Genomic DNA, 57,671 nt, shown 5'->3' with positions numbered 1-57,671 from the left:
TCGCGAAGGCGCTGTACCTTCCCAGCTGATCCCAGTCGGCGTCGTCCACCATGTTGGTGCGGGTGTGGCTGAGCCGGGATCCTTCCGGAGCGTGGCCCGGCGAATACTTACCGGTCAGAAGGCCGTTGGCCAGCGGGAAATACGGCAGGACACCCAGGCCGAATTCCTCGGCGGCCGGGGTCACCTCCAGTTCGGCGCGCCGGTCCAGGAGGTTGTAGTGGTTTTGCGAGGAGATGAACCGTGCGGTGCCCAGTTCCCGGGCCACGTATTCCGCCTGGGCGATCTGCCAGCCGGAGCGGTTGGAGTGGCCGATGTAACGGACTTTGCCGCTGCGGACCAGGGTATCCAGCGCTGCCAGGGTTTCGTCGATGGGCGTGAGCGGATCCGGGGTGTGGAACTGGTAAAGATCGATCCAGTCGGTACCGAGCCGCCGCAGCGAGGCCTCCACCGACTGGATGATGTACCGCCGGGAACCACGGGCGCCGAAGTCCGGACCGTTGGCGCCCTTGGCATCCATCCCGAACTTGGTGGCAACCACCACGTCCCCGCGCCGGCTGCCGAGGGCCTTGCCCAGCATGGTTTCGCTGAGTCCCGGTACCCTGCCGTAGTTGTCTGCCACATCGAACAGCGTGATCCCGGAGTCAATGGCGGCGTTGACCACCCCGTCCGTGGCGTCCTGCGACTCCGTGGCGGTGTTGGCGCGGCCCAGGTTGTTGCAGCCCAGGCCGACGGTGGAGACGGTGAGGCCTGATTTTCCAACGCGGCGGTAAGTGGTCACGGGAGCTCTCCTAGAGGCTGAAGCTGCCGCCGGGCTTGGCGGAGTGCTTGAGTTTGTACTGGTCGGGGTCGCTGAACGGAGCGGCCCCGATGCTGAGCTTGGTAAAGTCGAGGTCCTCGCCGCGGGCGCACACCTTGATGGCGTTGACTGCCTTGTTGACGTCCGGGCACAGGCAGAAGATGTTCAGCTTGTAGTCGGTGAATTCGGACCGCTCCACTGTTCCCAGGCCGCGCCACGCCAGGTGGCTGATGAGGGCGTCCTTGGCCTTTTGCTCCAGGCGGCGGTCCCGGTCGGTGCCTTCCCTGGTCTTGAGGGCGAACTGTGCCACCACCCAAAACTGCTCCTCGTTGGGGATCTCCGCGTAGCCGTCCTCCGCGCATTGTGCGGCAAAGGCGTCCAGGAGGCCATCCGCAGCGCCTGCGTCGGGGACGTCGGTTTCCTCGGTCTTGCTCTGGTGCCCCACGGCACCGAAGTTCATCACGAACTGGGAGTACTCCTCGTCGAACCAGGCCTCCCGGAACTGGAGGGCGCCCTCGTCGTCGCGTTTGTAGACCCTGACAATGCCGCTCATGTGGTGCGTCCTTTGGTAAACCATTCAACGTCGGTGCCGTCGAAAGGCGCGTGCTGTGCCTTCACGGCGTGGTAAAGCCCGTCCGCGGCCGCCTGGATGTCCTCAATCAGACGGTGGGGGTAGTGCATGGAAACGCTGTGCTCCGCAAACTCATCCTGGTCGTCGATGAAGACGCCGCGGTCCGCGGTGCGGATGACGTCGAGGTCCATGTCGATGACATGGAACTCGGTTACCGCAGGCCGGATGTGTGTCCACTCATGGCCCACGGCGAGGTCGATGTAGACCCGCACTCCGCCGGGGTGGGCGGAGTCGTAGAACGTTGCCACCCAGTCGCCCTGGCGCGGCACCAGCAGGACAGCATCCGAACGGGTATAGAACGCGGCGCCGGGGCGGGAACAGAATTCGTTGGTGCCCTGGAAGATCCACCACCCGTGCTGGTCCTCGCCCAAGTACCGCCCCGGCACAACCCAGTGGGCTTTGCCGTTCCATTTGCGGTTCCTGGAAACCACCAGCTGGCCTGGCTCCAGTCCGTTGGGAACGCGTGTGGTGGTGGTGTGCAGGACCGGTCCGGACTCCCCCGCCGGCCCGGGGTACTTCAGTTCGTCCTCGTCCCTCACAGGATCGGAAGGCTGCCGGTGGTGGGGTGCTGCTGCCCGGGGAGGGGCCGCGCAAAGGGAACCTTCGTTCCCAGGACCTGTGCGACGACGTCGTGCGTGATCTGCTGGGCCGTCAGCCCAACGCGCTCCAGCACCTGGTTGCGGGTGCCGTGGTCAAGGAACTCCACCGGCAGGCCCACCTCGTTCAGGGCGGTGTCGACGCCTGCGGCACGCATCTCCTGCCGGATACGCGAGCCGACGCCACCTGCGCGGACGCCGTCTTCGATGCAGATCACCAGGCGGTGGTGTGAAGCCAGCGCAATGATGGAACGCCGGACGGGGAGGACCCAGCGGGGATCCACCACAGTGGTGCTGATGCCCTGCGCGCCGAGCCGGTTGGAAACGTCCAGTGCCAGTTCGGCCATCGCGCCGACGCTGACGATCAGCACGTCGTTTTCGGTGGAGCCTGACGGTCTGCGGGCCAGGACGTCGACTCCGTCGCTGAGCCGTTCCAGTGCTTCGACGGCGGGGCCAACGGAGCCCTTGGAGAAGCGGACGACGCTGGGGGCATCGCTGATGGCAACGGCTTCGCGCAGCTCCTCGCGGAGCCGGGTGGCGTCGCGGGGCGCGGCAAGGTGCAGTCCGGGGACGATCTGGACCATGGCCATGTCCCACATACCGTGGTGGCTTGCGCCGTCCGGGCCGGTGACGCCGGCGCGGTCAAGGACGATCGTGACGCCGGCCTTGTGGAGGGCGACGTCCATGAGCAGCTGGTCGAAGGCCCGGTTCAGGAAGGTGGCGTAGACGGCCACGACAGGGTGCAGTCCGCCGAAGGCCATGCCCGCGGCGGCGGTCAGCGCATGCTGCTCCGCGATGCCGACGTCGATGACGCGCTTGGGATGCTTGGCCGCGAATTTGTGCAGGCCAACCGGGATCAGCATGGCCCCTGTGATGCCCACGATGTCGTCGCGTTCGTCGGCGATGGCAGCGATCTCGTCCGCGAACACGGAGGTCCAGGACTGGGCGCCGCCGGCGCCGGTGGGCTCGCCCGTTTCGGGGTCGATGATGCCCACCGCGTGGAACTGGTCCGCTTCATGGGCACGGGCCGGAGCGTAGCCGTGGCCCTTTTCCGTCATGGCGTGGACGATCACGGGGCCGCCGTAGTTCCGGGCGGTGGACAGTGCATGCTCCATGGCCTGGAGGTTATGCCCATCCACCGGGCCGATGTACTTCATGCCGAGGTCCTCGAACATGCCCTGCGGCGCCCACCAGTCCTTGATGCCCTTCTTCATGGCGTGCAGGCTTTTGTAGGTGAACTGCCCCACGGGGCCACCGTCCTGCAGCTTCTTCTTCCACCAGTCAAGCGCGCCCTCGTACGCGGGGGCGGCGCGGAAGGAGTCGATGGTGGGGCGCAGGGAGGCAAGGTAGTCCGCGAAGCCGCCCACCGTGGGGGCGTAGGACCGGCCGTTGTCGTTGACCACGATGACCACGCGGCGTTTCTTGTCCGCCGCAATGTTGTTGATGGCTTCCCAGGCCATGCCGCCGGTGAGGGCACCATCACCGATGATGGCCACCACGTGCCGGTCGCCTTCGCCGGTGAGCTGGCGGGCCCGGGAAATGCCGTCGGCCCAGGACAGGGACGACGACGCGTGGGAGCTTTCCACGATGTCGTGTTCCGATTCGGCCCTGTCCGGGTAGCCGGAAAGGCCGCCTTCCTGGCGGAGCGTGCTGAAGTCCTGGCGTCCGGTGAGCAGCTTGTGGACATAGGACTGGTGGCCTGTGTCAAAGACGATGCTGTCGCGGGGGGATTCGAAGATGCGGTGCACGGCCAGCGTCAGTTCCACGACGCCGAGGTTGGGCCCGAGGTGGCCGCCCGTCTGGGAGACGTTCGTAATCAGGAAATCCCTGATTTCCGAAGCCAGCTGTTCCAGCTGTTCCTCGGTCAACTCGTTCAGGTCCTGCGGATTCCGGATGGTGTCCAAGATTCCCAATGACCCCTCCTTCGGGTGGTAGACGTGCCGTTTAACTCTAACGCCTCGGTTCGCAGGGCCGGACGTGGCTGAAAAGCCGAAGCCCCGGCTGGTCGGTGACCGGCCGGGGCTTCGGGAGGTTGGTGCCTGGGCAGCAGTTCCCGCTAGTTGGCGGAGATCTGGCGCAGCACGTACTGCAGGATGCCGCCGTTGCGGTAGTAGTCCGCTTCACCCGGGGTATCGATGCGGAGCACGGCGTCGAAGGACTTCGAGGAGCCGTCCTCTGCGGTGGCGGTGACCTTCAGGGTCTTGGGCGTGGTGCCCTCGTTGAGGGCGGTGACGCCCTCCACGGAGAAGGTTTCCGTGCCGGTCAGGCCCAGGCTGGCAGCGTTCTCGCCGGCCGGGTACTGCAGCGGCAGGACGCCCATGCCGATGAGGTTGGAGCGGTGGATGCGCTCGTAGCTCTCGGCGATGACGGCCTTGACGCCCAGCAGTGCGGTGCCCTTGGCAGCCCAGTCGCGCGATGATCCGGAACCGTATTCCTTGCCCGCCAGGACCACCAGCGGGGTGCCGGCTGCCTGGTAGTTCTGCGCGGCGTCGTAGACGTATGCCTGCGGGCCGTCAGCCTGGGTGAAGTCGCGGGTGAAGCCGCCCTCAACGCCGTCCAGGAGCTGGTTCTTGATGCGGATGTTCGCGAACGTGCCGCGGATCATCACTTCGTGGTTGCCACGGCGCGAGCCGTAGGAGTTGAAGTCCTTGCGCTCCACGCCGTTGGCCAGCAGGTACTGGCCGGCCGGAGTGTCGGACTTGAAGGAACCGGCCGGAGAGATGTGGTCGGTGGTGACCGAGTCGCCGAGCTTCAGGAGCACTCGGGCGCCCGAGATGTCCTTGACCGGCTCCGGCTGTGCCTGCATTCCCTCGAAGTACGGGGGCTTCCGGACGTAGGTGGAGTTCGGATCCCAGGCGAAGGTGTCGCCGGCCGGGGTGTCCAGTGCCTTCCAGCGGTCGTCGCCGTCGAAGACGCCCTCGTAGCCCTTGGCGAACATCTCCTTGTCGATCGAGGAATCGATGACCTGCTGGACCTCAACCGGGTTGGGCCAGATGTCCTTCAGGAAGACGTCGTTGCCGGCCTCATCCTTGCCGAGCGGATCGGTCTCGAAGTCGAAGTCCATGGAACCGGCCAGGGCGTACGCGATGACCAGCGGCGGGGACGCCAGGTAGTTCATCTTCACGTCCGGGTTGATGCGGCCTTCGAAGTTGCGGTTGCCGGACAGGACGGCGCTGACGGCGAGGTCGTTGGCCTGGATGGCCTCGGAGATCTCTGCTTCCAGCGGGCCCGAGTTACCGATGCAGGTGGCGCAGCCGTAGCCCACGATGTAGAAGCCGAGCTTCTCCAGGTACGGGGTCAGGCCGGACTTCTCGTAGTAGTCGGTAACTACCTTCGAGCCGGGGGCGACGGAGGTCTTCACCCACGGCTTGGCGGTGAGGCCCTTTTCGACGGCGTTGCGCGCCAGCACAGCGGCGGCCAGCATGACCGACGGGTTGGACGTGTTGGTGCAGGACGTGATGGACGCGATGGTCACCGCGCCGTGGTCCAGCTCGAACTCGCGGCCGTCAGCCATCTTTACGGGAACCGGATTGGAGGTCCGTCCGGCGCCGCCGTGGGCAGCCGAATACTTCGGCGGTTCGCGGTCGGTGTCCGAGATGTGGGTTGCTCCGCCCGTGAAGGACGGGGCGTCGGAGGCCGGGAAGCTTTCTTCCAGGGACTCGTCCAGGGTGCCGGCGTTGGCGTCGTGGGAGACGTAGTTGAGCAGGTCGTGGCGGAACTCGTCCTTGGCCTCGGTCAGTTCAATGCGGTCCTGCGGGCGCTTGGGGCCGGCGATGGACGGAACAACCGTGGACAGGTCCAGTTCCAGGTACTCGGAGAACTTGATGTCGCGGGAAGCGTCGTGCCACAGGCCCTGTTCCTTGGCGTAGGACTCCACGAGGGCGACGTTCTGCTCGGACCGGCCGGTGAGGCGCAGGTAGTCCAGGGTGACGTCGTCGATGGGGAACATGGCGGCGGTGGAGCCGAACTCGGGGCTCATGTTGCCGATGGTGGCGCGGTTGGCCAGCGGCACAGCAGCAACGCCTTCGCCGTAGAACTCCACGAACTTGCCCACCACGCCGTGCTTGCGCAGCATTTCGGTGATGGTCAGCACCACGTCGGTTGCGGTGGCACCGGCAGGAATGCTGCCGCTGAGCTTGAAGCCCACCACGCGCGGGATGAGCATGGAGACGGGCTGGCCGAGCATTGCTGCCTCGGCCTCGATGCCGCCCACGCCCCAGCCCAGCACGCCCATGCCGTTGACCATGGTGGTGTGCGAGTCCGTGCCGACGCAGGTGTCGGGGTAGGCGCGGAGCGCACCATCCACTTCGCGGGTCATCACGGTGCGGGCCAGGTATTCGATGTTGACCTGGTGCACGATGCCGGTTCCCGGGGGGACCACCTTGAAGTCGTCGAACGCCGTCTGGCCCCAGCGCAGGAACTGGTAGCGCTCACCGTTGCGCTGGTATTCGATCTCCATGTTGCGCTCCAGTGCGCCGGAGTTACCGAAGGCGTCGATCTGGACGGAGTGGTCGATGACCATTTCGGCGGGTGCCAGCGGGTTGACCCGCTTCGGGTCGCCGCCCAGGTCCTTGACGGCTTCACGCATGGTGGCCAGGTCGACCACGCAGGGAACACCGGTGAAGTCCTGCATGATCACGCGCGCCGGCGTGAACTGGATTTCTGTATCGGGTTCCGCATTCGGATCCCAGCCTGCCAAAGCGCGAACGTGATCGGCAGTGATGTTCGCGCCGTCCTCGGTCCTCAGCAGGTTTTCAAGCAATACCTTGAGGCTGAACGGAAGGTTTTCTGCACCTTCAACGGAGTTCAACCGGAAAATTTCGTACTCGGTTCCGGCTACATTAAGTTTGCCTTTTGAACCGAAGCTGTCCACAGTGCTCATCGCAGGACTCCTCTCGCAACAGTTTCATCTTTGTCGCGCGGTTGACCGCCTGCTAGTTAGGAAGCCCTAAGTAGTTCCAGGGCCCGAAAATTTGCACACGGCCGGCCGAGAATTCGGGCGCGACGTGGGACTACTACGGCCATCGTAGTCGAAAACCGTGACGGCATCATGGAGCCGGAGTCAGCAGTGCCACCGTCTCGAGGTGGTGGGTGTGGGGGTACAGGTCGAAGGCCCGCAGCCCGGCGAGCTCCCACCCGGAGCGGCGGAAGTAACCGAGGTCACGCGCGAACGACGCCGGATCGCAGGACACATAGGCAATGGCCCGGGGCTGCGAGGCGACGAGTTGGCCGACGACGGCTTTCCCGGCTCCGGCGCGGGGAGGGTCGAGGACCAGGGCGTCGAAGTTCCGCGGTTTCTGGCGCAGGACCCGCTCCACGCGCCCCTGGACCACCTCCACCTGCGGTGCGGAGTGCAGGTTCTTCCGGGCATCCCGGCTTGCACCCGGCGCCCCTTCGACCGAGAGTACGGACCCCGTCTCCCCTACCGCATCAGCCAGTACGGCGGTGAAGAGCCCGGCGCCCGCGTACAGGTCGGCGACCACGGCACCGGGGTTCAGGAAGTCGCCCTCCCGGAGGAATTCTGTGACAGCCCCCACAAGGGTGCCGGGCGCGTCGCGGTGGATCTGCCAGAAACCCTCGCCGGTCACCCGGTATTCGTGTCCAGCGGCGGTTTCCTGGACCCAGGTGCGTCCCCGGAGCTGCGTGACGGTGCCGGCCAGCGGATCGAAGGCTGCCACCGATGCGTCCGCCGGCAGGGCCGCGGCGATCGCCCGCAGCCGCTTGTCCTTGGTACCCGGCGCAGGGGCCAGGAGCACCAGGGGCCGGGAACCGTTGGCCGGCGCGGCCACCTCAACCCGTTCGATGCCCTGCAGGTCCAGGTCCCACAGGCGCAGGGCGTTGATTGCTTCGCTTGCCAGGGGCATCTCCCGCACCGCAACGATGTGGTTGGAGCGGTGGGCGTGCATCCCGAGCCTGCCGCCGGGGGTGACCGAAAAACTGGCCCGCGTGCGCCACCCCAGGCCGGTGCCGCCGTCGTCCGCTTCCCCCACGGGTTCCACCGCGCCGGTCCATACGGACGGCACCTGGTCAAAGCCGGCCAGGCGGGTGAGCTGTTCTGCCACGACGTCCGCTTTCAGGCTGCGCTGCCTCGCCAGGGTCATGTGCCCGAACTCGGCACCGCCCACCGGCGGGTGGCCGTGGCCCCAGGCGCGCAGGGAATCCGCCACATGCCAGAAGTGTTCCACCCGGTCCGGCGATGCTTCCAGCACCTCGATGACATCTGCCCGCCAGAACTTGGCGCCGTCCGCGGCGTCGGTGAGCCTGACGCGGACCTTCTCCCCCGGAATGGCGTGCCGGACAAAGACCACCCGGCCCTCATGGCGCGCCACGCAGTGCCCGCCGTGGGCCACCGGACCGACGTCGAGGACGGCCTCCTCACCGGTGTGGCCGGTTTCATCCCCTGAAGGCAGCGAAGTGTCGGATGCCGGCAAAGCGGCGGAAGGGTTGGCGGTCACTGGACATCCTGGAGGTTCTTGGCTTCTTCGGAGGATTTGAGCTGCCAGGGAACGCTGGCCACCATGACTCCCGGTTCGAAGTGCAGCCGGGTCTTGATGCGGAGGGCGGTCTGGTTGTGCACCAGCTGCTCCCACCATTTGCCCACCACATACTCCGGGATGTAGACCACCACGAGGTCCCGTGGGGAATCCAGGCGCATCTGCTTGACGTAGTCCATGATGGGCGTGACTGTCTCGCGGTACGGGCTGGCGAGGACGGTCAGCGGCACCGGGATCTCGAGTTTTTCCCAGTCCGCGATGGTGTGTGCGGTCTCGTCCGGGTCGATGTCCACGGTAATGGCGTCCAGCCGGGAGGGGCGGGAGGCACGCGCATAGGCCAGGGCCCGCAGCACGGGCTTGCGGACGTGCGAGACCAGCAGGACGGCATGGACCCTGGTGGGCAGGGCACGCGGTGAGGAGTCCTCGTCCACGGCGAGTTCCTTGGCGACGTTGTCGTAGTGGGCCCGGATGCTCCACATGATCAGGAAGAGGATGAACATGGCCAGCAGGGCAATCCAGGCGCCCTGCTGGAACTTGGTGATGAGGACGATGACCAGCACCAGTCCGGTCATGCCGAATCCAATGCTGTTGATGGTCCGGGACTTGATCATCTTCCGCCGGACCGCCTTGTCCTTGGCGAGTTTCAGCTCGCGCCCCCAGTGCCGGATCATGCCGAGCTGGCTGAGGGTGAAGGAAATGAAGACGCCGACGATGTAGAGCTGGATGAGCTTGGTGACGTCCGCGTCGAACGAAATGATGAGCACCAGGGCGCCGGCCGCGAGGGCCAGCACGCCGTTGCTGAAAGCGAGCCGGTCGCCGCGGGTCCGGAGCTGGCGGGGCAGGTAGCCGTCTTGGGCGAGGATGGAACCCAGGACCGGGAAGCCGTTGAAGGCGGTGTTGGAGGCGAACACCAGGATGACGCCGGTGGCGGCCACCACGATGTAGAAGGGGATGGACCCTTCGCCGAAGATGGTCTGCGCGATCTGGCTGATGGCCGGGTTCTGGATGTAACCCTCGGGCAGCGGGCTGCCGTTCAGCAGGAATTCCTTGGCGGGGTCCAGCACAATGTGGACCTTGGTGGCGTTTGCCAGGTAGATGATGCCCGCCAGCATGGCGGCGCCGATCACGCCCAGGAGCAGCAGCGTGGTGGCTGCGTTCTTGCTCTTGGGGTGCCGGAAGTTGGGAACGCCATTGCTGATGGCTTCGACGCCGGTCAGCGCCGCGGCGCCCGAGGAGAAGGCCCGCAGCAGCAGGAAGGCCCCGGCCAGGCCCACCAGGCCCTGGTCGAAGCCCTCCGCGGGAACGATGGTGAACGCAGCCGACGGCGCCTGCCCCAACTGCCCGGTGGCGGCCTGGAACATGCCCACCGCGGTCATGCCGAGGATGGACGCCATGAAGATGTAGGTGGGGACAGCGAAGACGCTGCCCGCCTCCTTGATGCCGCGCAGGTTCACCAGGGCAAGGATGACGACGCCGATCGTGGCGATGACGGCCTGCTCGCCGTGCAGCGAGGGTACAGCCGTGGTGAGGTACGCCGCTGCCGACGACATGGACACCGCAACCGTCAGGACGTAGTCCACCAGGAGGGCCGAGGCAACCGTCAGGCCGGCATACTTGCCCAGGTTCTCGTTGGCGATCTCGTAGTCCCCGCCGCCTGACGGGTACGCGTGCACGTTCTGCCGGTAGGAGGCCACCACGGTCAGCAGCACCACCATCACCGCCAGGCCGACCCAGGGCGAGATCGCCACCGCGCTGACACCGGCCAGTGCCAGGGTGAGCAGGATTTCGTCCGGTGCGTAGGCTACGGACGAGAGGGCATCGGACGCAAAGATCGGCAATGCGATCTTCTTGGGAAGCAGGGTGTGGGCCAGTCGGTCATTCCGGAAGGGCCTGCCCACCAGCACGCGTTTGACGGCGTTCAGTATTGTCAACACCCCACAAAGCTAGTCTGATTCGCGGACGATGTCATGACGGGCCGCTGCCAGGCCTAACAAGGGCCATGCCGGTAGAGTTCTAGCTGCACGATCCTGACTTAGATACAAAGGAGATACGGTGGCGCATTTCGTGATCATGGGATGTGGCCGGGTGGGGGCAACGCTGGCGCACACGCTGGAGGATGCCGGTCATTCCGTGGCCATCATCGACCAGGATGACCGCGCGTTCCGCCGGCTCCGCCAGGGCTTCACCGGCCGGAAGGTGACCGGTGTGGGCTTTGACCGCGAGACCCTCAAGCAGGCAGGAGTTGGCGAGGCCCATGCCTTCGCTGCCGTTTCCAGCGGTGACAACTCGAACATCCTGGCCACCCGGGTTGCCCGCGAGACCTTCCACGTTCCGCATGTCGTCGCCAGGATCTACGATCCGGGACGCGCCGAGATCTACCAGCGCCTGGGCATCCCCACGGTGGCCGCCGTCCGCTGGAGCGCGGACCAGGTGCTGCGCCGCATCCTTCCCGAACAACATCTCGCCGGTGATTTCCGCGAGCCCTCGGGCCGGCTGGTCCTGGCTGAACTGGACCTGGACGCCGGATGGATCGGGCACCGGATCAGCAGCATTGAGAAGGCCGCCGATGTCCGGGTGGCCTACGTCACCCGTTTTGGCGAGGGCCTGCTGCCTGACGCTGGAACGGCGTACCAGGACGGTGACACCGTGCACGCCATGCTGCAGGTGGACCGCAGCGCCCAGATCGCCCAGATCCTCGCCAAAGCCCCCGCCAAGGAGTATCAGTGAAAGTCGTTATCGTCGGCGCCGGCAGCGTCGGGTCATCCATCGCCAGGGAATTGCTGGCGCATAAGCACGAGATTCTCCTCATCGACCTCAAACCCGAGGTGATCGGCCGCAGCGGCCTGCGGGGCGCGCATTGGCTGGTGGGCGACGCCTGCGAGCTCTCCACGCTGCAGGGCGCCAAAGTGGAGGACGCCGACGTCGTGGTCTCCGCAACGGGCGATGACAAAGTGAACCTGGTGGTGTCCCTGCTGGCGAAGACCGAGTTCGGTGTTGGCCGCACCGTGGGCCGGGTGAACAACCCGAAGAATGACTGGATGTTCAATGACTCCTGGGGTGTCGACGTGGCCGTCAACACCCCGCAGCTGATGACCGCCCTCGTGGAGGAGGCAGTGGAGATCGGTGACCTGGTCCGCCTGCTGACGCTGCAGACCGGAGTGGCGTCCCTGGTGGAATTCACTGTGCCCCACGACTCCCACGTCATCGGCATGACCGTGGGAGACATCCACTGGCCCGAGGACGCCACCCTGGTGGCCATCCTGCGCGACCAGGCGCCGATCACGCCCACCCGGGACGACGTCATTGACGGCGGCGACGAACTCTTCTTCGTCACCACCATTGCTGCCGAGGACGGACTGCGGGAGCTGCTCTCCTCAGCTCCGGGCAGCATCGACGCCGGGGAACAGCCTGCGGGCAACGGTCAGCCGGCCACCGCGGGCGGCCACGGCCATGCTTTGGACGACGACGGCTTCGACGGCTAGGCCGGGCGCCCCGCAGCCTGGGCGTCAGGCCGTACGGTCTGCGCCGGCTTCAGCGTCGGCCGGAGCAGGCCGGGTTACCAGCCACGCAACCCAGATCCCGAGGATGTACAGGGGCGCACCCATGATGAGGCGGGTGGTGGCGAGAGCGGCCAGGCCGTCTGTGCCCATGAGGTAGAGGGGCACCTGCACGATGAGCCGGAGCGCGAGGACGGCGACGATGATCCACGTGCCCAGCCGGTATGCCTTGACCCGGGCCGGTTCCTTGCGCCACTCCACGCCCTCGTTCCGGATGAAGCCGAAGAGGAGGCCTGCAACGGGCCACTTGACGGCGATGGAAAGCACCATCGCCAGGATGTAGGCGCCGTTGGTGAAGAAGCCGGGAAGGTAGAAGTCCTCCGCCTTTCCGGTGGTGTTGGCCAGCCAGGCGGAAATGCCAACGCCGGCCACCCCCGCCAGCGCCTGGGTCAGGGGGCGCCGCTGCACCAGCCGGACCACGGTGAACACAGCAGCCGACGCCAGGGCGGCCACCAGGGACAGGGTGAGCTCGCGGGTGATGGTGAACGCCACCAGGAATACAAGGCCGGGAACGATGCTCTCCGCAATGCCCTGCACTCCCCCGGCGCTCCGCAGGACATCCACGCGTCCGTCGTGGGTGCGGTGGAGCCCGGCTTTGGCAGCATACTCAGCGGCGAGCCCGGCGACCGGGGACGGACCTGGAGCCTGGGGCCCGCCCTGCTGCTGCCCGTTCCTGCCAGGGTTTTCAGGTCCGGTGGGCTGTTCGGGCTGGTGCGCGGTCATTCGTTCTCCTGGCGGGACAGTATCTCGTAGCGGGGATTGAATATGGTGGGCATGTCCTTGCCGCGGGCCAGCATCCCCTCAACCCGGATTTCCGCACCTGCTTCGATGCCCGGCACCCGGCGACGGCCCAGCCAGACGACGCGGAGCCGCGGTGGCCTGACCTGTCCGGGAGCGGCGGGACGTGCGGCGTCATCCTCCGAAACGATGGCGCTGAATTCGGCAGTCCGGTCGGCAGGTACAAATGTCACGGAGTCAATGTGTCCCTGGCAGGTGACGCGGCCCCGGTCGGGCAGTTGGCCCAGCGGCGTAATCCCATGCGGTGACTGCGTGGGCCCGCCCTGTGGGGACTCAGCCGATCTGGGTAATTTCGGGACCACGTTCGGGCTCCTCCAAGGTGGGTGCGGCGGGCGGAGGAGTGGCTGAAGCGTCCTTGGGCAGCCTCAGCTGCAGAAGATCGCGGGGCGGCATGGGGCTGTCCCCGCGGACCACCACAACCTGCCGGAACAGGGCCTCGAGCGGTTCCGCGGCGGGGCGTTCCAGCGCCGCGGGTCCACCCAGGACGCCGCGCAGGAACCAGCGGGGACCGTCGACGCCGATGAAGCGGGCCACCCGGTAGCCCTGGCTGCCGTCCGGAAGTCCGGCGGGCAGCTTGGCCACCAGTTCGGTGCCGAAAGCGCCTTCAACCTCTTCAACCTGGCCGCCCTGCGCGCCGACTGACTGGCCGATCTGTTCGCGGATCTCATCCCAGAGCGTTTCTGTCTTGGGGGCGGCGAAAGCCTGCAGCTGGAGGCTGGAGCCGTTAAGGTCCAGGGTGACTGCCACTACCCGCTGCGTTGCCTCTTCCACCTCGAGGCGGAGCTGAAGGCCCTCGCTCGGTGTGATGAGCAGGGCGCCGAGGTCAACAAAGCCGTCGCGGCTGCTGATCTCGGACTCGTCGAAGGGGCCGTCCTGGCGGCGGGCGGCAGTGCCCGGTTCGCCTTCTCCGGCCTCCGCAACCGTCAGCTCGTCGGCCGGCTGCGCCGGCTCTTCATTCTTTGCTTTCCTGCCGAGCCCAAAGACCATGGGGTGACTCCTTAATCCTGAAAATGTGCCAGTTCTGAATGGTGCCGGTCGGAACCGCGGAGGTCCCGCCGTCGTGCGTGCTGGCGTGGCAGCGGGTGCGTCCTGGTGTCAGGCTCCGGGAACGTTGAAACCGCCGGTGGACCCAAAGCCGCCCGTGCCGCGCACGGAACCGCTCAACTCGCTGACAGGAATGAACTGGGCGTACTCCACCCGCTGGATGACCATTTGGGCAATTCTATCGCCGCGGCGCAGCTCTATCGGCTGGGATGAGTCGGTGTTCAGCAGGGTCACCGAGATCTCGCCCCGGTAGCCCGCATCGACGGTGCCGGGCGCGTTGACGATCGTGAGGCCGTGCTTGGTGGCCAGGCCTGAGCGGGGGTGGATCAGCGCCACGAACCCGTCCGGAAGTGCGATGGCGACGCCGGTGGGGACCAGTTTGCGCTCCCCCGGCAGCAGCACCACGTCCTCGCGGGCACGGAGGTCTGCGCCGGCGTCGCCCGGATGTGCGTAGGAGGGCGCTTCCAGCTCCGGATCCAGCATTTTCAACTGGACCTGCAGGGTGGGGGCAGCAGGGGCGGGTGATGCTGCGTCCGGGACAAGGTCTACCGTGGCGGGATGATCAGTCACAGTCACTCACTCTAACCCGCGCCCCCGAATCAGTCCTAAGGAGCCCGCGGCCACGGCGCCGGCCGGGAGGCTTGCTCCAAGGTGAAATAGCGGGCCAAAGGTGGAAAGCTTGGGCTATGCCCGAATCAAGCTCGCCCGCGTCCGTTCCCAGCACCCCCTCCACTGGCGGACCGGTTATTTACCGGGAGAAGCTGTGGCCCAACGCCTGGATCTGGGTTATCGCAGCCGGTGTCTCCGCGGCCGGCATCCTGGTCTTCGCCCCCATCAGCATGGCAGCGGGCTACACCGCGGCACTGGTACTCCTGGCCATCATCACTGTCCTCCTGGTCCTTTCCACCCCGGCCATTACGGTGACGCCGGACGCCCTCACTGTTGGACGGGCCACCATCGAACGCCGCTTTGTGGGCGGTGTGCAGCAGTTCACGTCCGGCGAAGCGACGGCGGAGCGCGGCACCCGGCTGAACGGGCTGGCCTACCTTTGCATCCGCGGCTGGATCGATCCGGTGGTGAAGATCGAAATCACCGACCCGGCCGACCGGACCCCCTACTGGTTGGCCTCGACCCGCCACCCGGACCAGCTGACGGCAGCCCTGGCCCGCCGCTGACACTGCCGTTAACTCCCCGCCCGGGCCCTGATCCGGCGGAAAATCACGGCGCGCCCTGCCTCTTGAGCCAAATCCGCACCGCCGGGTGGCAGAGTTTCGGTTGATAGTAATGCCAGGGTGGAGGATTTGTATGCAGGATCTACGGCTTGTAGGCGTGCACGACGACGGGACGCATCTCCTGTTGAGCGGGGCCGGCGGCGAGATGTTCCAGCTGCCGATCGATGATGCCCTCAGGACGGCCAGCCGGTCCACGGCGAAACCGCGGACGGAGCGGCCTGCTGTTCCGATGTCCCCCAGGGATATCCAGGCCCGGATCCGTGCCGGTGCCACCGCTGCCGACGTCGCGGAGTTGTCCGGGATGCCGCTGGCCAAGGTGGAGCGCTACGAGGGCCCGGTCCTGGCGGAGCGCGAGTACGTTGCGCAGCAGGCACGGAAGGTTGAAGTCGCGGCACCCTCCCCCGGCCACGACGTCTACCGGTCTGCGTTCGGCGACAACCCGGCGACGCTGGACGACATGGTGGCCCACCGTCTTTCGGCCCACGGCATCGACCCAGCCACCGTGGAATGGGACTCGTGGCGGCGCCAGGACGGCACATGGACTGTCTCGGCAAACTTTGAGGCCAAACCCGGCGGGACCTCGGGAATCGGGGAGGAACCGCCCGCGCTGTGGACCTTCAGCCCCGGACGCAAATCGCTGCAGAACACCAACCGCTGGGCGCAGCAGCTGAGCGAACTCGAACCTTTGGACGGTCCTGTTCCCGCCCGCCGCCTCACGGCGGTTTCCGACCGCCCCTTCGATTTTGAGACTGACGCAGACAGCGCGAAGACTTCTCCCGGCAGCCAGGGTCCTGCCCAGGACGCCGGGAAAGAATCCGACGGCCTTCTGGACATGCTCCGGTCACGGCGCGGACAGCGGCTGGGCGTGGACGAGGATTCGGACGACGCCCTGGCGCTGCTCCTGGCCCACGGCGTCCCGGCTGCCCACCCACGGCCTTCCGAGGTAGCCGCCGAGGCAGCTCCTGAGCCGGAATCGGAGGACCCCGAATCCCAGGACGGTCAGCAGGACGCACCGGCCGCCCAGGGGGATTCGTTCATCCGGCGCCGTGACGCGAGGCCGTCCATGCTCTCGAGGCTGAGCCTGCTTCCGCCGCACCGGGACGGCCATGATGACGCGCTGCGGCTCCACGACGGCGTCAGCACCGACACCCGGGAAATCACCATCGCGGCGTCCCCACAGAAGCCGTCGGGTTCCGCGCCTGCTGCCGGGTCCGGCAACTCCGGCGGCGCCGGGCTGGATGAGCTGCTGGGCAGCAATTCCCGCCGCCCGGCACCCAAGCAGAACGACGCGTCCCCCTCTACCGGGCAGTTGCCCGAGACCGAGGCGCCGGAACGGCCTGCACGGCCCAAGCGTTCCAGCGTCCCGTCCTGGGACGAGATCGTCTTCGGCACACGGAGCGACTAAAGGCTCTCTCCCGGCACCTTCAGGGGTAGTTCCTCCAACTGCTGCATGCTAGGCTCCCCGCACACCATCGGTCAGAAGCTGCACTTACCCCTGGAGGTTCGCGGTGCCGGACACCACCTGCCACATGTCAATGTCCCTGGACGGGTTCGTCGCCGGGCCTGACCAAAGCCGCGAGAACCCGCTGGGCAAACGGGGGCTGGAACTCCACGGATGGCACATCGGCGATCCCCGCGCCAACGAGGCCAACGGGGTCGCGGCTGATTGGCTGATGCGCCCGCGGGGCGCATACGTGATGGGCCGGAACATGTTTGGTCCCGTCCGCGGGGACTGGGACGAGGATTGGAGCGGATGGTGGGGCCCCGAGCCGCCCTACCACGCGCCCGTTTTCGTCCTCACCCATCACCCGCATGATCCGATCGAGATGGAGGGCGGGACTACCTTCCACTTTGTCACCGAGGGCTTCGATGCGGCGTACGCAGCGGCGGTCGAGGCGGCCGGGGACAAGGGAGTGGATATCGCCGGTGGAGCATCCACCGTCCGTCAGGCGCTGGCCGCCAGCGTGATCGACGAGCTCACCCTGGACATCGCTCCGGTTTTACTCGGTTCGGGTGAACGGATTTTTGACGGCATTGAATCGTTTGGCTTCGAACCCGTCGAGGTACTCCACTCGCCACTGGCAACCCACATCCGCTACCGCCGGACGCCCCAGTAGCAATCAGCACTGCTCAACCCGGCAGTGCGCCGCAAATGGGCGCGTCACACGGCAAGGTGTTGGAGGAGGGCATCTTCCAGAAGGCTCCGTTCTCCAGGCTTGTTGCGGGCCTCGGGCAAGAACACTGATGGCCATCCCGGTGGCCATTGGGCAGGTTCCCAGTCCTGGTGGTCGCTGGGGTAATGCCGACCCGATGGTGAGGTCCAGCCGGGTGGTTCGTTTTTCGTGGCGGGAGTGGGTTTCCATCCGGTGGTGTGTCGGAGTTTGTGGTGTTTGGGACAGGGCTGTCCCAAGTTGCTGATTCCGGTGGTGCCGCCCTTGTGCCAGGCGAGGATGTGGTCGGCGTCGTTGTCCAGGGAGTTGTTGCTGCACCCCGGGAACGGGCACTTCCCATCGCGCATCCTCAACCAGGCCCGCATGGCGCCGGTGACCCTGTAGCTTGTCCGGCCGATTTCCAATGGTGCCCCGTCCCGCGGGTCTACCAGCACCCGGTAGAACGACGCCGCACCGGAGTCGACGAGTTCCCGGGCCATTGACGGGGGGATGGGACCGTACCCGTCCAGCATCGCCGGCTCGTCGGTCAGGCCCATCAGGGAGAACACCGGGACCGTGACCAGCACCTGCGCCCGGATCGGCGACTGCTGGTCAGTTCCCGCGCCGCCCCTGGCATCGTTGACTGCGGTGCCGTTGGTGAGGATTGCGTTGGCGAACGTGTCGGCCCGGAGCTGGGTCATGGTGCGGCATTCATCCGGTCCCTGCAGGGCCCGGGCGGTCGCGGTGAGCCGGTTCCACCCGGCCTGGGCCTGGTCCGCGGGCAAGTACGCGGAGAGCCAGGCCATCCCGTCCTGGTCCGGCCGGAACTCCACCCGCCGGTCCGCCGCCGCTTTGGCGTGGCGTTGTTCGATGGACCCGGCCTGGTGGCGTTCCCGCCAGGTGCGGGCCTTAGCTTTGAACCGGTGCGCCGGAAGCTGCCCCACCGGGCACCCCCGTGCCGGGTCCGGTGCGTCCGGGTCCAGGAAATGGGCTTCCAACGCCGCAGCCCCAACAGCGTCCAGACACGCTGTCTCACCGGCCATCACCACCGCGTGCTGCCAGGAGATCGCCCCGGCCTGCAAAGCCTCCAGCGTCCGCGGCAAACCCGTGGTCAGGGCGTGGGAGGTGGCCAGGAACGAACCCGCCGCTCGCGGACCAAGCGCCAAAACGCACCCGATCTCCGCCGCGGCCGCCATCTCCTGCGCCTGCATCGGAACATCCGGGCCCGCAACGGCACAGGCGGTGGCCGCGTACCCAACGGCGGCCCTGGCCTTCAAACCTGCGATCCCGGCCTCCACCTCACGGGACCCGGCCAAAATCTCCAGGCAACCCTCCGCCAAACCAGCAAGAGGGTCAGCCGCAGAAAAGGGCACCACACCGGCCCCATCCACCACGGCATCAACCTCAGCATTCAACACAGCAAGGGCAGCACGGATATCCCCAAAAGCCTTCACCACCGCTGCCTTCGCCATAAACCCATCATGACAAGGGGGTACGACATTTTGAGTCGGAGGCGAAAGGGAGCGCTTCTGCTTCCCGGAATGGAGGTGCCGGTGCGGAAGTGCCGGTGCGTGCGGGGAAGGGTCAGCCCTTCGGGCCTGTCCCCCGGCCCTCGCCGGGTCCGCCGGAGCCGTGCCAAAGGCAGGCATCGACGTCGAACGGCAGCAGTTGGTCCTGTTGCGCCATCAGAGATGCGCCGTGCGCCGTCACCCGCCGCATGAAGTGTCGCCGGCACAGGGTTTCGTACCCCACCACAGGCACGTGCCCGGCCTCGGGGACAGCAGCGTCAACCACCATGTCCACGTCGCCCACCACAACCTGGGCGCCCTCGGTGACCATGACGCCGTCGACCGTCCTGGCATTGTGGGTGGCGCGGCGGCCGCACCAGCACAGCGCCTCCACCTGGAGCACCTGCACCCGGTCGGCGAGCTCGATCAGGCGTTGCGAACCAGGGAACAGCCTGGTGCGGAAATCAGCGGTGATGCCGAACGCGAAGACGTCCACGTCGATCTCGTCCACCACCTTGGCCAGCTGCTCCACCTGTTCGGGCGTGTAGAACTGGGCTTCGTCGCAGATCAGGTAGTCAACACGCTGCCCCTGGGTGCGGCGGATCATGACTTCCTCCCAGAAGTCGGTGGTGTCCAGCACCTCCACGGCGTCCGTCTCCAGGCCCAGGCGGCTGGAGATCCGGGACTCCCCGGCGCGGTCGTTGCGGCTGAACCGGACCCCGCCGCGGCCGCGGGCCCGGTGGTTGTAGTCCATCTGCAGCGCCAAGGTGGACTTTCCGCAGTCCATGGTGCCGGAGAAGAAGATGAGCTCAGCCACGCCGGCGGTTCCTTCCTTCGGCCGTGAAGCAGAGCAGCGGAACCTCCCGCTCGGCCTTGGTCAGTGAGCCGTGCTGGCCCACCACCTCCATGGCAGTCGGCCGCATGCGCCGGCCATCGTAAAGCGCGACGGCGTCCCGCGCCGCGATCATGACGTCACCGATCCTGCCTTCGACAGCGGGCCGGACATCCTCGCCAAAGAGTCCTCCGGCAACGGCTTCACCGCGGGTGAAGGCCCAGATCCGGTCTCCGAACCGCGCCTTCCAGGCAGCGATAAGCCGCTCAGCACCGTCAGAGGCGGCATCGGAGTCCGCCAGGTACAGGTGGACCATCCGTGGTTCACCTGCCGTGTGGCGGACGCCCTCCACCAGGGCAGGGTCCGTGGAGAAATCGATCCGCTGCGGTTCGGCCACGTCCAGCATCCCGTGGTCTGCCGTGAGCAGGATGGTGGTGCCGGCGGGAAGGGTGGAGTTGAGCCGCTTGACAGTGGCATCGAGCTCTTCCAGCTGGTGTTCCCACTGCTCGGAGCGGCAGCCGTAGCGGTGCCCGGCCTTGTCCAGGTCGTTGACGTAGAAATACATGAGGGACGGGCCGGATGCTGCCATGGCTTCGGCGGCGGCGGCGGTCCGGGCATGGGCGGTTGTCCCCGGAATGAACCTGCCGCCCCTGAGTGCGGCCCGGGTCATGGGCGAGCCGTCGAACTGGGAGAGGCTGACGGTGCTGACGTCCACCTGTCCGGCGATCCGTTCGAACACGGTAGGGAACGGCTGCCAGGCGGACGGGTCCACGCCCGGATCCCAGTTCCCCAGCAGGTTGACCACCTTGTCCTGGTCAGGGTCCAGGACGTCGTAGCCCACCATGCCGTGCTGGCCGGCAGGAAGCCCGGTCCCAAAGCTGGACAGGGCCGCTGCGGTGGTGGAGGGGAAGGCGGAGTCCAGCCACACCGGGACGTCGCCCTGCCCGGCCTGAAGCACAGAGCGCAGGAACGGGGTGTGGGCGGATTTCTGCTTGAGGAGGTTCCGGCCCAGTCCGTCCGCGAGTACCACGCAGACCCGTGAGGCGGCAGGGAATCCGAGGGCATTGGCAAAACCCTCCACCCCAAGGCTTGCCGTGGCACTGGTCAGTACTTCAGCGATGGAACGATGCCCGTAGGCGGGAGCAGGCGGAAGGTCGGGGGTGCGTCCGGAGGCTTGTACGGCGTGGTGGCGGTCTTCCGGCATCAGCGCTGCTGGTGCCCGCGGCTGAGCCGGTTGCCGAACACTCCGGAGCGCGGCCGCGGCGCCATGGACTGGGCGTGGGATAGAGGGGCGGCGGAACCGGTGTTGACCGCGCGCAGGGCCCGGGCAAACAGTTTGGCGTCCTGCACGGCCTGCAGCCCGTCCGCTTCGGCGCTGATCCGGAGCACGATGTCCTCCTGCGCGATGGTTCCGGTGTAGCCGTGGTCCGCTTCGCACTGCGGATCGCCGCAGCTGGCCGGACCCATGTCCAGCCGCTGGCCGCCGGACCACGCGATGGTCAGTGTCAGTTCCCGTACCGGGTCTGACGGTTTGTAGTTTTGCGGCTGCGCGTACATGTAGCTCAGCACCACCGACCTGATCTGGGCCACGGGAACGGACTCGGTGGAGATCTGGGCGACGATCTGCTCCCCCGCCTCATCCAGCTGCTGGTCGTCCACATGGGTGATGACCAGCATGTCCGCGGTGAGGACCAGGACCGTGATGTGGCGGCGCACTTCTGCCCGGTCGAAGTGCGTTTCCAGGTGCACCAGGTGCGCCACGCAGTCCCGGCCGTCCAGGGCGTCGTCAACAACATCAGACACCAGGCGCGGGTAGAACCCGGCCTTCTGCAGCGCGTCCTCCAGGCTCTGGCCCTGGACTCCGTGGTTGTGTGAGCTGTGCTGGCGGACTGCCTGGTTTTCGTTTCCGGGCGTTTCGGGCGCCGACGCGGGAGGCTGGAAGCTCATGCCCCCATTTTCACAGATCGGCCGGTCACTTGCTAACCGCCTCAGCCCAGCATGGCCCGGCGGGCGCTGTCGGTGCGCTGCGCGGCGTTGCCGATCCGCACGTCCGCGGCGAGGATGGTGGCCCCGGAGGTGCCGCACAGGACAGGGTTGAATTCCACCAGCGCGATCTCCGGATGGTTGTCCTTCATCCATGCCAGCCTGCCCGCGAGGTCCTCCAGCGCCTGCACGTCCACGGCCGGCAGGCCCTGGTAGCCGAAGAGCTTCCGGGACGCCCTGGGCGCCCGGATGAAGTCGTGAACGTCGGCCGCGGAGAGCGGCGGAACCCGGTGGGACCAGTCGTCGAGGAGGTTGACGGCGTCACCGGCAAGGCCGAAGGAGATGACCGGGCCCAGCAGGGGGTCCTCGATGGCCCGGAACGTGCACGTCTGCCCCACCGGGGCCATGGCCTGGACTTCGAGGGCCGGATCTCCATAGGCAGCGAGCGCGCGCCGCATCTGCAGCACATTCAGGCGCAGCGATTCGGCGTCCTCGATGCCAAGCCGCACGCCGCCGAGGTCCAGCCGGTGGCGGAGGGCAGGTTCGGTGGTCTTCAGCACCACCGGCCAGCCCAGTGAGTCGGCGGCGGCGACCGCCTCATCAGGGGTGGTAAACGGCGCCGAGGGCAGGACGGAAATGCCGTAATGCCCCAGGAGGGAGGCGGTTGCCGCCGGGTCCAGCTGCTTGAGCTGTTCGCCCGTGACGTCCCGCAGCAGTTCGTCGATCTCAGCCGCCGCCTGCCGCGGGTCGCAACCGGCAGGCTCCACGAAGTGCCCCTGGTCGCGGGCGGCCCATTCCGCGTACCGGACCACCGCGGCGAGGGCGGCCACCGCCGCGCCGGGGTTTGAGAAGCAGGGGACGGTGCAGCCCTCGGTTCCCAGCAGGCCCTCCACGTTGATGGCGGGGTCCAGGATGCCGGTGAAGGCTGCCACCACCGGCTTTCCTGCGGTTGCGGAGCATTCTGCGAGGACCTGGGCCACCGCGTCGACCGTCAGCCCGCGCGCAGGCAGGAGTGCGGCGACGGCGGCGTGGACGGTGTCCGAGGCAAGGGCGTCAAGGAGTGCCTTCCGGAGCAGGGGCAGGGCCACCGATTGTCCGGCGTCCAGGTCGAGCCCGGAAACCACCTGCGCCACTCCCAGCCCGTGCGCCGCAGCGCTGTCCGCCACCACGTTGCCCAGCGCCTGGGAGTTGCTGAAGATGGCGACGTCGGGCCCGGCCGGGAGCAGCCTTCCCGACACCACCTGTGCCACATCCACCAGTTGTTCCACGGTTTCCACCCGGATCACGCCGGACTGGCGCAGCATGGCATCCAGCGCTCCCGCCGGTGCCTGCGTGGTGCGGACGGCATGACCTGGTGGCAGGCGGAGCCCCATGGTGTCGGATTTGGCCACGATGACCGGCTTGGTGCGTGCCAGCCGGCGTGCGATCCGGGAGAACTTACGCGGGTTGCCGATCGATTCGAGATACAGGCCCACGGCGGAGGTGTCGGCGTCGTCCTCCCAGTACTGCATCATGTCGTTGCCGGAAACGTCCGCCCGGTTGCCCGCCGAGAGCAAGCTGGACAGCCCCAGCCGGCGCCGGCTGGAGGCGGCGTACAGCGAGACGCCGATGGCCGCCGACTGGCTGAACAGGCCCAGGCTGCCGCGCAGCGGCATGGTTGGCGCCATGGAGGCGTTCAGTGAGACGTCGGGGTGGGTGTTGGCGATGCCCAGCGACGCCGGCCCGATCACCCGCATCCCGTTCGCCCTGGCCTGGCGCACCAGGGCGCGCTGCCGCTGGAGCCCGCGTTCGCCGTCGTCCGCGAAGCCTGCCGAGGCGATCACCACGCCCTTGACGCCCGCCGCCGCGCACTCTTCCACCACGCCTGCAACTTCCTCGTAGGGCACGGCGATGATGGCCAGCTGGACGGGCTGGGGAACTTCGGAGAGCTTGCCGTAGGACATCATGCCCGCCAGTTCCAGCGCCTCCGGGTTGATGGCGTACACCGGGCCGTGGAAACCGCCCTCGATGATGTGCTCGAGCAGCTGGTACCCCACGGTCCCCCACCGGCGGCTGGCCCCGATGACGGCAACGGATGACGGCGCCAGCAGCTCCCGGACGCTCCTCGCCTCCGCGCGGTGCTCGCGGGATTCCATCACTGCACGGGATTTTTCGGTGGGGTCGACGTTGAACTCCAGGCTGACGACGCCGTCGTCGAAGTGGCGCTTGACGTCGTAGCCGGCGTCGGAGAAGACCATCAGCATCTTGCGGTTCTCGGGCAGGACCTCGGCGGTGAACTTCCGGATGCCGTTTTCGTGCGCCGCGGCGGCAAGGTGCTCCAGCAGGATGGACCCGATGCCCCTCCCCTGGTGGGCGTCGGCGATGTTGAAGGCGACCTCCGCCTCGGTGGGATCGGTCAGCCGGTCATACCGGCCGATTCCGATGATTTCGCCGCCAATGGTGATGACGAACGCCACCCGGTCCTTGTAGTCCACCTCGGTAAACCGCTTGAGCTCCTTCGCGGACAACCTGGCTTTGAACGCAAAGAAGCGCATGTAGATTGAGTTCTGCGACTGCCCGGTATGGAAGGCCTGGACGGCGTCCGCGTCCGACGGGTGGATGGGCCGCAGATGCGCTGTCCCGCCGTCACGCAGGACGACATCGGCTTCCCAATGTTCCGGATATTCGCCGTCCCCGGGCTGATCCACCATAGGCTTAGCCTAGCCAAAAACTATCGCAGCACACCCTAAGGCTGCGCAGTAACCGCAGAAGGATTCACCAAACCCCATGGCCCGCCGGCAAAGTTCAAAACCCATCGTGGACGACAGCTACACGGAAAACATCGTCGATATCGACGTGACGTCCGAAATGCAGGGCTCCTTCCTGGAGTACGCGTACTCGGTGATCTACTCCCGGGCCCTGCCGGATGCGCGCGACGGGCTCAAGCCGGTACAGCGCCGCATCCTGTACATGATGAGCGACATGGGCCTTCGCCCTGACCGCGGCCACGTCAAGAGCGCCCGCGTGGTGGGCGAGGTCATGGGCAAGCTGCACCCGCATGGCGACGCCGCCATCTACGACGCCATGGTCCGCATGGCGCAGGACTTTTCGCTGCGGCTGCCGCTGATCGACGGGCACGGCAACTTCGGCTCGCTCGACGACGGCCCGGCAGCACCGAGGTACACCGAGGCCAGGCTGGCTGCGGCCGCCCTCACGCTCACCAACCACCTGGACGAAGACGTGGTGGACTTCGTCCCCAACTACGACAACCAGCTGACCCAGCCGGACGTCCTGCCCGCCGCCTTCCCCAACCTGCTGGTCAACGGCGCCACCGGCATCGCCGTCGGCATGGCCACCAACATGGCCCCGCACAACCTGGTGGAGGTCATCTCCGCCGCCCGGCACCTGATCGCCAACCCCGACGCCACCCTGGACGACCTCATGCGGTTCGTCCCCGGCCCGGACCTGCCCAGCGGCGGCCGGATCGTGGGCCTGGACGGCATCCGCGACGCCTACGCCACCGGACGCGGATCCTTCAAGACCCGCGCCAAGGTGGAGATCGAACAGCTCTCCGCACGCCGCACCGGCCTGGTGGTCACTGAACTGCCGTACATGGTGGGCCCGGAAAAGGTGATCGAGAAGATCAAAGATGCCGTCAACGCCAAGAAGCTGACCGGCATCAGCGACATCGTGGACCTGACGGACCGCAAGCACGGGCTGCGGCTGGTCATCGAACTGAAGAACGGCTTCAACCCGAACGCGGTCCTGCAGCAGCTCTACCGGTACACGCCGATGGAGGACTCCTTCGGCATCAACAACGTCACCCTGGTGGACGGCCAGCCGCAGACGCTGGGCCTGGTGGACCTATTGAGCGTCTACGTCAACCACCGGATCAACGTGGTCCGCCGCCGGACCGTCTTCCGCCTGGGCAAGAAGAAGGACCGCCTCCACCTGGTGGAAGGCCTCCTCATCGCCATCGTGGACATCGACGAGGTCATCCAGATCATCCGGTCCTCGGACGAGGCCGCCGCGGCGCGCGAGCGGCTGATGTCCATCTACGACCTCACCGAGGTCCAGGCCAACTACATCCTTGAACTGCGCCTGCGGCAGCTCACCAAGTACTCCCGGATCGAGCTGGAGAAGGAGCAGGACGAGCTCCGCCGCGAGATCGCGGAACTTCAGGCCATCCTGGACTCCGAGGAACTGCTCCGCACCGTGGTCTCCGACGAACTCGGCGCGATTGCCGAGGAACACGGCACCCCGCGCCGGACGGTCCTCCTGGAGTCCGAGGCCGTGTCCCCCACCGTCGCGGCTGCCGAACTGGCCGGGGCCAAGAAGGGCAAGGCTGCGCCGCTGTCCCTGGAGATCGCGGACGACCCCTGCTGGGCCATCCTCACCGCCTCCGGGCAGGTGGCACGCACCAGCAACCAGGAACCGCTGGCCGAGGCAGGCCCCCGGAGCAGGCACGACGTGTACACCTCGGTGGTCAAGACATCGGCCCGCGGCGAAATCGCGGCGGTCACGTCGCTGGGCCGCATGCTCCGGCTGCAGGTCATGGACATGCCGGTCCTGCCGCCCGTGGCCGGCCTGCCCAACCTGGCCGGGGGCGTTCCGGCCAAGGAGTTCCTGACCCTGGTGAAGGGTGAAACGCTGGTGGCGTTCGTGCGGCTGGATGAAGTCCTGGCCATCGGCACGGCGCAGGGCGTGGTGAAACGCGTCCAACCGGACTACCCGCTGAACCGGGAGGACTGGGAGGTCATCACCCTCAAGGACAAGGACGTGGTGGTGGGCGTGGCTCCCGCCGGTGCCGATGACGCCGAACTCGTGTTCCTCACCCGGGAAGGCCAGTTGCTGAAGTTCCCCGCAGCCGTGGTCCGCCCCCAGGGGCGCACTGCCGGCGGCATGGCCGGGATCAAACTCGCCGCGGGTGACCAGGTGATCTTCTTTGGTGCCGTGCAGCCCAAGGATGAGGCCGCCGTCGTGGTCACCATCGCCGGGACCAACGGAGCCCTCCCGGGCACCGCGCCGGGCACGGCCAAGGTGACGGCATTCTCCGAATATCCGGCCAAGGGGCGCGCCACTGCCGGGGTCCGGTCGCACCGGTTCCTCAAGGGCGAGGACATGCTCCTGCTGGCCTGGGCAGGCCACGGCCCGGCCAAGGCGTCGTCCGCCGGCGGAGTGGCGCGGTCACTGCCTCAGGAGCATGGCCGCCGCGACGGCTCGGGCGTCCCGCTCTCCCAGGCCGTGGACGTGGTGGGGCCGGCCATGGCGTGGATGGACGGGGCAGCAGCAGGGGACGCTGCGGAGTAGGGGCCGCCGCGGAGCAGGGCTGCGGCCACCGCCTGCGCACGGCTTAGACTGCTCCCATGCCTATCGTTCCTGATGAAAAGGACTGGACCTGGGTCCTGTCACGGCCCTGCCCGGAATGCAATTTCCATGCCTCCACGGCCACCCCCGCCACGGTTCCCGGAAGCATCGAAAGCATGATTCCCCGGTGGCTGGCCGTCCTCCGCCGGCCGGACGCGGCGGAGCGTCCCGACGGGCAGACCTGGTCCGCGCTGGAGTACGCGTGCCATGTGCGGGACGTTTTCACCCTTTTCAACCAGCGCCTGAACCTGATGCTCGCGGAGGATGGCGCCCGCTTCGCGGACTGGGACCAGGACCAGACAGCCGTTGAAAAGGACTACGCCAACGCCGACCCGTCCGAGGTGGGTCCGGAACTGGCTGCGGAAGGCCACGAGGCCGCCGAGTCCTTCGCCGGCGTCCCCGAAGAGGACTGGGCCCGCAAGGGCCTGCGCAGCAACGGCTCGGAGTTCACCGTCTTGACGCTCTCCCAGTACTTCCTGCATGACGTAGTCCATCACCTCCACGACGTCGACGGCTGACGGCGGGGTCAGGTTGCCGGTGTGGCGCTGGGGCAGGCGGTGGGGTAAGCGCGGTAAGGGGCGCTCAGCGCGAGGGCGCCAGGGATCCCCGGGGCTGTCCGGCGGAGGCTGAAAGCTCCAGCCGGGCGTCGCCGGCGTGGATGTCAGCGGGGTTGTGGGTCACCAGCACCACGGTCCGGTCCCGCAGTCCAGCGCGCAGGTCGGCCAGCATGGCGGCCGCGGATCCGGCATCGAGGTGGGCGGTGGGTTCATCCAACAGGATCACTTCCGCTCCGGTCAGCAGGGTCCGTGCTACAGCCAGGCGCTGGCGCTCGCCACCGCTCAGGAAGGCACCGCCGGGACCGATCCGGGTGTCCAGCCCCGCCGGCAGCCGGCCCACCAGCGCGGAAAGTCCGACGGCGGCCAGGACGGCCTCCAGGTCATGGTCCGCTGCCGGGGGCGCGCCAATCGCGGCCGGCCGTCCCAGCAGCAGGTTTCCCCGGATGGTGGAATCGAACAGGTGGGCCTCCTGGGGGCACCAGGCAGCCCGGCCGGTGACCATGACCTGGCCGGATGCCGGTGGCAGGAAGCCCAGCAGCACCGAGAGCAGCGTGGATTTGCCGGAACCGGACGGCCCGGTGACCGCCAGCCAACGTCCCGGGACTGCCACCGCATCCACGCCAAAGAAGACCGGAGAGCCGCCCGGCCATGCCGCGGCCAGATCCACCAGCTCAACGCCGGGTGCTTTCCCGGCCCTGGGGGGAACACGCTGCAGGCCGTCAGGGGTTTCCCCTCCGTCAAGGGTCTCGCCCCCGTCAAGAGTCTCTCCCCCGTCAAGAGCCCCGGACTCCCCCACCCGGCGCAGGACGGAACGCAGCGCGGGGTACTGGCGCACCGCCGTCGTCATCGCTGCGTAGGGTTCCACCAGCGCGAGCAGCAGCAGGACAACCACGGCCGCCGTCGCCGGGGCCACCTGGGCCGAGATGACGCCGGGGCCGGCCAGCCACGCGGCCGCCAGTGCCGCCGTCCCGCAGGCCGCGGTGGCGATCCCATGCCCCAGGCCGTCGGCCCAGGCGGAACGCTGCGATGCCCGGGTGGCTTCCCGGTCCTCGGCCAGGAGCGCATCAAGCACGCGGGGCGCCACGCCGTTTGCGTGCAGTTCGGCCCGGGCATCGAGGGCAGCGGTGACGCGGCGCAGGACGCCCGACCGCAGGGATTGCTCGGCGGCGGCGGATTTGCGGTCGCCCCACAGGGCGGCGGCGGGCGCCAGCAGCAGGCCGCTGATGGCTGCGGCCACCACGGCTGGAAGGGCGTCCGGCACCAGGATTCCGGTGGCTGCAACGGCCAGGACGGACACCGCGAGCGCCGTGACGGGCGGCAGGACCACGCGCGGCAGGAGGTCACGGACGGTGTCGACGTCGTCGATCACCGTTCCCAGCACGTTGCCGCCCTGCAGGAGCCGCCGCAGCGACAGGGCCTTGCGGCTCAGCGACTCCCACAGGCGGCCGCGGAGGCGCGTGAGCGCGGCGAACACGGCATCGTGCAGCAGCAGCCGTTCCCAGTAGCGGAAGACAGCCCGGCCAATACCGAAGAACCGGACGCCCACGATGGCGGTCAGGAGGTACAGGATGGGTGGTTGTTCGCTGGCCCGGATGATGAGCCAGCCGGACAGGCCGGAAAGCGCGACGGCGAAGACGGCCGCCAGGGTGCCGACGAGGGCCGCGGCCGCGAACTTGCCCCGGACCGGTGCCAGAAGGGCGGCCAGGAGGCGGGCAGCGCCGGGGACAGCCTGTGCAGGGGCGCCGTCGGCCGGGTTTCGTGTGGCGGGGTTGTCCGTGGAGGCGCCGTCCGGGGCCCCCTCGTCTGCGGCGGCGGCTCCTGCCGGGCCGGCTGGGAGGGTGGTGGGTACGGTGGCGGGCAGCAACGCGGCAGCAGCGCTCTCTTGGTGGGCTGCAGCGGCGCCCCCGCCCGCCGGGGCCACCGGTACCAGCACGTCCGCCAGTTGCCGGGTGCGCTGGTTGTGGGCCACCAGGATCACGGTAGCCTGGCCGCGGAGCCGGCGGATGGCGTCCTCGACGATCACGGCGGACGCGTCATCGAGGTGGGCGGTGGGTTCGTCGAGCAGCAGGAGGGTGGCGCCGGCGTCGATCCGGGCAAGGCCGCGGGCAAGTGCCACCCGGCGCAGCTCGCCCGGGCTCAATTCGGCCTGGTGCTTTGCGGCCAGGTGCCCGGCCCCGGCGCGTTCCAGGCAGCGGCGCGCAGCCTCTTCCGCAGCGAACCTGTCCGGGCCGTGCGCGGGGTCCGGTGAGAGGTAGAGCAGGACCTCGTCCAGGACGGTTCCGGCCACCATGACGGGGTGCTGTGGCACCCAGGCCACCGCGCGGCGGTCCAGTCCGCTGATGGACCCAGTAATAGCGGTCCCGTCGCCGTCGCCGATCGTTCCCGCCAGAACGCCCAGGACGGTGCTCTTGCCGGCGCCGCTGGGGCCGTCCAGGGCCGTAATCCTGTCCTGCGGCGCGGTGAACGTGAGCGGCCCGACGGCGGCTCCGGACCGGCCGGCATAGGTGACGGTGAGCCCGTTGATCTCCAAGGGAGCGCCCGGCCTTCCGGCCTTCGCAGCGGGCAGCGGTGCAGCCTCGGGGGCCCCGGTCACGGATGCTGTTGCTGCGAGTGCCACCCTGCCGTCGTCGCTGGCGTGGTGGGCGGTGCCAAGTTCCCGCAGCGGAAGGTAGCAGTCCGGCGCGAGGAGGAGCGCCAGCAGGCCGGCCTCCAGCGGCATGTCGCCATGGACCAGCCGGACGCCGATGAAGACGGCCACCACTGCCACCGAGATGGTGGCAATGAGTTCCAGGGCCAGCGCGGACAGGAACGCTGTGCGCAAAGTGCCCATGGTGCGCGAGCGGTAGTCCTCCGATATCTCTTCAAGGGCCTTGCGTTGGGCGGTGGCACGGCCCAGCCCCACCAGGACCGGCAGGCCCTTGGCAAGCTCCAGCATGTGCGCCGACAGCCGTGCCAGCGAGGCCTGGGCCTGCCGCACGCTGTCCTCTGTGTACCTGCCGATCAGCACCATGAACACCGGGATCAGCGGCACCGTCAGCACGATGACCAGCGCGCTGACCCAGTCCGCGAAGAGGATCCTCGCCCCCAGCAGCAGCGGAACGGCGGCGCAGTTGACCAGCGCGGGAAGGAACTGGGTGTAGTAGCTGTCCAGGGCGTCCAGGCCGCGGGTGGCAAGGACCGCCAGGCCGCCGTCGCTGGGGCCGGAGCCGCGGACGCCGGTGCGCAGGGCGCGCTCCAGCAGCTCGGCGCGGAGCTCCTCCTTCACGCCCAGTGCCGCGCGGCGTGCAGCGACGGCCTGGCCCCACACGGTCAGGGAGCGGAGGACGACGCCGGCAAGTCCAGCGGTCAGTTGGCTCCCCCACGCCGGGTTCCCGGCAACCAGTCCCGCCAGGACGGAGGCCACTGCCTGCCCGATCAGGACCAGGGACAGGGCCTTGAGCGCGGCCAGGAGTCCCAGCCAGTAGATGGCTGAACGGGTTGACGGACCGGCGGGGAAAGTTGGGCGCACGTCAGCCCTTGGTGGTGAAGGCCCTGGCGGCGACCGCCGGGAGGAAGCTGTGGGCTTCCGGGATGTGGGCGGCGCTGACGCGGCGGCGGAAGACCCAGTAGGTCCAAGCCTGGTAGGCGATGACCAGGGGAAGGCCAAAGGCCGCCACGATGCTCATCAGTCCCAGGGTGTAGTCCGAGGAGGATGCGTTGGAGATGGTGAGGTCGAAGGCACTGTCCAGCGTGGAGGGCAGCACCACGGGGAACACGGCCCCGAAGATGGCGGTGGTGCCCAGCACCAGGAAGGCACCCAGTGCCAGGAAGGCCCTGCCTTCAGAACCCCTCCGGGCCAGCAGCCAGGCAGTGATGGCGGCGCCAACGGCCAGGACGACGGCGGCCCAGGTCCAGGGCTTGCCGTCCATGAACTGGATGGCGAGGGCCCATGCCGCGATGGGCAGGAGCAGGACCGGCAGCAGCCGCACGAACCACTGGCGGGCCCGGTGCCGCACCTCCCCGTCAGTCTTGAGGGCCAGGAAGGCCAGGGCGTGCAGGAGCGAGAAACCCACCACTGCCACGCCGCCGAGGAGTGCGTAGCCGCTGAACCAGGCCATGGGGCCGCCCTCGCGGTCGCCGTTGGCGTTCAGCGGAAGGCCGGTGGTGGTGAGGGCCAGGGCGGCACCCACGCCGAAGGCTGCGAAGAAGGAGCCCAGCGCGATGGCCCAGTCCCACCGGTTCCGCCAGCTGTCGGTGTCCACCTTGCCGCGGTATTCAAACGCCACGGCGCGGAAGATCAGGGCCAGCAGGACCACCAGCAGCGGCAGGTAGAGCGCGGAGAACAAGGACGCGTACCAGAGCGGGAAGGCGGCGAAGGTGGCGCCCCCGGCGGTCAGCAGCCACACCTCGTTGCCGTCCCAGACGGGTCCGATGGTGTTCAGCAGCACGCGGCGTTCGGTGTTGTTGCGGGCGAAGAGCTTCATCAGCATGCCGACGCCCAGGTCGAAGCCCTCCAGGAAGAGGTAGCCGGTCCACAGCACCGCGATGGCGATGAACCAAATGGTGGGAAGCAGTTCCATTGTGTGTTTCCTCTGGTCGGTCTTTGGAGCCGGATGCGGTTAGTAGGCGAAGGCCAGGACGTCGTCGGCGGGCTTGGTGTCCCCGTTGCCGCCGGGCCCGGGCGTCTGGTCCTCGTTTTCGTCCGCCGGTGCGTGGCCCAGTTCCGGCATCGCGGAGACCACACCGCCGCGGATGTACTTGACCAGCAGCTTCACTTCCACCACCAGCAGGACGGCGTACACGGCGGTCAGGGCCACCAGGGAGGCGATCAGCTCCCCTGCGGAGACACCCGGTGAGACGGCGGCTGCAGTGAACATGAATACCTGGTCAATGCCGCTGGGATCGGGGTTGGGGGCAACCACGAACGGCTGGCGGCCCATCTCGGTGAAGATCCAGCCGGCGGCGTTGGCGCCGAAGGGTGCCAGGATGCCGAACACGGCCAGCCGCATGAGCCACCGCGCCTCGGGTACCGTCCCCTTGCGGGTGAGCCAGAGTGCCACCAGCGCCGCCAGGGCGGCGAGTCCGCCGAAGCCGATCATCATCCGGAACCCCCAGTAGGTGACTTCCATGACGGGTACGTATTCGATCTCCTGGCCCGCGCGCTCACCGTAAATGGGATTGTCCGGCAGGTTGGTTCCGTAGTTGGCCTTGTATTCGGGCAGCAGGCTGTTGACACCCTTGACCTCGGTGGTGAAGTCACCCTTGGCCAGGAAGGACAGGATCCCCGGGACCTCGATCACGGCCACGACGTCGTCGCAGTTCTTGGATCCCACGTTGCCGATGCTCAGGACGGAGAAGCCGGTGCCGTCGTGGCAGGCGGCCTCCGCTGCGGCCATCTTCATGGGCTGCTGCTGGAACATGAGCTTGCCCTGCAGGTCGCCGGTTACCGCGGTGCCGGCGAAGGAGATCATGGCCACCACGGCGCCGATGCGCAGGGACCGGATCCACACGCTGTGGTCTGCACGGTCACGGCCTGGGATGCGGACGTCTTCACCCGGGATGACCTTGCCGTCGGCACCCACTGTGTCAACGCCGTCGTGCCGTCTCCGCCAGAGGTGGTACCAGGCGATACCCAGGAGGAAACCGCCTGCCACGGCGAGGGCGCCGAACAGGGTGTGCGGGACGGCGACGAGGGCGGTGTTGTTGGTGAACACTGCCCAGGCGTCGGTCATGACGGGCCGGCCGTTGATCATTTCCACGCCTACCGGGTGCTGCATCCAGCTGTTGGCGACGATGATGAAGTAGGCGGAAAGTGCCGATCCTATGACGGCCACCCAGAGGCAGGCCAGGTGGATGGCGGGCTTGAGCTGCTTCCAGCCGAAAATCCACAGACCCAGGAAGGTGGACTCGACGAAGAAGGCGAGGAGTGCCTCGAGGGCCAGCGGTGCGCCGAAGACGTCACCGACGAAGCGGCTGTACTCGCTCCAGGCCATGCCGAACTGGAACTCCTGCACGATGCCCGTGGCAACGCCCATGATGAAGTTGATGAGGAAGAGCTTTCCCCAGAACTTGGTCATGCGCAGGTACTCGGGCTTTCCGGTGCGGTACCAGGCAGTCTGAATTACGGCGACCACCAAACCCAGGCCAATGGTCAGCGGCACCATCATGAAGTGGTAGACCGTGGTGATACCAAATTGCCAGCGTGCGATTTCCAAGGCGTCCATGGCAGTCCCTACTGTTAGCCAATGCAGTTTTCTACGCTTCGTAGAACTGTAACTTCTACAAAGTGTAGAACATGGTCGAGGGCGGGCGAAAACCAATCACCCTCCCCTAGGATCGCCCACCGGGACGCGGCGCGCCAGATGTTCTACCCGATGTAGAAGGTTCGGCGGTTTCGGGGTAAATTTAGTTGTGTAGTTGAACAACCGCGTGACGTCACCGGCCGCCTTACAGCGTTCGGTGCGGGGAAATAAAGGAAAAGTGAAATGGCTAGTCTTGGTGAACTGGAACGGGCAGTGATGGACCTGCTCTGGGCGGGCCAGGAAGCGGCTACGGCCAATACCCTGAGGGACCAGCTGGCGCGCACGTCGGCTGCACAGGGCGGTCCGGGCCACGAAGGCAAGGAACTGGCCGTCACAACGGTGCTTACCGTACTTTCCCGCCTGGAGAAGAAAGGGCTGGTTGAGCGCGAACGCGGAACCCGCCCGCACCGGTACCAGGCAGTGTCCAGCCGTGCAGACCACACCGCCGAACTCATGCATGAGGTCCTTGGGTCAGCCCCTGACCGCGAGGCCGTCCTGGCCCGCTTCATCGGGTCAGTCTCCGAAGGTGAAGCCGAGACACTGCGCAAACTGCTGGGTCACCTCTAACACACCATGTTCTGGGCCTCATACCTGCTGGCGGTCCTTGCGATAATCCTGGCCTGGCCGGTGCCAATCCTCCTGTCACGGGCCCAGTGGCCGGCCAGGTCGCCCTTCACGGCCATGCTGCTGTGGCAGGCGATCGCGCTCGCAGGTGGACTTTCCATGATCGGCGCCATGCTGGTCTACGGCCTGGAACCTGTGGGTGACAACCTCATCGCGGGGCTGCGCGCCCTTGCCAGCATGGTGCTTTTCAATGCCCCCACCACGGCACTGGGGTTCTGGCATATCTTTGCCCTGTCCGCTGCCGCCCTGCTCACGGCCCACCTGGTCTTCACACTGCTGCTGACGTATTACAAAATCCAGCGGCAGCGACGCCGGCACCGGGAACTGCTGGCCCTGCTGGCCTCGCCCTCGGCCCAGGGAGCGGGAACGCTCGTCATCAACCACGATTCCCCTGTCGCCTACTGCCTCCCGGGCGGCGCCCGTTCGGTGACCGTCCTGTCGGACGGCCTGATGGCGGCCCTTGAACCGGCCGAACTGCGTGCCGTCCTGATCCACGAAAACGCCCACCTGAGCCAGCGGCACCACCTGCTGCTCTGGGCCTTCGCAGCCTGGCGGCAGGCCCTTCCCTGGCTGCCCACCACCCGGCTGGCGCAGGAATCGGTGAATTCGCTGATCGAAATGCTGGCCGACGACGTCGCGCTCCGGACCGAGAGCAAAGCGACCCTGATCAAGGCCATCGCCATTGTGGCCAGCGGCTCCGCAGGCAATGCGGGCACCACGGACATCCGTCCGTCCTCTCCCACGCTGGCCCTGTCCGGCCTCGAGGCGGCATCGGGCGGGCCGGGCGCTGACGCCGTCCGGACCGCAGCGTCCAGGGTCAGCCGCCTCCTGACACCGCAGCCCCAGCTTCCAGCCGCCGTCCGCAGTGCGGTCATGGCCGGCTGCGCCCTGCTCCTGGCACTGCCCACCGCACTGCTTGTTGTCCCCGGGCTGCTCGGCTGAAGCCGGTCGCGAACGCCGGCCCGGCCACAAGGTGACGCCGTCGCCCGCAATCAGGCGTCGATGCGCTCCCGGTCCAGGCTGGATGCGCCGGCAATGATGAAGTCCTTGCGCGGGGAAACGTCCGAGCCCATCAGCAGGTCGAAGATCTCTTCCGCCTGCTGCGCGTTTTCGATTCCCACCTTGCGCAGGGTGCGGTGCCGCGGATCCATGGTGGTCTCGGCCAGCTGCTCGGCGTCCATCTCCCCCAGGCCCTTGTAGCGCTGGATCGGTTCCTTGTAACGCTTGCCCTCCTTGGCCAGGCGGGCCAGGAGCACGTGAAGCTCGGCCTCGGAGTAGGTGTAGATCATCTCGTTGGCCTTCTGACCGGCGTTGATGACTTCCACCCGGTGCAGCGGCGGAACCGCGGCGAACACCCTGCCTTCAAGGATCATGGGCCGCATGTACCGGAAGAAAAGGGTCAGCAGCAGCGTCCGGATGTGGGCACCGTCCACGTCGGCGTCGGTCATCAGGATGACCTTGCCGTAGCGCGCGGCGCTGATGTCGAAGCTGCGTCCGGAGCCTGCCCCAACCACCTGGATCAGGGCTGCGCACTCAGCGTTGGAGAGCATGTCCCCCACCGATGCCTTTTGGACGTTGAGGATCTTGCCGCGGATGGGCAGCAGGGCCTGGAAGTCCGAGGAGCGTGCCAGCTTGGCCGTGCCCAGCGCGGAGTCGCCTTCCACGATGAACAGTTCGGAACGTTCGACGTCGTCCGTCCGGCAGTCGGCAAGCTTGGTGGGCATCGAGGAGGTTTCCAGCGCGTTCTTGCGCCGTTGGGTCTCCTTGTGCACGCGGGCCGAGATGCGGGACTTCATCTCGTTGACGATCTTTTCCAGGAGCAGCGCCGACTGGGCCTTGTCGTTCCGGTTGCTGGAGGACAGCTTGGCGGAGATTTCGCGCTCCACCACCTTGGCCACGATGGCGCGTACGGCGCTGGTGCCCAGGATTTCCTTGGTCTGGCCCTCGAACTGCGGTTCAGCGAGCCGGACGGTCAGCACTGCGGTCAGGCCGGCGAAGATGTCGTCCTTTTCGATCTTGTCGTTGCCGGCCTTGAGCTTGCGGGCATTGGCCTCCACGGCTTTGCGGAAGGTCTTGATCAGGGCCTGTTCGAACCCTGACTGGTGCGTGCCGCCCTTCGGGGTGGCGATGATGTTCACGAAGCTCCGCACGGTGCTGTCGTAGCCGATCCCCCAGCGGAGCGCCACGTCCACCTCGCAGTCGCGCTCGACCTCGGCCAGCTGGCTGTGGCCCCGTTCGTCAAGGACCGGGACCGTTTCCTTGAACTTTCCTGCCCCGTGCAGCCGCCAGACGTCAGTGACGGCCGGGTCCGCTGCGAGGAACTCGACGAATTCGGAAATGCCGCCGTCGTGGTGGAAGACCTCTTCGTGGGGGCCGGCCTCGCCAGGGGTACCGGGGACCTTGCGCTCGTCCCGCACGGTGAGCTTAAGGCCAGGCACCAGGAAGGAGGTCTGGCGTGCACGGGCAGCGAGGTCCTCGTAGGAGAACTTGGCGTCCGGGGTGAAGATCTGCCGGTCCGCCCAGTAGCGGATCCTGGTCCCGGTGACGCCGCGCTTGGCCTTGCCCACCACGTCCAGGACGGAGTCGTTGACGAACGGCGTGAACGGTGCTGCCGGGTCCAGTCGGGAACCTGTGTCCTTGAAGCGGCCGGGTTCACCGCGGCGGAACGACATGCGGTACGTCTTGCCGCCGCGGTCCACCTCGACGTCCAGCCGCGAGGACAGTGCGTTGACCACGGATGCGCCCACGCCGTGCAGGCCGCCGGACGCGGTGTAGGAGCCGCCGCCGAACTTGCCACCGGCATGGAGCTTCGTGAACACCACTTCGACGCCGGTGAGGCCCGTCTTGGGCTCCTTGTCGATGGGGATGCCGCGGCCGTCGTCGTGGATTTCCACTGAGTTGTCCGCATGGAGGATGATGCGGATGTCGTGGCCGAATCCGGCCAGGGCCTCGTCCACGGAGTTGTCGATGATTTCCCAGAGGCAGTGCATGAGGCCGCGCGAGTCGGTCGAACCGATGTACATGCCCGGGCGCTTGCGGACGGCTTCAAGGCCTTCCAGGACGGAGAGGTGCCGGGCGGTGTACTCAGAGCTGGGTGCCACTGGTGATGAACTCCTTCAGGGACGTCGACGCGGCGCTGGGACCGCACCTTCCAGAGTAGTCGGCGGCAGCGGCCACAGGCGTCTGCCACACCCGCGGGCCGGTGTGCGGCGCGCCACGGGCCCCGGTGACGGGCGGAACTGGGCAGTTCTTGACCGAACCTTGCGGATACGCGCACAGCGAACTTGCCCCATCCTTGCGATGGTTTGGATACGAATGCTGGTTATATAGATGTACTGATCTACTAAGGAGGCCGATATGACAACAGCAGTGGCAGACCGCACGCTAAATGCACTGGACCGGTGCGACCGTTGCGGAGCTCAGGCATATGTCCGGGTTGTACTCGAGTCCTCCGGCGGTGAGCTGTTGTTCTGCGGCCACCACGCCCGTGCAGTCGAGGCGACGCTCAAGCCGTTGAGCTCCGACTGGCACGACGAGACGGGAAAGCTTCACGAGAAAGCTGCCGTTGAAATCGACTAGATGAGGCATCGGTAACACGAACCCTGCGGGACTCTTCCACACGGAAGGGTCCCGCAGGCGTTTAAGGACGCGCAGCCGGACTGGGCACGGCCGCATACGGAGCAGGGCACCTGCCGACCCGGAGACAACAGAGCGGGAAATAAACAGGGGCCGTCCCGGACCCACTTTTCAGTGGATCCGGGACGGCCCCTGTTTGGCCCTGCGAACGGTTTAGTCCAGGTAGTCCCGCAGCACCTGCGACCTGGACGGGTGGCGGAGCTTGGACATGGTCTTTGATTCGATCTGGCGGATCCGCTCGCGGGTGACGCCGTAGACCTTTCCGATTTCGTCTAAAGTCTTCGGCTGTCCGTCCGTCAGGCCGAACCGCATGGCGACGACGCCGGCCTCGCGCTCGGAAAGGGTATCCAGCACCGAGTGCAGCTGCTCCTGCAGGAGGGTGAAGCTCACGGCGTCAGCCGGGACAACGGCCTCAGAGTCCTCGATCAGGTCACCGAACTCGGAATCGCCGTCCTCACCGAGGGGGGTGTGCAGCGAAATCGGTTCGCGGCCGTACTTCTGGACTTCGACAACCTTTTCAGGGGTCATGTCCAGTTCCAGTGCCAGCTCCTCGGGCGTGGGTTCGCGGCCCAGGTCCTGCAGCATCTGGCGCTGGACACGTGCCAGCTTGTTGATGACCTCAACCATGTGCACCGGGATACGGATGGTGCGGGCCTGGTCGGCCATGGCGCGGGTAATGGCCTGGCGGATCCACCACGTGGCGTACGTGGAGAACTTGAAGCCCTTGGTGTAGTCGAACTTCTCAACGGCGCGGATCAGGCCAAGGTTGCCTTCCTGGATCAGGTCCAGGAAGAGCATGCCGCGGCCGGTGTAGCGCTTGGCCAGCGAGACCACCAGGCGCAGGTTGGCCTCCAGCAGGTGGTTCTTGGCGCGCTTGCCGTCGTGGATGATGAACTCAAGTTCCCGCTTGTACTTCGGATCCATGGATCCGTCGTCAGCGGCGATCTTCTCCTCGGCAAACAGCCCGGCTTCGATCCGCAGCGCAAGGTCCACTTCCTGCTCCGCGTTGAGCAGTGCCACCTTGCCGATCTGCTTCAGGTAGTCCTTGACGGGGTCAGCGGTGGCGCCGGCGGACATGACCTGCTGCACCGGGGCGTCATCGTCGTCGGCGTCGGAGTAAACGAAGCCCTTGCCGCTGCCGGCGGCACCCTTGACGGGTTCAGCGTCGGCATCCTCAACTGCCTCCGCACCTTCGAGGACGATGTCGTCGAGGTCTTCCTCGACTTCTTCGACCTCGTCCGGGTCAACGTCACCGGCGGACTTTCCAGCGGCCGCTGCTGCAGCCTTGGCGCCGGGCTTGGGCCCACGCTTCTTGGGCTCGCGCTTGCCGTCCGCTCCAGCCTCGCCGGCCGAAGCCTTGTTGGCAGCCCGCGTGGCTGCCCGCTTGGCGTTGGTCGCGGCCTGCTTCTCCTCAGGGGACAAGACGTCCTGGGCGGCGGAATCCTTCTTCGTGGAAGACGGGGTCACAGAAAACCTTTCTAGCGGTGGTCTGTGGAATCACCATACGGGCAACACCACTATGACCCTGTCAAGTCCGTGATGAAAACCAAGCGCCACCACGGCCGGCAGAGTCACTTAAGACAACTCCCGAAGCGGCTGTAATGTTCCCTCGCGGGGACGGTTACAAGCACTCGATACACGGACCCAACCGGGTCTCGGCATCCATTGTCTCATGATTTGCCCGGATCGGGCCTCCCCCGCCGCCATCAGCTCACAAAGGTTCCTTACCGCCCGCCTTCTCCCCCGGGCTTTCCTCCCGGAACTTCTGCCAGGCGGCATCCTTCCGCGCAGCCCAGCCGCACAGTGCTCCCCTGCCCACGAGGTCCAGCAACAGTTCAGCGAGCCGATAGCCCGGTTCAAGGTCAAGGGCCTGGCCCAGATAGGCAGCCGAATAGGATCCGCGGCCCCGGCACCATGAAACCCAGCCCTGAAGGGTCAGCGCGGCAACTGCCGGGCGGCCGCCCAGCACAGCCAATTGCCCAAGGACCCGGTCCAGCGCATCCAGGCCCTCCCAGTCGGGAACGTCCGGCGCCAGGCCCATCAGGACCTCGCCATAACCGGCAGGAGTGGAGCGGGAAAAGCCCCGGGCGCCACGCACCAGGCGCAACCGCCGGGGCCCGGCAGCCGGGTCCGGCGTGCCGCCGGATTCCTCCCGCATGCCTTTCCCCCGTGGCCGGAGGCCCGGGAAGTTCACAGGAGGCAACAGCGGCAGCGGCACCACAGAGGCTGCGCCGCCGTCCGCACTCACATCGTCAAGGACTCCAAACTGTTCGGCACCGGCTTCCGCAACGCTGCGGCCGGCCGCTGCCATCACCAGCACAGCATCGCGCCAGGTAGGACAGAGCAGCGTGGCACGGAGGAAAGCGTCGCGCTCAACGTCGGGCACCCACGGCCCTGCCTGCGACCGGTCCAGCAGCAGTTCCCAGAAGTCGAGCACGGCATTGAACTGCGCCCTGCATCCGTACCTGCCGCCAAGCTCCTCCTCCCAGCCGGCCTGGGCCTCAAGGACGGCGGCCAGATGCATGGCGGGGACCGCCGTCGCCGGGCCGCGGCCTGTCCGGGGAGCCGGGCCAACGCTGCTGCCCCGGTACACCATCTCAGCGTTCAGCATGCTGTCCCTGATCTGCTGTACGGGCCGTCCCGGAAGCGGGCAGCACGAAGGATCGGCGCACGACGCGTCGCGCCAGTATCGGTCTCCCACAAACCAGGCCTCGCGCACGGGCATTCCACCTTGGGCAAGGGCTGACTGCACCGCCGAGATCAGGTGGTCGTAGGAGGACGGCGGAACCATCCCGGCGTCGCTGGTGAAAACGGCCAGCAACGAGCCGTCAGCGTCCCGGTCTGCCTCGAGGTAGCGGCGGACGGCGCGGGCGAAACCGGCCGGGGCTGCCTGGATGTCCCGTCCGGGAAGGTCGAGCCGCAACGTGGCGCCGAGCCTGGTGCCGTGCAGCGTCATGGCCACCAGGCTGGAGACGGGCCAGTACCCCAGGGAGTGCGGGATGAAGCCAAGGATGTCTTCGGGACCGCGGACTGTTAATCGTTCTGAAGCTGTCATGGCTCCAGCTTTCGCCCGGACTCCGGCCTCCTGAAAGGGGATCCCGGCGTAAGTGGACAAGTCTGCCCCCGGCGATCAAAACCGGGCCTGTGCAGGAGCAGTCAGTCGTCCGTAGGCGTTGTCTGGCGGCGGCGCGCCAAACTTTCCCGGCGCTGCCGGGCCAGGGCGCTGCGCAGTGGCGGCACCACGATCCCCTGGTCGGCCATCTGCCGCCGTACCTTCCGCCGGGAGGCCAGAATGGCGGCCGCACCGAAGGCCAGGAGCAGGAACTGGACGCTCAGGGCCAGCCGGAAGGGATCCAGCCCATACAGCACCCCCTGCGAGAAGCCCGAGGCGTAGAGGACGTCGAGCACCAGGCCGATCAGGAAGATGGACACCAGGGCCGCGATGAAGCCGCCAACGTTGACGATCCCGGTGGCTGTGCCGATCCGGTGCGCCGGGTTGAAGGTCCGGGCGAAGTCGAAGCCGATCATCGATCCCGGGCCGCCGATTGCCAGCACCACCACCAGGCCGGCCAGCAGCCACAGCGGAGCGCGGCCGGGCAGCAGCAGCACCGCGGCCCAGGCTGCGGCGGTACCGCCGGCGATCAGCAGGACCATGGTGGAACGCCGCAGCGGGTGCCGCGAAACAAAACGCCCAATGAACGGGCCCACCGCCATGGCGGCAGCGACGTAGAGCGCCATCAGGGCGGCGACGGTTCCGGCGTCCAGGCCCTGGCCGGAGATCAGGAAGGGATAGCCCCAGGTCATGGCAAACACGGTGCCGGAAAACTGGATGGTGAAGTGGCTCCACATGCCCAGGCGGGTACCGGGCTGGCGCCACGCCCGGGCCAGCGACGCTCCCGTGGCCCGGAGGCCCTGCCGCGCGTGCGGCCGTTCGGTGCCCGGCGGAGCGTCCTGCAGCAGCAGGACGACCAGTACGACGGCGAGGGCGGACATCCCCGCCAGCATCAGGAACGCGGGGGTCCAGCCGGAGAGATGCAGGACCAGCGCGAAGGGCAGGACACTGAACAGTTGGCCCAACTGCCCGGACATGCCGGTCAGCTGAGTGACCAGGGGAACCCGGGAGGGAGCGAACCACAGCGGAATGAGCCGGATCACCGAAATGAAGGTCATGGCATCGCCGGCCCCCACCAGGACGCGGCCCAGGACGCCCCCGGGGATGCTTTCGGCAAAGGCCAGCTGCAGCTGCCCGAGTCCCATCAGGACCGCGCCGCCGGCGATCATGGCCCGCGATCCGAGCCTGTCCACCAGCAGGCCCACGGGGATCTGGAGACCTGCGTAGACCAGCAGCTGCAGGACGGTAAAGAAGGAAATGGCGGAAGCGCTGGCGTGGAACCGCTCCGTTGCCTCGAGTCCCACCACGCCGAATGAGGTCCGCTGCGCCACGGCCACCAGGTACCCGAAAATTCCAATGGTCCAGATAAGCCAGGCGCGGGGTGCAGTCACCACTTCATTATGCCCGGCGCGTGCGCGCACCCCGGAAGCTGTGACGCCGCGCTACTGCCCCGGGTTCTCCCTGGCCAGGTAGGCTTCCACGGCGGCACCGAGGTCGTCGGCGTCGGGAAGCTCGTCGTTCTCGTTGGCCAGCAGCGACCGGCGCACCATGCCGTCCGCCTTCTCGTCGTACCGGGTTTCGAGGCGGGAAACCACCTGCTGGACTTCCTCGGACGCCTCGATCTGTTCGGCGATCTGGCGGCTGACCTCGCGGCCCGATTCGCGGAGCCGGTCGGTGGGCAGCATGAGGGACGTCGCGGCACCCAGGTATTCCAGGCCGGCGACGGCGGCGGTGGGGTACTCGGCTTCGGCCAGGTAGTGCGGGACGTGGATGACGTACCCGGCAACGTTGCGTCCCGCCTCGACAAGGCGGAGTTCCAGGATGTGGCCCACAGCGGCAGGAACTTCAACGGTGGGCTTCCAAACGGAGATGCCTTCGATGAGCTCGGGCCGGTTTCCGTGAACCGTTACGCCTACCGGCCGGGTGTGCGGCACGGGCATGGGAATGGAGTGGATCCAGGTGACCAGGTTGACGTCGAGCTTCTCCACAATGTTCACGACGGCGCGGGCGAACCGTTCCCACTGCAGGTCGGGTTCGAAGCCGGCCAGGAGGAGGAAGGGTTTCCCCAGTCCGTCCACCAGCCGGTAGAGGGCCAGCCGTGGCTCCTGGTAGTCCTGGATGTGGTCTTCGACGAAGCTCAGGTGCGGCCGCCGGGACCGGTAGTCGATCAGCTGGTCAGCGTCGAAGACCGCAACGGGCTGCGCGTCGAGGGAGTCCAGCAGTTCGGCGTTGATCTGCTTCACCACGTGGCCGGCGTCGGCAAACCCGGTGAAACCCATGACCATGTTCAGTCCCTGGAGTTCAGGGCTGTGGAACAGCTCAATGTTGCTGGCATAGAGCGCGTCGGGGTCCAGCAGGGAGCCGGAAATCCGTTCAAGCACGGCATGTTCCTTTCAGGGGTGCGGGTGGACATCATTCGTAACGCGGGAGGCGTACCGGGCATTCCGCCGGCAGGTGTGGCGCACCTCTCAGGAAATTCTCCTGCGGCACCGGGGAAGGGCTACGATCGGAACTGGCCTGCCAGGCGGGCTTGCACCCACCCCGGGACCGTCCGGAACGGCCGGATCCGGGCCAACATGGCAGAGCGCCCAACATGCATCCCTGCCCGAACATTTCGAGAATTGAGGACTCATCCCTGTGGTCAAGAATACTGAAGTCAACCTTAGTACCGTCTCGCGGGACCTTAAGAAGAGCCCCAGCGACGCAGTGGTCATCGGGGTGGGGCAGGGAGCTGACGGCCCGGTCCTGCTGGACAACCCGTTGACGGCGAAGTCCGCGGAGGCACTCGCGGACTCGCTCAAGGCACTTGGGGTGACCGGTGCTGCCGACCAGCTGGTCCGCCTGCCGGGCCTGCCCGAAACCGGGGCAGGCATCCTGGTCCTCGCCGGCGTCGGCAAGGTTCCCGCCGCGGGGACGCTCACGGGTGAGTCGCTTCGCCGGGCAGCGGGGTCCGCAGTCCGGCAGCTGGCCGGACTGGCCACGGTTACCCTGGCCTTCCCCACCGCCAGCGTGCAGGACGTCGCGGCGGTTGCGGAGGGTGCCGCACTGGGCGCCTATTCCTTCACGGAGTTCCGTTCCTCGAATGACGGGCTGAAGGATCCTGTCCGCAACGCCGTGGTCTTCACCGAACTGGCGGCCAGCGCGGACCTCGACGCGGCCCTTAAGCGTGCCGGGCTGGTGGCCAAGGCCGTTAACCACACCCGTTCACTCGTCAACATGCCGCCCAGCCACCTCTACCCCGAATCTTTCGCAGAGGCCGCCAAGGAACTCGCCAAGGGCCTGCCCGTCAAGGTGACGGTCTGGGATGAGAAGCGCCTTGAAAAGGAAGGCTTTGGCGGCATCATGGGCGTGGGCAAGGGCTCCACCCGCCAGCCCCGCCTGGTCAAGGTCGAGTACGCCCCTGCCAAAGCTACCGCCAAGATCGCCCTCGTCGGCAAGGGCATCACGTTCGACACTGGCGGGATCTCCCTCAAGCCTGCCCTGAACATGGGTGACATGAAGAGCGACATGGCGGGCGCCGCCGTCGTCCTCAACACTGTCCTGGCCCTCGCCGGACTGGGGCTGCCGGTGAAGGCGACGGCCTGGCTCTGCATCGCGGAAAACATGCCCGGCGGTGGCGCCTCACGCCCCGCGGACGTGCTGACCATGTTCGGCGGCAAGACGGTTGAGGTCCTCAACACCGATGCGGAAGGCCGGCTGGTCATGGCGGACGGCATCGTCGCTGCCAGCCGCGAATACCCGGACGCCATCATCGACGTCGCCACCCTCACCGGCGCGCAGCTGATCGCACTGGGGAACCGCACCGCAGGAGTCATGGGGTCGGACAGCGTCACGGGCGCACTCAAGTCAGCGGCTGACCGTGCCGGTGAACTGGTGTGGCCCATGCCCCTGCCGGAAGAACTGCGCCCCACCCTCGATTCCCAGGTGGCAGACCTGGCCAACATCGGCGAACGGCACGGCGGCATGATGACCGCAGCGGTGTTCCTGCGCGAATTTGTGGGTAAGGACAAGGCAGGCGAACAGATCCCCTGGGCGCACATCGACATCGCAGGACCGTCCTTTAACAACGGCAGCCCGTACGGCTACACGCACAAGCAGGGCACCGGATGCACCGTCCGTACCCTCGTGGCCTACGTGGAGGACATCCTGGCTGCCGCCTGACAACGGCTGCAGCCCCGGTGGCACGCAGCTCTGTGGCCAGGTGATTCCTGTGCCACAGAGCCGCGTGACACTGGACACAAGCGCTCCACAAACGCATTGCCAAGGTGGAGCATGGATAGGTGGTTCGCTAAGGTGAACCACGGTAGTCACAAATGCAAGAGAGTTGCCCTGCTGACATAATCACGGCAGTGCAAGTTCCAAGACCAGATGATGCGCGCTGATCGCGTCATCGTTCACGCGAGGGAGCGTTTTAGTGGCCGATCAGGCAACTGCGCAAGAATTCGACATCCTGGTACTCGGTGGCGGCAGCGGCGGATACGCTGCGGCGCTGCGTGCGGTACAGCTCGGCCTCACCGTCGGCCTCGTGGAGAAGGGCAAGCTGGGCGGCACCTGCCTCCACAACGGCTGCATCCCCACCAAGGCCCTGCTGCACTCCGCAGAGCTGGCCGACCACGCCCGTGACTCCGCCAAGTACGGCGTGAACGTCACCCTCGACGGCATCGACATCAACGCCGTCAACGCGTACAAGGACGGCATCATCGCCGGCAAGTACAAGGGCCTGCAGGGTCTCATCAAGTCCAAGGGCATCACCGTCATCGAGGGTGAAGGCAAGCTCCAGGGCACCGACACCGTCGTGGTGAACGGCACCGCCTACAAGGGCAAGAACATCGTGCTGGCCACCGGCTCCTACTCGCGCACCCTTCCGGGCCTGGAAATCGGCGGCAAGGTCATCACCTCCGACCAGGCCCTGACCATGGACTACATCCCCAAGAGCGCCATTATCCTGGGCGGCGGCGTCATCGGCGTCGAGTTCGCCTCGGTCTGGAAGTCGTTCGGCGTGGACGTCACCATCGTCGAAGGCCTGCCCTCCCTCGTTCCCAACGAGGACGCCACCATCGTCAAGAACTTCGAGCGCGCCTTCAAGAAGCGCGGCATCAAGTTCTCCACCGGCATCTTCTTCCAGGGCGTGGAGCAGAACGACGACGGCGTCAAGGTCACCCTGGTGGACGGCAAGACGTTCGAAGCAGACCTGCTGCTCGTCGCCGTCGGCCGCGGCCCCGTCACCGCCAACCTGGGCTACGAGGAAGCCGGCGTCACCATCGACCGCGGCTTCGTCATCACCAACGAGCGCCTCCACACCGGCGTCGGCAACATCTACGCCGTCGGCGACATCGTCCCCGGCGTGCAGCTGGCCCACCGCGGCTACCAGCAGGGCATCTTCGTGGCCGAGGAAATCGCCGGCCTGAAGCCTGTAGTGGTCGAGGACATCAACATCCCCAAGGTCACCTACTCCGAACCCGAAATCGCCACCGTTGGCTACACCGAGAAGGCTGCCAAGGAAAAGTTCGGCGACGACCAGGTCCAGACCCAGGAATACAACCTGGCCGGCAACGGCAAGAGCTCCATCCTGGGCACCTCCGGCCTGGTCAAGCTGGTCCGCCAGAAGGACGGCCCCGTGGTGGGCGTCCACATGATCGGCGCCCGCATGGGCGAGCAGGTGGGCGAGGCCCAGCTGATCGTGAACTGGGAAGCATACCCCGAGGATGTGGCGCAGTTGCTGCACGCCCACCCCACCCAGAACGAAGCCCTCGGCGAAGCGCACCTGGCGCTGGCCGGCAAGCCGCTGCACGGCTAGTTCCCACCAGCATTACCAGGCCTGGTGCACCCGGTCGCGCAGACCGGGTGCACTAGGCTTCCAACAAGGCAGCAATCATTCGCACTAAAGATCAATAAGGAGAACGGGGACGACATGTCTGAATCCGTTAACTTGCCCGCCCTCGGTGAGAGTGTCACCGAAGGAACCGTCACCCGCTGGCTTAAGCAGGTAGGTGACCGGGTAGAGGTGGACGAGCCGCTGCTCGAAGTCTCCACCGACAAAGTAGACACTGAAATCCCCTCTCCTGTAGCTGGCGTGATTGAAGAAATCCTGGTCGCTGAAGACGAGACCGCCGAGGTAGGCGCACCGCTGGTGCGCATCGGTGACGGCTCCGGCGGCGGTTCCGCCCCGGCCGAAGAAGCTCCCGCGGCCGCTCCGGCACAGGAGGCTCCCGCACAGGAAGCCCCCGCTGAAGCAGCGCCCGCACAGGAAGCACCTGCCCAGCAAGCCCCTGCCCAGGAAGCTCCGGCTGCCGGCGGCGAAAGCCACGAAGTAACCCTCCCCGCACTGGGCGAGAGCGTCACCGAAGGCACCGTCACCCGCTGGCTCAAGGCCGTGGGCGACTCCGTCGAGGTCGACGAGCCCCTGCTCGAGGTTTCCACCGACAAGGTTGACACCGAGATCCCCTCCCCGGTTGCCGGCACACTGCAGGAAATCCGGGTCAACGAGGACGAGACCGCCGAGGTTGGTTCTGTGCTCGCCGTTATCGGCTCCGGCGCCCCCGCTGCCTCGGCTCCGCAGGCTGCGCCCGCAGCTCCCCAGCAGGAAGCCCCCCAGCAGGAAGCTCCCAAGCAGGAGGCCCCCAAGCAGGAGGCTCCCGCTCCGGCGGCAGCACCGGCCCCCGCCGCAGCTCCGGCGCCCGCCCCGCAGGCTGCCCCGGCAGCCCAGGAAGCCGCGCCGGCCGCGGGTTCTGAATCCGGCTACGTCACTCCCCTGGTCCGCAAGCTGGCAAACCAGCACGGCGTGGACATTTCCTCGCTGTCCGGCACCGGTGTCGGCGGCCGCATCCGCAAGCAGGACGTCATTGCCGCCGCCGAAGCCAAGGCCGCTCCCGCAGCGGCTCCGGCTGCAGCCCCTGCCGCTTCTGCCCCGGCCGCGTCGGGTGCAGCTGCCTCATCGCTGCGCGGAACCACCCAGAAGGCTCCCCGCATCCGCCAGGTCATCGCCCGCCGCATGCGCGAGTCCCTCGAGGTCTCCACGCAGCTCACGCAGGTGCACGAAGTGGACATGACCAAGGTCGCCAAGCTGCGCGCCCGTGCCAAGAACTCCTTCCAGGCACAGAACGGCACCAAGCTGACCTTCCTGCCCTTCATCGCCAAGGCAGTGGCCGAGGCCCTGAAGCAGCACCCCAAGCTCAACGCTGCATACGACGAAGACAAGCAGGAAATCACCTACCACAACGCCGAGCACCTGGCGATCGCCGTCGACACCGACAAGGGCCTGCTGGTTCCGGTCATCTCCGACGCCGGCAACCTGAACCTCGCCGGACTGGCCGGCAAGATCGCCGACGTTGCTTCGCGTACCCGCGATGGCAAGATCGGTCCGGACGAACTGTCCGGCGGCACCTTCAGCATCACCAACATCGGTTCGGTGGGCGCCCTGTTCGACACCCCGATCATCAACCAGCCTCAGGTGGGCATCCTGGGCACCGGCGCCATCGTCAAGCGCCCCGTTGTGGTTGCTGACGAAAACGGTGACGATTCCATCGCCATCCGCTCCATGATGTACCTGTCGCTGACCTACGACCACCGCCTGGTGGACGGTGCTGACGCAGGCCGGTTCCTCCAGACCCTGAAGGCACGCCTTGAAGAAGGCGCATTCGAAGCGGATCTGGGACTGTAGCAGCCAGCCACGAACGACGGCGGCGGGTGCCAACGGTGGGATAACCACCGGCGGCGAGCGCCGCCGTCGTTGTTTAACGCGCACCCGGCACAGGTTGGCAGCGTGGCTTTGCTACAGGCTGTAGAACTGACTGGCTAAGCTGGAGCCATGACTATCCTCTTTAACATCCTGGTTTTCCTGCATGTCGTGGGAGCCGCCATGATCGTGGGCTACTGGATCGCCACGATGCGGACCCCCACCGTGCACCCGCGCCAGCGTGATGGCGCCTTCCTGCAGCTGCTCACCGGCATCGCCATGATGGGCATCCTTCCGTTCCTGCCGGACAAGGATCCCAACTACGCCAAGCTGGGCATCAAGTTCGTCATCGCTGTCGTGGTTGCGGTCCTGGCCGTGATCGGAACCCGCAAGGTCAAGAACGGGCAGCCCGTCTCCACCGGGCTCGCCCACGGCGTCGGCGGCCTGGCACTGGTCAACATCGCCATCGCCACCATCTGGCAGTAACCCGCCCACATCCGGGCACCCGGTCATAATCCTCTGAGAGCGGACAATCCGTGCACCGGAGGGGCCGGGTCCCTAGGATGGGAAACGGTGGGCCCGGCCATGCTGCCGGACCCGGACCGAATCGACGTTGAGGAGAGACATGGCTACAACACGCAACGCCCACACCGTATGGACCGGAAGCCTGACCGAGGGCTCGGGGAACACCACCCTGGACAGCTCCGGCCTTGGCACCTTCGATGTCACCTGGAAGGCGCGCACCGAGGCTGCCGGCGGAAAGACCAGCCCGGAAGAGCTGATCGCCGCTGCCCACTCGGCATGCTTCTCCATGGCCTTCAGCCACGAGCTCAGCCAGGCAGGCTTCACTCCCGAAGAGGTCAACACGAAGTCAGAGGTCGGTTTCCAGCCGGGCACCGGCATCACCGGCAGCCACCTGACCCTCAATGCCCGCATTCCGGGCATCTCTGAAGAAGACTTCCAGCGCATTGCCGAGGCCGCCAAGAAGGGCTGCCCTGTGTCCCAGGCCCTGGCCGGAATCGAGATCACCCTCGACGCCACGCTGCAGTCCTAGGCCGCAAGCCCCGCACAACGCCAAAGGCCCTGCCCTTCCGGAACTCCGGAAGGGCAGGGCCTTTGTTGTTGCGGTGAGGTCAGCCGTCGTGCCGGCGCGCCGGCAGCGGAGCAGGCAACAGTTTCCGGTAGCCCGAGCGGGCCGGAGGCCGGTCAGTGGGCAGTTCCTGGATCATTTCCTTCAGTGCACCGATGCCGTACTCCAGCTGGGGATCCCGTCCGGCAGCATAGGCGTGCGGCGGGTAGGTCACCTCGATGTCCGGATCGACGCCGTAGTTTTCCACGCTCCAGCCCACGCCGCCGCTGAACCAGTTCGCGTAGCGGGGCTGCGTGACGCCGGTGCCGTCCGCCAGCGTAAAGCGGTTGTCGATGCCAACGACACCGCCCCAGGTGCGGGTTCCGATCACCGGGCCGATGCCGCGCAGCTTCGAGACCTGGGTGATGATGTCGCCGTCGGAGCCGGCGAATTCGTCTGCAAGGATGATCACCGGCCCCCTCGGCGCGTGGTGCGGGTAGGTGCGCGGCTTCTCCCCGCGCGGCATGCTCCAACCCGTGACCTTGCGGCCAATGAGCTCAGCGACAAGCTGCGAGGTGTGTCCCCCACGGTTGCGGCGCACGTCGACGATCAGGCCATCGAACGCGGTTTCCGTGTCCAGGTCCCGGTGCAGCTGGGCCCAGCCGTTGGCCATCATGTCCGGAATGTGCAGATAGCCGAAGGTTCCGTTCGACGCCTCCCGGACGGTCCGCCGGTTGCCCGCCACCCACTCCTGGTACCGCAGGCGCTCCTCATCCTTGACAGGCACGACGGCGACCCTGCGCTGGGTGCCTTCAGCAGTGCCGTGTCCGGGGCCGTTGAGGAGGGTGAGCTCCACGGCGCGGCCGGCCGCCCCGACCAGCTGCATGGCAGGAGTGACGTTTTCGGACAGCGGGACGCCGTCGACGGCCAGCAGGATGTCCCCCGCCTTGGCGCCGACGCCCGGCCTGGTGAGCGGGGAGGTGGCCAGCGGGTCTGAGGACTCGCCCGCCAGGATGCGGGTGATCTCCCAGCCGCGGGCGGTGTGCGTGAGGTCGGCGCCGAGCCTGCCTTGTCCGCGGCTGCCGCGTTCGGTGACGGCGGCCGGGCGCACGTACGCGTGGGAGGTTCCCAGTTCGCCGTGCAGTTCCCACAGCAGGTCCACCAGGTCGTCGTGGGACCCCAGCCGTTCCACCAGGGGGCGGTAGCGGGTGTGGATGGACTCCCAGTCCTGGCCGGCCATGTCCTCGGTCCAGAAGAAGTCGCGCTGCAGGCGCCAGGCCTCGTCGAACGCCTGTCCCCAGACGCTCAGCGGATCCATCAGGACACGGATCCGGCCCAGGTCCACTTTGACCACCTTGCCGGATTCCTCATCTGCCTTGGCGTCCGACGGAACCACGGTCACCTGCTTGTCGGCAACGAGCACCACTTTGCTGCGGTCGCCGGAGAGGCGGTAGCTGTCCACGGCGTCCACGAGGGTTGCCTGCTTGCGCCGCGCGATGTCGTACCGGATCAGGCTGGGACGGGCGTCCTGGTCCTCCTGGCTGGCCTTCCCGTCGCCGGTGACGCCTGCCAGGACGGAGTCGAGCCAGAGGAGTGCACCGTCAACGGCTTTCAGCGAGCTGTAGTTGCCCTGCGGCACGGGAACGCCGATCACGCGGTGGGCCAGGCCCTCCGCATCCACCGTAACGGCAGGCACGGCACTGTCCCCGGCCTCGTCTGCGTCCGTGGGTTTTGCGTCCGCGCCGGCGTCCGGTTCCCCGCCCGCGGGGTCAACCGAAGGGCCAAAGGGCGACGGCGTCTCAGCCGTCAGTGCCACCAGGTACGGCTTGATCGGGCTGGGGAAGGAGAGGTCGAACGAGTGCCCGTCATACACGGGGTCGAAGCTGCGGTTGGACAGGAAGGCAAGGAATTTCCCGTCCGGCGTGAAGGCCGGGGAGGCGTCGCGGAAGCGGCCGTCGGTGACGTCCACCGGTTCGGCGTCGAGCCGGTCCACGGTGGCCAGGCGCAGCCGGCTGCGCGAACCGAAGGAAGTGACAGGCTCCGACCATGCCAGCCAGCGGGAGTCCGCGGACCAGGCCAGTTCGGAAATGCTGCCTTCGCCGATGCTGGCTACCTGTGAGAGGTCACCGCTGCGGGTGTCCACGACGAACACGTCACCGAAGGAGGTCCCGAGGGCAACCCAGTGGCCGTTGGGGCTTGCCTCCAGCGAACTGGCCCGGGACGGTGTCGGGACGGTGATGGCTGGCTCCGCCGTGGTTGCCTGGGCGTCAGCCACGGGTGCTGCGGCCTGTGGCGCCACGTCCGCCTGCTGCTCATCGTCAGAGGGAACGTGGACCGTGGCGGCCGCCGGCGCCTTGGCGCCGGACGCCGGAACGGGTTGGGGAAGGCTGACCGCTTCCGCGTCCTCCCCGCCAGTTGCTGCCGCCTCCGCGGAAGCGTTGGCCGCAGCAGTCCGGGTGTTGGCCTGCCCGTCCACCTTCCCAGCGGTGTGCGGGAGGGGTGCGGCAATGTCCTTGATGTGCAGCGCTTCCACGCCGTCGTGGTCGGCGATGTAGGCAATGCGGCCGTCCCCGAGCGGCCTGGGCAGCCGGCCGCGGACGCCCGGGGTGGCCTCGATGATGCGGGACGGACCGTCTTTGTGGCGCAGCCAGTGGATGGTGCCATGGGACTCCACGGCACTGGCGGCGCCTGCCATATCCGGTGCCACCGCGCCCAGGTGCTTGACGGCGTCGAGCAATGCGGGGCGGCGGGTCTGTGAGGCGGAGCCGAGGGTGATGTCGAGCTTGACCGCGTCTGAAGCAAGGTCGTGGAGGACCCAGAGTTCGCCTGCGGATTCAAAGATGACCCGCTTGCCGTCCGTGGCTGCATGCCGGACGTAGAAGTCCTGGTGGTCGGTGTGCCGGCGCAGGTCCTTGCCGCTGGGAAGCACCGAATACAGGTTGCCGTAGCCTTCGTGGTCGGACAGGAAGGCGATCCGGCCCTCCACCCAGAGCGGATCAGTGAGGTTGCCGTCGAGGTCCGGCAGCAGGCGTTCGAACTCGCCGTTGCCGTCGCGGTCGATCCACAGCTTTCCGGCAGTTCCGCCGCGGTAGCGCTTCCACCATGCCGGCTCACGGGAGAGCACGCTGGCCAGCACCACAGGGCGTTCGTCGCCTACCTCGGGCCCGAAGGCAACGGACTCCACCGGCCCGTACGGGAGCTCCTGGGCCCAGCCGCCCTCAAGCGGAACGCTGTAGGCGTGGGTGTGCCGGCTCTCAGCCTGGCGGAAGGCACTGGTAACCACCACGGAACCACCGGTGGTGAATCCCTTGACCTTGGTGGTGCTGTGGCCAAAGTAGGTGAGCTGCCGGTACCCGCCCCCGTCCACCTGCGCGGACACAACCTCCGGCGCCGTTCCCTGGACTACGGTCCACACCAGGCGCTTGCCGTCCGGGGTGAAACGCGGGTTGCGGGCAGGAAGCTGGAGCGAGGAAACACGCCAGGCACGGCCGCCGTCCAGGGGCGCAATCCACACGTCATCCTCGGCCACGAAAGTGACCAGATCGCCGTGCAAATGCGGGAAACGGAAGTAGCTCGAAGAGGTCATCGTTCGATCATAGTCAACCCCCACGCGCCCCGCGGGAGATACACAACCTGCGCCGCCGTGGTGAGATGGACCATGCACATCGTCATGGCCGGCGCCTCGGGGCTCATCGGCACTTCCATGTCCGCGGCATTCCGCAATGCCGGCCATTCGGTGGTGACGCTGGTCCGCCGGCCCCCTGCCAGCGCCACCGAAGTCCGCTGGGACCCTGCGGCCGGCGTCCTGGATCCCGGCGCACTCGCGGGCGCTGACGCCGTCGTCAACCTTTCCGGCGCCGGAATCGGAGACAGGCCATGGACGCGCAGGCGGGTGGAGGAACTTTTCAGTTCTCGTCTGGGACCAACCAGGACCCTGGTGCAGGCCATGGCACGGGCCGATACGCCACCGGCCACCTTCATCAGCCAGTCAGGCTCGAACTACTACGGCGATGCGGGCAACACAGTACTTCGGGAGGACGCACCGGCCGGCTCCGGCACCTTGGCACAGATCTGCATGGAGTGGGAGCAGGCCGCCCTTGCGGCGCCGGCAGGCGTACGTGTGGTGACACCACGGACCGGGGTGGTGTTCAGCCGCTCAGGCGGCGCGTTGGGCAAGCTGCTCCCGCTCCTGCGCCTGGGACTGGGCGGCCCCTTCGGAAACGGCCGGCAGTTCTGGCCGTGGGTGACGCTGCCCGATGTCTCGGCCGCTTTCCTGTTCCTCCTGGGCTCCCCGGTCTCCGGCCCGGTCAACCTGGCCGCCCCGGGGCAAGCGGATGTCAATACCATCGTGGCGGCACTGGCCCACGCCCTGCACCGCCCCGCCCTCCTGCGGGTACCTGCCCCCGTGCTGCGCACCGTCATGCCAGGCCTGGCCGACGAGCTGCTGCTGTCCAGCCAGCGGATGGAGCCGGCGGTCCTTACCGCCGCAGGGTTCACGTGGCAGCACGGGCACCTGGCAGATGCTGCCCGCTGGGTGACTGGAAAGACCGGCGCCGCCTAGCCCTGCCCGGGACACCGGCCCGGTATGCCGGTTCATGGGCCCGGAAGGATGTCGGCCACCAGCCACCGGCCCTCCACGGAGACCAGCACCAACCGAAGCAGCTGCGGCCGGGTTGGTGCCCCCGTGGCGACTACTGTGTCCCCGGCGTCCACCAGCCGGTACCCGGAGGTAGCGGACACGGCCCGCACCACGGCACGGGCTTGGGTGCCCCCATCTTCGGCGGCTATCTCTGAAAGCGTGGTGGTGAACCCGGTGAGGCGCTGGCCGGACCCGGCAACCCGGCCGGCAACGCGCTGGTCAGCCGCGGCGGCGGCTGACCCGGGGGCGTTCACGTCCGCCAGCAGTTCCACGCCCCCGCTGCTGAAGGCGTAGTCGCGAAGTGCCGCCAGCCCCTGGACAGCTTCCACCGGATCAGCTGCTCCGGCCCGCCGGCGTGCGGTGTCCACGGGCAGAGGAAGCCCTTTACCGCCGTCTGAATCGGCATCCGCGCCGACACCTGCACCTGCACCTGCTGACGGCGCCGATGTTGGTGGCAGCCCCTGCGCGGCACCTCTAAGCCACATGCCGTCCCCTGCGGACGTCGACAGCCACCACGCCACTGCCGCCACCGCGGCAATCAGCGGCAGGACGGAGCGCAGCAGCACCCGCCGCGCCTGCCCACCAACGGGCCCGTCCGCGTGTTTTCCACGGGATTCCACCGCGGCTTTCACCCCAGGCCTGGTTCTGTCCCGTGCCGGTGACGGCGTTCCGTTTGATGCTGGTGACGGTCGTACCTGCGGCTGCCGTGCCGGTGTCGGTTGTTCCCGTGACCGCCGTGCCTGTGGCTGCCGTGCGGACCAGCGGGAAGTCGCCGCCCGGCGGCGCAGGCCCTGGACTTTCGTTCGGAGTGCGCTGCGCTTTGACTCCGCGGGAACCGGGCGCCGCGTCAACAGCTCGGGCAGGACGGTGGGGTGGACTGCGTCGGAAAGATCCACGGGTTGCGGTTCGGCGCTGCGGTATACGGCCGTGGCCAGCGCCAGCGCGTCAGGGCGCAGCCGCCGCTCATCGTTCAGTCCTGCTTCCAGCGCGGCCGCGAGGTCTCTGGGAACCCCGGGAACCAGCAGGGACAACGGTGGACGGTCGACCGTGCGTCCCGGCGCTTCACCGGTCAGGCAAAACCACCCCAGGGCAGCCACCGAGTACACATCGCGTTCGGGCTGCAGGCCGGCACGGACCGCGTCCACCGGGGCGGGATCAAGGAATCCGCCCGTTCCCGCGGTCCCGGCGCAGCCCGGGTCCCCGATCATCCGGGCGACGCCGAGATCGGACAGCATCGGTTTTCCCTGCCCGGTGAAGAGGACGTTTCCGGGCGAGACGTCGGAATGCGTGAAGCCTTTGCCGTGCAGGTACGCCAGGGCCTGGGCGATCGGCGTCAATACCGTGACCGTCTCCCCCACGCTGAGCCTGCCGCGGGCGGACACCAACTGGGCCAGGGAACCGCCGGCAGCATAATCCATGGCCAGTGCCGTACCACTGCCCGGTTCCGTCCCCTGTACCGCGTCGTGGACCCGGATCAAGTGCTGGTGGTCCAGGACTGACAGGATGCGGATCTCCCGCTGCACCTCCTCCTCGGTGATGCCCGGGCTGCTGCGCGTCCCGCTCCCGGCGGGGCGGAAGCTCTTCAGGGCATATTCCTGTCCCGTCCGTTGCTCCCTGGCCAGCCACACGTCCGCGCTGCCGCCGCGGCCCAGCAGCCTGCCGACCTCGTACCCGGGTACGTCGGGTGCCTGTGCATCGTCCATGGTCCATGTCTAGCCGAGTTCCGTCCGGCGTGCAGAAGTTATCCACAGCCCTCGAAGTTGCAGTCACAAAGAGCAGGGCCGGTGAGCTTGGACACTAAACCGGGCCGGTGCGGCTGCGGGGTCTAAGCTGGATGCCATGACTCTTGAGTTTTCACAGCTGGGTCTTGCCCCCGACTTCGTTGATTACATGGAAGGCTGGGATGCCCAGCGCGAACTCCATGACAAAGTTGTCGCCGGAAGTGCGCCCAGCACAGTCCTTCTTTTGGAGCACGCCGCTGTTTATACGGCAGGCAAGCTTACCGAGGACCACGAGCGGCCCTTTGACGGTACGCCGGTCGTCGCAGTGGACCGCGGCGGCAAACTGACCTGGCACGGCCCCGGCCAGCTGGTGGCCTACCCCATCCTGAAGCTGAAGAACCGCTCCGGGATCAGGGACTATGTGGAGCGGCTGGAAGAAATCATGATCACCGTCATGGCGGACTACGGCATCAAGGCTGAACGCATCAAAGGCCGCGCCGGCGTATGGATCAAGGCCGATTCCAAAGGCCCCGACCGCAAGATCGCGGCTATCGGCATCCGCGTCCTGAACGGCGTCACCATGCACGGCGTCGCCATCAACTGCAGCAACGACCTGGCGCCCTACGGCCAGATCATTGCCTGCGGCATCACCGACGCCGGAGTCACCACCATGTCCCTTGAAACGGGCAGGGAGATCCATCCCGCGGACATCGCGGAGCGGTTCGTGGGGGAATTCCGCAAGCACGAAGAAGCATTGGTTTCGAGCCCTGAAGGAGCTCTACTGTGACATTGGCACCTGAAGGCCGGAAGATGCTGCGGATCGAGCAGCGCAACGCTGCGGTCCCGGTGGAGCGCAAGCCGGAGTGGATCAAGGCCAAGGTCCAGATGGGCCCGGAGTTCGTCGGGCTGAAGAACCTGGTCAAAAAAGAAGGCCTGCACACCGTCTGCGAAGAGGCTGGCTGCCCCAACATCTTCGAATGCTGGGAAGACAAGGAAGCCACCTTCCTGATCGGCGGCTCCGAATGCACCCGGCGCTGCGACTTCTGCCAAATCGACACCGGCAAACCCTCCCCCGTGGACAGGTTCGAACCCACCAAGGTGGCCCGCTCCGTCCAATCCATGCAGCTGCGCTACGCCACCGTCACCGGCGTGGCCCGCGATGACCTCGAAGACGAAGGCGTCTGGCTCTACGCCGAAACCGTCCGCAAAATCCACGAACTGAACCCCGGCACCGGCGTGGAACTGCTCATCCCCGACTTCTCTGGCAACCCCGACCACATCAAGGCGATCTGCGACTCAGCGCCCGAAGTCTTCGCGCACAACGTCGAAACCGTGCCCCGGATCTTCAAAAGGATCCGCCCCGCCTTCCGCTACGAACGCTCCCTGGACG

Annotated in this window: 44 protein-coding genes (1 of these 44 running past the window's edge); 18 read left to right on the top strand and 26 right to left on the bottom strand. The window is 67.2% G+C overall.

What is annotated here, in order from left to right; translation table 11 throughout:
• The 7 genes from ACWRN3_RS11135 to ACWRN3_RS11105 form a co-directional block, all read right to left on the bottom strand.
• Window positions 1-778, bottom strand: partial view of an aldo/keto reductase gene (locus tag ACWRN3_RS11135; RefSeq protein WP_255175198.1) — the 5' portion only. 200 nt of this gene lie to the left of the window's left edge; the window shows 778 of its 978 coding nt (coding positions 1-778); the start codon lies at window positions 776-778; its stop codon lies beyond the left edge, outside the window.
• 10 nt (window positions 779-788) lie between these two features.
• Complete coding sequence (locus tag ACWRN3_RS11130; protein WP_324644801.1) at window positions 789-1,349, bottom strand: hypothetical protein; 561 nt, start codon at window positions 1,347-1,349, stop codon at window positions 789-791.
• Window positions 1,346-1,966, bottom strand: a complete 621-nt coding sequence (locus ACWRN3_RS11125) for a DUF402 domain-containing protein (protein WP_159632169.1) — start codon at window positions 1,964-1,966, stop codon at window positions 1,346-1,348. The genes ACWRN3_RS11130 and ACWRN3_RS11125 overlap by 4 nt, the downstream gene beginning before the upstream one ends.
• Window positions 1,963-3,936 carry a 1-deoxy-D-xylulose-5-phosphate synthase gene (gene dxs / locus ACWRN3_RS11120; protein WP_255175196.1) on the bottom strand — a complete coding sequence of 658 codons (1,974 nt, stop codon included), beginning with the start codon at window positions 3,934-3,936 and terminating at the stop codon, window positions 1,963-1,965. The genes ACWRN3_RS11125 and dxs overlap by 4 nt, the downstream gene beginning before the upstream one ends.
• A 143-nt stretch (window positions 3,937-4,079) precedes the next feature.
• Window positions 4,080-6,905, bottom strand: coding sequence for an aconitate hydratase (locus ACWRN3_RS11115; RefSeq protein ID WP_476740681.1), 2,826 nt, complete (start codon window positions 6,903-6,905; stop codon window positions 4,080-4,082).
• Window positions 6,906-7,071: 166 nt separating this feature from the next.
• Window positions 7,072-8,433, bottom strand: coding sequence for a class I SAM-dependent RNA methyltransferase (locus ACWRN3_RS11110; RefSeq protein WP_476740774.1), 1,362 nt, complete (start codon window positions 8,431-8,433; stop codon window positions 7,072-7,074).
• A gap of 41 nt (window positions 8,434-8,474) precedes the next feature.
• Complete coding sequence (locus tag ACWRN3_RS11105; protein ID WP_255175194.1) at window positions 8,475-10,451, bottom strand: APC family permease; 1,977 nt, start codon at window positions 10,449-10,451, stop codon at window positions 8,475-8,477.
• Between the two features lie 118 nt (window positions 10,452-10,569).
• On the opposite strand from ACWRN3_RS11105, the gene ACWRN3_RS11100 reads away from it, so the two are divergent.
• Window positions 10,570-11,244 carry a potassium channel family protein gene (locus ACWRN3_RS11100; protein ID WP_476740680.1) on the top strand — a complete coding sequence of 225 codons (675 nt, stop codon included), beginning with the start codon at window positions 10,570-10,572 and terminating at the stop codon, window positions 11,242-11,244.
• On the top strand, window positions 11,241-11,999 hold the full coding sequence (locus ACWRN3_RS11095; RefSeq protein WP_324644797.1) for a potassium channel family protein: 759 nt from the start codon (window positions 11,241-11,243) through the stop codon (window positions 11,997-11,999). Before ACWRN3_RS11100 ends, ACWRN3_RS11095 begins: the two co-directional genes overlap by 4 nt.
• Window positions 12,000-12,023: 24 nt before the next feature.
• On the opposite strand, the gene ACWRN3_RS11090 is transcribed toward ACWRN3_RS11095, so the two are convergent.
• The 4 genes from ACWRN3_RS11090 to dut all read right to left on the bottom strand — a co-directional run bounded on the left by ACWRN3_RS11090 (window position 12,024) and on the right by dut (window position 14,486).
• Window positions 12,024-12,797 (bottom strand): DUF3159 domain-containing protein, encoded by a 774-nt coding sequence (locus ACWRN3_RS11090; protein WP_476740679.1) that lies wholly within the window; start codon window positions 12,795-12,797, stop codon window positions 12,024-12,026.
• On the bottom strand, window positions 12,794-13,045 hold the full coding sequence (locus tag ACWRN3_RS11085; protein ID WP_369693209.1) for a single stranded DNA-binding domain-containing protein: 252 nt from the start codon (window positions 13,043-13,045) through the stop codon (window positions 12,794-12,796). The genes ACWRN3_RS11090 and ACWRN3_RS11085 overlap by 4 nt, the downstream gene beginning before the upstream one ends.
• 100 nt (window positions 13,046-13,145) lie before the next feature.
• Window positions 13,146-13,859, bottom strand: a complete 714-nt coding sequence (locus tag ACWRN3_RS11080; RefSeq protein WP_476740678.1) for a DUF3710 domain-containing protein — start codon at window positions 13,857-13,859, stop codon at window positions 13,146-13,148.
• Window positions 13,860-13,967: 108 nt separating this feature from the next.
• Window positions 13,968-14,486: a dUTP diphosphatase gene (gene dut / locus ACWRN3_RS11075; RefSeq protein WP_364400151.1), complete on the bottom strand. Its 519-nt coding sequence runs from the start codon at window positions 14,484-14,486 to the stop codon at window positions 13,968-13,970.
• 116 nt (window positions 14,487-14,602) lie between these two features.
• Between dut and ACWRN3_RS11070 the strand changes: the two genes are divergently transcribed.
• From ACWRN3_RS11070 to ACWRN3_RS11060, 3 genes are all read left to right on the top strand, one after another.
• Window positions 14,603-15,091, top strand: a complete 489-nt coding sequence (locus ACWRN3_RS11070) for a DUF3093 domain-containing protein (RefSeq protein WP_224025711.1) — start codon at window positions 14,603-14,605, stop codon at window positions 15,089-15,091.
• A gap of 130 nt (window positions 15,092-15,221) precedes the next feature.
• Window positions 15,222-16,553, top strand: a complete 1,332-nt coding sequence (gene sepH, locus ACWRN3_RS11065; protein WP_476740677.1) for a septation protein SepH — start codon at window positions 15,222-15,224, stop codon at window positions 16,551-16,553.
• A gap of 124 nt (window positions 16,554-16,677) precedes the next feature.
• Window positions 16,678-17,265 (top strand): dihydrofolate reductase family protein, encoded by a 588-nt coding sequence (locus tag ACWRN3_RS11060; RefSeq protein WP_476740676.1) that lies wholly within the window; start codon window positions 16,678-16,680, stop codon window positions 17,263-17,265.
• Window positions 17,266-17,309: 44 nt separating this feature from the next.
• Here the strand turns inward: ACWRN3_RS11060 and ACWRN3_RS11055 are convergent, their stop codons facing one another.
• The 5 genes from ACWRN3_RS11055 to ACWRN3_RS11035 form a co-directional block, all read right to left on the bottom strand.
• Complete coding sequence (locus tag ACWRN3_RS11055; RefSeq protein WP_476740675.1) at window positions 17,310-18,770, bottom strand: HNH endonuclease signature motif containing protein; 1,461 nt, start codon at window positions 18,768-18,770, stop codon at window positions 17,310-17,312.
• 112 nt (window positions 18,771-18,882) lie between these two features.
• A complete protein-coding gene (locus tag ACWRN3_RS11050) occupies window positions 18,883-19,623 on the bottom strand; it encodes a thymidine kinase (protein ID WP_476740674.1) in 741 nt (246 codons plus the stop codon).
• A complete protein-coding gene (locus ACWRN3_RS11045) occupies window positions 19,616-20,842 on the bottom strand; it encodes an alkaline phosphatase family protein (RefSeq protein ID WP_255175184.1) in 1,227 nt (408 codons plus the stop codon). Before ACWRN3_RS11045 ends, ACWRN3_RS11050 begins: the two co-directional genes overlap by 8 nt.
• Complete coding sequence (locus ACWRN3_RS11040; RefSeq protein WP_476740673.1) at window positions 20,842-21,585, bottom strand: DUF5998 family protein; 744 nt, start codon at window positions 21,583-21,585, stop codon at window positions 20,842-20,844. Before ACWRN3_RS11040 ends, ACWRN3_RS11045 begins: the two co-directional genes overlap by 1 nt.
• 41 nt (window positions 21,586-21,626) lie before the next feature.
• Window positions 21,627-24,311, bottom strand: coding sequence for a bifunctional acetate--CoA ligase family protein/GNAT family N-acetyltransferase (locus tag ACWRN3_RS11035; RefSeq protein ID WP_476740672.1), 2,685 nt, complete (start codon window positions 24,309-24,311; stop codon window positions 21,627-21,629).
• Window positions 24,312-24,387: 76 nt separating this feature from the next.
• Here ACWRN3_RS11035 and ACWRN3_RS11030 point away from each other — a divergent pair, with 76 nt between their 5' ends.
• Entirely contained in the window at window positions 24,388-26,910 is a 2,523-nt protein-coding gene (locus ACWRN3_RS11030; protein WP_476740671.1) for a DNA gyrase/topoisomerase IV subunit A, read from the top strand.
• Window positions 26,911-26,966: 56 nt separating this feature from the next.
• Window positions 26,967-27,485, top strand: a complete 519-nt coding sequence (locus ACWRN3_RS11025; RefSeq protein ID WP_255175179.1) for a DinB family protein — start codon at window positions 26,967-26,969, stop codon at window positions 27,483-27,485.
• Between the two features lie 64 nt (window positions 27,486-27,549).
• On the opposite strand, the gene cydD is transcribed toward ACWRN3_RS11025, so the two are convergent.
• The 3 genes from cydD to ACWRN3_RS11010 are packed head-to-tail and all read right to left on the bottom strand — an operon-like array spanning window position 27,550 to window position 33,727.
• Window positions 27,550-31,032, bottom strand: a complete 3,483-nt coding sequence (cydD, locus tag ACWRN3_RS11020) for a thiol reductant ABC exporter subunit CydD (RefSeq protein ID WP_476740670.1) — start codon at window positions 31,030-31,032, stop codon at window positions 27,550-27,552.
• 1 nt (window position 31,033) lies between these two features.
• Window positions 31,034-32,083 (bottom strand): cytochrome d ubiquinol oxidase subunit II, encoded by a 1,050-nt coding sequence (gene cydB, locus ACWRN3_RS11015; protein ID WP_255175178.1) that lies wholly within the window; start codon window positions 32,081-32,083, stop codon window positions 31,034-31,036.
• A gap of 39 nt (window positions 32,084-32,122) precedes the next feature.
• The gene (locus ACWRN3_RS11010) at window positions 32,123-33,727 is read right to left on the bottom strand and encodes a cytochrome ubiquinol oxidase subunit I (RefSeq protein ID WP_476740669.1); all 1,605 of its coding nucleotides are present in this window, start codon (window positions 33,725-33,727) and stop codon (window positions 32,123-32,125) included.
• Window positions 33,728-33,988: 261 nt separating this feature from the next.
• Here ACWRN3_RS11010 and ACWRN3_RS11005 point away from each other — a divergent pair, with 261 nt between their 5' ends.
• Complete coding sequence (locus ACWRN3_RS11005) at window positions 33,989-34,372, top strand: BlaI/MecI/CopY family transcriptional regulator (RefSeq protein ID WP_018769682.1); 384 nt, start codon at window positions 33,989-33,991, stop codon at window positions 34,370-34,372.
• A 6-nt stretch (window positions 34,373-34,378) separates the two neighbouring features.
• Window positions 34,379-35,371, top strand: coding sequence for a M56 family metallopeptidase (locus tag ACWRN3_RS11000; protein ID WP_476740668.1), 993 nt, complete (start codon window positions 34,379-34,381; stop codon window positions 35,369-35,371).
• A gap of 50 nt (window positions 35,372-35,421) precedes the next feature.
• On the opposite strand, the gene ACWRN3_RS10995 is transcribed toward ACWRN3_RS11000, so the two are convergent.
• Entirely contained in the window at window positions 35,422-37,530 is a 2,109-nt protein-coding gene (locus tag ACWRN3_RS10995) for a DNA gyrase/topoisomerase IV subunit B (protein ID WP_255175176.1), read from the bottom strand.
• A gap of 256 nt (window positions 37,531-37,786) precedes the next feature.
• On the opposite strand from ACWRN3_RS10995, the gene ACWRN3_RS10990 reads away from it, so the two are divergent.
• Window positions 37,787-38,008, top strand: coding sequence for a DUF7455 domain-containing protein (locus tag ACWRN3_RS10990; RefSeq protein WP_013600696.1), 222 nt, complete (start codon window positions 37,787-37,789; stop codon window positions 38,006-38,008).
• A 210-nt stretch (window positions 38,009-38,218) separates the two neighbouring features.
• On the opposite strand, the gene ACWRN3_RS10985 is transcribed toward ACWRN3_RS10990, so the two are convergent.
• From ACWRN3_RS10985 to ACWRN3_RS10970, 4 genes are all read right to left on the bottom strand, one after another.
• Entirely contained in the window at window positions 38,219-39,532 is a 1,314-nt protein-coding gene (locus ACWRN3_RS10985; protein WP_255175175.1) for an RNA polymerase sigma factor, read from the bottom strand.
• 244 nt (window positions 39,533-39,776) lie between these two features.
• Window positions 39,777-41,120, bottom strand: a complete 1,344-nt coding sequence (locus tag ACWRN3_RS10980) for a DUF4192 family protein (RefSeq protein ID WP_255175174.1) — start codon at window positions 41,118-41,120, stop codon at window positions 39,777-39,779.
• Between the two features lie 101 nt (window positions 41,121-41,221).
• The gene (locus ACWRN3_RS10975; protein ID WP_476740667.1) at window positions 41,222-42,568 is read right to left on the bottom strand and encodes an MFS transporter; all 1,347 of its coding nucleotides are present in this window, start codon (window positions 42,566-42,568) and stop codon (window positions 41,222-41,224) included.
• Between the two features lie 51 nt (window positions 42,569-42,619).
• On the bottom strand, window positions 42,620-43,558 hold the full coding sequence (locus tag ACWRN3_RS10970) for a proteasome assembly chaperone family protein (RefSeq protein ID WP_224025697.1): 939 nt from the start codon (window positions 43,556-43,558) through the stop codon (window positions 42,620-42,622).
• Window positions 43,559-43,814: 256 nt separating this feature from the next.
• Between ACWRN3_RS10970 and ACWRN3_RS10965 the strand changes: the two genes are divergently transcribed.
• The 5 genes from ACWRN3_RS10965 to ACWRN3_RS10945 all read left to right on the top strand — a co-directional run bounded on the left by ACWRN3_RS10965 (window position 43,815) and on the right by ACWRN3_RS10945 (window position 49,906).
• A complete protein-coding gene (locus ACWRN3_RS10965; protein WP_476740666.1) occupies window positions 43,815-45,338 on the top strand; it encodes a leucyl aminopeptidase in 1,524 nt (507 codons plus the stop codon).
• Between the two features lie 253 nt (window positions 45,339-45,591).
• Window positions 45,592-46,974 carry a dihydrolipoyl dehydrogenase gene (gene lpdA, locus ACWRN3_RS10960; protein WP_324644784.1) on the top strand — a complete coding sequence of 461 codons (1,383 nt, stop codon included), beginning with the start codon at window positions 45,592-45,594 and terminating at the stop codon, window positions 46,972-46,974.
• 114 nt (window positions 46,975-47,088) lie between these two features.
• Window positions 47,089-48,837, top strand: coding sequence for a 2-oxoglutarate dehydrogenase, E2 component, dihydrolipoamide succinyltransferase (gene sucB, locus ACWRN3_RS10955; RefSeq protein ID WP_476740665.1), 1,749 nt, complete (start codon window positions 47,089-47,091; stop codon window positions 48,835-48,837).
• Between the two features lie 147 nt (window positions 48,838-48,984).
• Window positions 48,985-49,338, top strand: coding sequence for a hypothetical protein (locus ACWRN3_RS10950; protein WP_255175169.1), 354 nt, complete (start codon window positions 48,985-48,987; stop codon window positions 49,336-49,338).
• Window positions 49,339-49,477: 139 nt separating this feature from the next.
• Entirely contained in the window at window positions 49,478-49,906 is a 429-nt protein-coding gene (locus ACWRN3_RS10945; RefSeq protein WP_175319382.1) for an OsmC family protein, read from the top strand.
• Window positions 49,907-49,985: 79 nt separating this feature from the next.
• On the opposite strand, the gene ACWRN3_RS10940 is transcribed toward ACWRN3_RS10945, so the two are convergent.
• On the bottom strand, window positions 49,986-53,507 hold the full coding sequence (locus ACWRN3_RS10940) for a S41 family peptidase (RefSeq protein WP_476740664.1): 3,522 nt from the start codon (window positions 53,505-53,507) through the stop codon (window positions 49,986-49,988).
• A gap of 72 nt (window positions 53,508-53,579) precedes the next feature.
• Here ACWRN3_RS10940 and ACWRN3_RS10935 point away from each other — a divergent pair, with 72 nt between their 5' ends.
• Window positions 53,580-54,482, top strand: coding sequence for a TIGR01777 family oxidoreductase (locus ACWRN3_RS10935; protein ID WP_476740663.1), 903 nt, complete (start codon window positions 53,580-53,582; stop codon window positions 54,480-54,482).
• A 32-nt stretch (window positions 54,483-54,514) separates the two neighbouring features.
• On the opposite strand, the gene ACWRN3_RS10930 is transcribed toward ACWRN3_RS10935, so the two are convergent.
• Window positions 54,515-56,263 carry a serine/threonine-protein kinase gene (locus ACWRN3_RS10930; RefSeq protein ID WP_476740662.1) on the bottom strand — a complete coding sequence of 583 codons (1,749 nt, stop codon included), beginning with the start codon at window positions 56,261-56,263 and terminating at the stop codon, window positions 54,515-54,517.
• A gap of 127 nt (window positions 56,264-56,390) precedes the next feature.
• Between ACWRN3_RS10930 and lipB the strand changes: the two genes are divergently transcribed.
• Window positions 56,391-57,068, top strand: coding sequence for a lipoyl(octanoyl) transferase LipB (gene lipB, locus ACWRN3_RS10925; protein WP_476740773.1), 678 nt, complete (start codon window positions 56,391-56,393; stop codon window positions 57,066-57,068).
• Window positions 57,065-57,671: lipoyl synthase (locus ACWRN3_RS10920; protein ID WP_476740661.1), on the top strand; the 607-nt coding region annotated here is incomplete at its 3' end. The genes lipB and ACWRN3_RS10920, both read left to right, overlap by 4 nt.

Source organism: Pseudarthrobacter sp. rb, assembly GCF_056389225.1.
This window is presented reverse-complemented; position numbering and strand designations above follow the sequence as displayed.

What these genes read in the sequence shown, in the direction of transcription:
- ACWRN3_RS11035 (WP_476740672.1), bottom strand. Translation starts at nt 24,311, where the DNA reads ATGGTGGATCAGCCCGGGGACGGCGAATATCCGGAACATTGGGAAGCC.
- cydB (WP_255175178.1), bottom strand. Translation starts at nt 32,083, where the DNA reads ATGGAACTGCTTCCCACCATTTGGTTCATCGCCATCGCGGTGCTGTGG.
- ACWRN3_RS10990 (WP_013600696.1), top strand. Translation starts at nt 37,787, where the DNA reads ATGACAACAGCAGTGGCAGACCGCACGCTAAATGCACTGGACCGGTGC.
- ACWRN3_RS10980 (WP_255175174.1), bottom strand. Translation starts at nt 41,120, where the DNA reads ATGACAGCTTCAGAACGATTAACAGTCCGCGGTCCCGAAGACATCCTT.
- ACWRN3_RS10935 (WP_476740663.1), top strand. Translation starts at nt 53,580, where the DNA reads ATGCACATCGTCATGGCCGGCGCCTCGGGGCTCATCGGCACTTCCATG.
- ACWRN3_RS11130 (WP_324644801.1), bottom strand. Translation starts at nt 1,349, where the DNA reads ATGAGCGGCATTGTCAGGGTCTACAAACGCGACGACGAGGGCGCCCTC.
- ACWRN3_RS11115 (WP_476740681.1), bottom strand. Translation starts at nt 6,905, where the DNA reads ATGAGCACTGTGGACAGCTTCGGTTCAAAAGGCAAACTTAATGTAGCC.
- ACWRN3_RS11060 (WP_476740676.1), top strand. Translation starts at nt 16,678, where the DNA reads ATGTCAATGTCCCTGGACGGGTTCGTCGCCGGGCCTGACCAAAGCCGC.
- ACWRN3_RS11090 (WP_476740679.1), bottom strand. Translation starts at nt 12,797, where the DNA reads ATGACCGCGCACCAGCCCGAACAGCCCACCGGACCTGAAAACCCTGGC.
- ACWRN3_RS11045 (WP_255175184.1), bottom strand. Translation starts at nt 20,842, where the DNA reads ATGCCGGAAGACCGCCACCACGCCGTACAAGCCTCCGGACGCACCCCC.
- ACWRN3_RS10930 (WP_476740662.1), bottom strand. Translation starts at nt 56,263, where the DNA reads ATGGACGATGCACAGGCACCCGACGTACCCGGGTACGAGGTCGGCAGG.
- sucB (WP_476740665.1), top strand. Translation starts at nt 47,089, where the DNA reads ATGTCTGAATCCGTTAACTTGCCCGCCCTCGGTGAGAGTGTCACCGAA.
- ACWRN3_RS11005 (WP_018769682.1), top strand. Translation starts at nt 33,989, where the DNA reads ATGGCTAGTCTTGGTGAACTGGAACGGGCAGTGATGGACCTGCTCTGG.
- ACWRN3_RS11000 (WP_476740668.1), top strand. Translation starts at nt 34,379, where the DNA reads ATGTTCTGGGCCTCATACCTGCTGGCGGTCCTTGCGATAATCCTGGCC.
- ACWRN3_RS11025 (WP_255175179.1), top strand. Translation starts at nt 26,967, where the DNA reads ATGCCTATCGTTCCTGATGAAAAGGACTGGACCTGGGTCCTGTCACGG.
- ACWRN3_RS10945 (WP_175319382.1), top strand. Translation starts at nt 49,478, where the DNA reads ATGGCTACAACACGCAACGCCCACACCGTATGGACCGGAAGCCTGACC.
- ACWRN3_RS11070 (WP_224025711.1), top strand. Translation starts at nt 14,603, where the DNA reads ATGCCCGAATCAAGCTCGCCCGCGTCCGTTCCCAGCACCCCCTCCACT.
- sepH (WP_476740677.1), top strand. Translation starts at nt 15,222, where the DNA reads ATGCAGGATCTACGGCTTGTAGGCGTGCACGACGACGGGACGCATCTC.
- ACWRN3_RS11010 (WP_476740669.1), bottom strand. Translation starts at nt 33,727, where the DNA reads ATGGACGCCTTGGAAATCGCACGCTGGCAATTTGGTATCACCACGGTC.
- ACWRN3_RS11030 (WP_476740671.1), top strand. Translation starts at nt 24,388, where the DNA reads ATGGCCCGCCGGCAAAGTTCAAAACCCATCGTGGACGACAGCTACACG.
- ACWRN3_RS11040 (WP_476740673.1), bottom strand. Translation starts at nt 21,585, where the DNA reads ATGAGCTTCCAGCCTCCCGCGTCGGCGCCCGAAACGCCCGGAAACGAA.
- ACWRN3_RS10940 (WP_476740664.1), bottom strand. Translation starts at nt 53,507, where the DNA reads ATGACCTCTTCGAGCTACTTCCGTTTCCCGCATTTGCACGGCGATCTG.
- ACWRN3_RS11055 (WP_476740675.1), bottom strand. Translation starts at nt 18,770, where the DNA reads ATGGCGAAGGCAGCGGTGGTGAAGGCTTTTGGGGATATCCGTGCTGCC.
- ACWRN3_RS10950 (WP_255175169.1), top strand. Translation starts at nt 48,985, where the DNA reads ATGACTATCCTCTTTAACATCCTGGTTTTCCTGCATGTCGTGGGAGCC.
- ACWRN3_RS11080 (WP_476740678.1), bottom strand. Translation starts at nt 13,859, where the DNA reads ATGGTCTTTGGGCTCGGCAGGAAAGCAAAGAATGAAGAGCCGGCGCAG.